We start from the raw sequence: 57,671 nt of genomic DNA on the forward strand, positions 1-57,671 counted from the left end.
AGGTGGCTCAAAGCTAATCGCTCATCGTCGACTAGAATAGCCTTCATGGTGGTTCCCCCTCGCGACTTGTCCATCTCTATCCATTGTATCATCTATGATATGGCAGCAGACAAAAACGCTCAACCTCATTCAACAAATCGTTGAAATAGGCTGAGCGTTGATTTGGACAAGTTTTAAACTCCTGTGATCATTCGATTGACCTGGCCAGTCACTAGCAGCATCGCTTGCAATACGGGCATCATCTCGGCTACATTCTTGCCCGTGTAGCGGATCGTTCGGCCTTCGAGCAGTTCCACACCAGGCATCCAGCTCACGGCTGTCGCAAATTGCGATCGGGTAAACTCGACAACCAGTGTGTTCTCTTCCTGCTGCTGGATCGGCTTTACGGTACTTCGGTTCAGCAGCGCTTCCTTCGCTCTTCGACGGATCTGCTCTCTGGCCCGCTGGGGATGCAGAGCTAGAGAGGAGAGACCGGTAATGCCTGATTTTACTGCAACGGTATAGACGCCCGGAATATCCTCCTCTACTTCCCGAGCCGTCTGCTCATCCCCGGTCACCAAAACGACGGGTACGTGAAAAGCTCCTGCGATGGCAGCATTCAGACCGGCTTCCCCCACTTCTTTTCCATTCAAGATCAGACGATGAATCGCAAGACCGGACAGTGTGTGATTGAGCACCGCCTCCCCTGTTCCTGCCTTCCCGTGATAGCCGACGAAAAAGGCTGCGTCACAGTTTTCATCGATTCCCTGCATCATGCACAGCGGCTTGAAAAAACCGCGGATCACGTCAGCCGCGGGATGCAGCTCTTCCAAAATCAGATTGTTCATCGGACCGTGAGATTCGTTGACAATGATCTGTGTCGCACCCGCTTCCAACGCTCCTTCAATCGCCGCATTCACATCCAATGTCAACAGCCGGCGTCCCGCTTCATAATGCCTGCGGCCAGGGATGACATCCTCCCATTCACTGATACCCGAAATCCCTTCCATATCCAAGGAGATGAAAACTTTCATGAATACCTGCCCCTCCCTTTCTGATCACGCTTCCACTTTTGGCAATTGGCGCGAACCCAAAGCAAAGCGCTTGATCTCTCCCGCCTGGTTCCTTACAAAGCGGACGAGCGTATCTACCCCTCGCCGTGTAAACAGGAATTCATCTTCGCCGATCGGGCGCAGCGGCAAAGACTCACTTCCCATGCCGAGCAGCAGTTGTTCAGCTTCTTGATCTGCCCGAATCTGAACTTCATCGCCTTCCCCTGACTTGAAAGTCCCCTCAAACTGATGTATCTCAGCAAACGGGATTTCATAGTCCGCAAAGCTCGCATACTGGGTCCCCGGAGGACGGAAAAACAGGTTGTTCAACAATCCCAGCGTCAATTCCGAAATCGGGGCATCCCCCACATTGGTCAAAAGGATCCCTGTCAAGCCCGCTTCCGGCAGGATCAGCATTTGTGCTGTAATTCCCTTCAATCCTCCCGTGTGCTGGATGAGTGTCACCCCTTCCGCAAAAGGGATGATCCCTAGTCCATACCCATAGCCGCGTATGGCATCCACCTTCGCATGAGGCGAAACCATCAGCTTGACGCTTTCTTCGGAAAGGATGCGGACACCACCCGAAGTTCCGCCGGTCCGGAACAATTCCGCATACCGCAGCATGTCTTTTGCAGACGCCTTGAGAAATCCCGCTGCGCGCATGGACGGGGAATCCCACCAGATGGGGGCACGGTACACTTCCTTCACGCCTTCCTTTTCTTTGGCTGCGTACAGGGTGGAATGATTGTCATCTCCCAACTCCTCGACAAAGAAGACGGAACGACTCATCCCCAGCGGCTGCAAAATACGTTCTTGCACATAGCTTTCATAGGTTTGCCCGGTGACGCGTTCGATAATGGTCCCCAACAAGGCGTAAGCATCGTTGGAATAACTGAACTCCGTACCTGGAGGACCCAACAATTCGATCGGCTGCTCGCCGATATAAGCCATCAATTGCTCAAAGGTGTCGATCGGCTCTTTGCCGGCAAATTCGGGGTGTTTCAACAGTTCTTCTGCTGCCGGATCATCCTGCATGCTGCGCTGCGTCGCAGGGATCAGCGAGGAAAGCGGCGGAAGTCCCGGCGTGTGAGTCATAAAGTGGTGGATCGTGACATTCCGGGTATGTTCCTCGTCAGGTGTGCGGAACTCAGGCAAATAGCGTATCACGGGATCATGCACGGACAGCTTTCCTTGCTCCTGAAGCTGCATGATGGCGACACAAGTGAACGATTTGGTGATCGATCCAATGCCGAAGACCGTATCCAGATCGGCCGGAATTTTCGCTTCCCGGTCGCGATAGCCAAAGCCTTTTTCATAGATCAGTTGCCCATCCCTGGCAACCGCGATGAACGCTCCCGGCACTTTCGTTTCATCGATCAAATCCTGGGCGTATGACTCAAAGGTCTGTTCCCATGTCTGGACGCTCATCTCATGCCTCCTCCTTTTCTTTGATCAGTTGACGGAAATGGAACGCCACGCGACTGACTTCGCCGGTATTGCTGCGGATAAAGCGAATGTACCTCTCCTGTCCTGTCCCCAGCTTAAAGACAAAGCTGTCTTCCTTCACTGCACGCAGCGGGAGGGTCATGCCTTGGAACTGCAGCTCGAGTCCTTCGTCATTCAAGGAAACCTGAACCTTCTCCCCTTCTCCGGACCGATACTCGCCAATGAATTCATTTAAAAGATCCGCAGATACGGAATAGTCAGGATACAGCGCGATGGGTTCTTCGACCGGAAGTGATTGGGCCGTGTTAATGGCCGCCGCCAAAAGCTCCGCGGAAGGCGAGCCGTCCAGATTAGTCAGGACAACGCAGGCGATTCCTTGCTCGGGTATGATGCATAGCTGAGCGGCCACTCCTTTTATCGCGCCGCCATGCTCGATCAATGTCCCCCCGCGAAAATTCGGTGTCACCATAAATCCGTAGCCGTAGTGGCGGGATGGCTCCAAACCTGCATAATTGCCAATCATCTGACGGACGCTTTCTTCAGACACGATGCGGACGTCCCCAACCATCCCGCCTGTACGGAAGATCTCGGCATAGGCGAGCATATCCCTGCCTGTAGACTTGAGGAAACCGGCAGCCCGCATGGACGGGGCATCCCACCAAAGAGGAGCCGCAATGACTTCTTTGCCTTCTTCCGCTTTTTTGTTCGTATACAGGGTGGTGATATCCTCGTAATCTCCCAACTCTTCGATCAAAAAGACGGTGTGCTTCATGCCAGCCGGTTCGAGGACATTCTCCTTCAGGTAGCTCTCATACGACTGTCCGCTGACCCGTTCGATAATCGCTCCCAGCAAAGAATAGCCATCATTGCTGTAGCTGAATTCGGTACCCGGTTCCCCCAGCAGCTCTACGTCCAGATCTGCAATAAATGCCATGAGTTGCTCATACGTATCGATGGGTTCATGAGCCGTAAGATCGACGCTGCTTTGATTATCCTGCACCGCTGGATCAATCTCCATGCTGCGCCTCATCGCGTAGTACAGCGTTGGCAGCGACGGCAGCCCAGAGGTATGCGACATCAGGTGAGCGATGGTGATCCGCTTCGTCCGCTCTACGTCTTTCGTCCGAAATTCCGGCAAATACGTGACAACCGGATCGTGAACCGAAAGCTTGCCGGCTTCTTGCAGTTGCATAATCGCTACGCAGGTAAAGGACTTGGTGATGGAGCCGATGCCAAACACGGTATCTGGCGTGATCTTTTCCTGCTTTTCCCGATCGCGGTAGCCCAGCCCTTCTGCGTACTGCAATTGTCCGTCCTTGGCGATCCCGATAAAGGCACCGGGCAGCTTGGCGTCTTCCATCCGTTTTCGAGCATACACTTCCAATGGATGCATGTCACATTTCCCCCTCGACGTTTTTTTCTAGCACATACGCGTGAACTGGTTCGTCACTTTTGAGCAAACCGATCACAGTGTACCCATGCAAAAAAGCCGACTTGCACATGTCGCGCAAAGCAAAGCGCCAATCCATCGCCACCTGCAGAGCCTCTTGTTTGAGGCTGTGAATCGACGCAGGGACACCTAGCAAAATGCCCGGATGCTCACCCAAGCCATCCCGAATCAATGGCCGTGGAAGTTTCTGTTGGTCAAGCTCCCAGTCGAGCAGTCGCGGGTACGAGCTCCATCTCGGCTCTTCGTTTTTCCCTCCACTTATCCCAACCATGGTACGCTTGCCGTTCAACTCCCATTCCAGCAAAAAGCGGTCTGACGGCAATCCCTTGTTGATGCCGTCATGCATATCACCGTAGTAGGACTCCATGTATTTCCTCACCTTGCCGCCCAGTTTGCACAAGTTGAGGTAGGCATTGCGCGCCTCTAGCGGATCATAGGTCCAGACAATCCTGTCGTATCCGTAATCCAAGGCCCATTCACGCTGCATCAGCTTGAGCTTCTTGCCGATGCCCATGTCCCGGTACTCTGGCAGAATTCCCAGCATATGCGAGCAAAGAAATCCTTGGCCTTCCCGAAATCCGGCGAAACCATAGCAAAAGCCGACGGGCAAGTCTCCAGCATATGCTGCGATCACGACTCCGCCATTGTGAGACGCAGCCAACAGCTGGGCAGCCGGAGTCATGACTCCTTCTCCCCATATCTCGCATTGCAGCTCTTCGATTTCGGCCATCCGGGCAGCGGATGTAACGGTTCGGTATTGCAGTACCTGATTCATTTGTTCACTCCCCTCGAATCAGGATTTTACATCCGCCATTGTGTAGCTTTTTTCATGTACTTGCAAGGCTTGAACTGCGGACCAATTGATCGCGTAGCCAATCCCGGGGCCATCTGGCACAGCCAGAATGCCTGGCTTGAGGAAAGCCACCTCGGGAACGACGATGTCCTGCTCCCAGTAGCGGTTGGACGTAGAGGTGTCGCCCGGTATGGTAAAATTAGGTAAAGATGTAATCGCGATATTGTGCGCTCTGCCGATCCCGCTCTCCAGCATGCCTCCGCACCAAACCGGCATGTTGTGCGCCTGGCAGAGATCGTGGATTTTTTTGGATTCCGTCAGTCCTCCTACGCGTCCGATCTTGATGTTGATGATCTTGCAGCTCCCCAGTTCGATGGCACGTCTGGCATCCTCCGCTGTATGAATGCTTTCGTCGAGACATATTGGCGTCTTCAATTGATTTTGCAAAAAGGCGTGATCGACGATGTCATCGTGTGCGAGGGGCTGTTCGATCATGATCAGATTGTACTGGTCCAGTTCTTTCATGATGTCGATCTGCTCCAGGGTATACGCCGAGTTGGCATCTGCCATCAGCGGCAGCGAGTCGCCAAAGCGTTTGCGAAGAGCTTCAATCAAGGCAATGTCAAAGCCCGGCTTGATTTTCACCTTGATTTTTTTGTAGCCCTCGGCAACAAAGCCTTCTACTTTCTGCACGACATCCTCCACTGAAGGTTCGATCCCCACGCTTACGCCCACTTCGATTTCCGTGCGTTCGCCGCCAAGTGCTTGAGCCAAGGTCATTCCTTTCTGCTTCGCATACAGATCCCATACCGCCCCTTCGATGGCTGCCTTCGCCATATTGTTGCGGCGTATCGGGGCAAAGAGACGGGCCACGTCTTCCGGCCTCTCGATCGGACTGGTCAGCACCAGCGGAATCAGGAAGGTTTCCAGCATGTAGATGATTGTATCTGTCGTTTCTTCATTATAAAAGGGAAACGGCATGGCTACGCTTTCCGCGTACCCTGTCTCTCCTTCCCCATGCGCACTGACCAGCAGGAAATCGCGTTTCGTCTGTACGCCAAAACTCGTCTCGAATGCGTGCTTCAGCGGCAGGTGCAAGCGTCTTACTTCAATTTTCTCGATCTTCATGCTATCGCTCCTTTTCTGATGACCCATAAAGATGGCAAGCAACAAAATGCTCTCGTTCGATTTCAAGCTCCTGGGGCCGTACACGTCGGCAAATCTCCATCGCCTGGGCGCATCTCGGATGAAAGGCGCAGCCTGCTGGCGGATTGGCTGGACTTGGAACATCGCCTCCCAGTACGATTCGTTCCTTTTTCTGATTGGGATTGGGGATCGGGACTGCGGACATCAATGCTTGCGTGTACGGGTGCATAGGCTGCTCGAACAGTCGCCGCTTGTCGGCAATCTCGACGATACGCCCCAGATACATGACGGCGATCCGGTCGCTGATATGCTTGATGACACCGAGATCATGCGAGATGAACAAATACGTCAGTCCCAGCTCCTCCTGCAAATCCTGCAGCAAATTCAGGATTTGCGCCTGAATGGAGACGTCCAGCGCCGACACAGGTTCATCGGCTACGATCAGCTTGGGTCTAGCAGCGATGGCGCGTGCGATGCCGATGCGCTGTCTTTGCCCGCCGCTGAATTCATGCGGATAGCGGTCGGCGTGATTCGGATTGAGACCAACCAGCTGCAGTAATGCCAGTACCCGCTCGCGCATCTCTGTCGGATTCGCACCCTTCTCTCCCACCGAGAGGGCCTCCGCCAAAATGGTGGAGATTGTCAGACGCGGATTCAGGGAGGCGTACGGGTCCTGGAAGATGATTTGCATTTGGTTGCGCATCCCTCGCAGCTTGGCTGGCGGCATGGAGACCAGTTCTTCTCCTCCGAATCGGACTGAGCCTGCGCTCGGTCGAACCAGTTGCAGAATGCTGCGTCCCGTCGTCGATTTGCCGCAGCCGCTCTCCCCGACGATTCCCAAGGTCTCGCCCTGCCGCAAGTGAAAGGAGACCCCGTCCACCGCTCTGATCTCACCCGTCTTTTGTCCGAACAACCCTTTTTTCAAAGGGAAATAGGTTTTGAGGTCTTCCACGACCAGCAGTGCGTCGTTCATATCGCCACCTCCTGATCCGCATACACCCAGCAGCGAACGGCATGCTTGCCAGTGCGAATCATCGGCGGCTTTTCCCGAGCGCATCTTTCCATGGCATGGGTGCAGCGCGAGCGAAACGGACAGCCATCCTGCACCTCTCCCAAAATCGGCACATTTCCTTCGATCGGCGTCAAGCGCTTGTTCTCTCTGTCCAGACTCGGGATCGAATGCAGCAGACCGACCGTATAAGGATGTCTGGGAGAGGCAAACAAGGTCTGCATATCCGCTTCTTCGACGATTTCTCCGTAGTACATCACCATGACGCGGTCCGCCATCTCCGCTACGACCCCGAGATCATGCGTGATCAAGAGGATCGCTGTATTTGCCTTGCGTTTCAAGTCATTCATCAGGTCGAGGATTTGCGCCTGAATGGTAACGTCGAGAGCAGTAGTCGGCTCATCCGCAATCAGGAGATCCGGCTGGCAGGCCATCGCCATAGCGATCATGACACGCTGCTTCATCCCCCCGGAAAGCTGATGAGGGAAATCATGGACGATTTTCTCCGCGCGGGGAATCCCCACTTTTCGCAGCATCTGGATGGTCTGGGCCCGTCTTTCCTGCTTGCTTGCACTCGTATGCAGACGAAATACCTCATCGATTTGCCGGCCGATGGAATGGACGGGATTGAGAGAGGTCATCGGCTCCTGAAAAATCATCGAGATGTCATAGCCGCGAATCGCCCGCATCTCTCGCTCCCGGAGCTGGTTCAACACCTTGTCTTTGAAACGAATACTGCCTTCCACGACTCCCAGCTTTTTTGCAATCAATCCCATGATCGATAGGGAAGTAAGGCTTTTGCCACAGCCTGACTCCCCGACCAATGCTACGGTTTCTCCCGGTTGAATCTCAAAACTGACTTGATTGACTGCCGTAAACATGCCTCGCTCGGTCTTCAGCTTTACAGAGAGCCGGTCGATATCCAACACGGTCTTTTTCTCGTTCATCGTACAGCCCCCTATCCTTGCGATTGCTTTACTCCTGGACGAAATGCTCATAGGCTGTCTGGGCCAGACGGGCAATCACACGCTCTCCCTCTTTGACGGAAGGATTCCCGGAGGAAAGCGCTGCGATGGCAAACGCCCCTTTGTCATCGGAAAGATAGACAATGCCGACATCATTCACCACATGACCGACCGTACCGGATTTGCAGGCGATGATGGTCTCATCCGGCAACAGATACGGGATGCGATTGCGCAATTGCTGCCGCTTCATGATATCGAGCACGCCATCGGACGCTTGCTCAGACGCCAGTTTTCCCGTGCCGATCAGCTCCAGCAACCTGCCCATGTCTGCCGGTGTCGCCACATTGTTTTCAGGTGACGCTTGGAAAATGAAGCTGTCGGGATCAAAACCCGACGTCTGAAAAGATTCCGTCAGCTTCCGAAAGCCTTCAGCCCCTTTTTTCTCCCCGGCCATCCCCGCTCCGATGCTTAGCAGCTCCCAGCAATCGTGCTTGATGGAGATTTGCGTCAAGCCCAACTCTCGCATGTATGCCTCCACTCGCTCCTTGCCGATGATCTCCAGCACTTTGTCCGTAGCCAGGTTGTCGCTGACGATGATCATCAGTGTCGCAAGGTCCTTCAGAGCCACCTCTGCCCCCGGAAGAAATTCCTTCAATACCCCCGAGCCCGGGACCAGATCCGCTTCGCTCAGACGATACCTCTGCTCCAGGCTGACTAAGCCGGCATCCGCATCGCGAAAGAGAGCTGCCAGGATCGGCACCTTGAACGTGCTGGCCATCTGAAAATACTGTTCGGCCCGAATCTGAGCCTCTTCACCGGTACCCATATGCTTGACAGCCACCCCGAAGGTTCCTGAACTTTCCGACAATACAGACTCCAGCTTTTGCTGCAGGTTCATAATATGTTCCCCTCTCTGTCCCAACGGTTATTTAGGATCCAACGCATCGCGCAGTCCATCGCCCAAAAGGTTAAAGCCCAAGACTACCAGCATGATCGCCAAGCCGGGAAAGATAGACATCCACCATGCCTGCCCCAGAAATGCCTTGCCGACGTAGACCATGGCCCCCCACTCCGGCGCTGGCGGCTGTGCCCCCAGACCCAGAAAGCTGAGCGCTGCGGCAGCGAGTATGCTGGTGCCGAATTGCAAGGTCATCAAGACGATGATGGGGGACAAGATGTTCGGCAGGATATGCTTCACCAAAATGACCCGGTCGCGGATTCCCAATGCCCGTACGGCTTCGATGTACTCTTTTTCCCGAATGGAGAGGACCTGGGCCCGGACGACCCGCACATAGGAAGGGATTACGGCGATGACGATGGCAATCATGGCATTGGTCAAACCCGGTCCCAGCACCGCGATGATGGCGATTGCCAACAGCAAGGCAGGCAAGGCAAGCAAAATATCCATCACCTGCATGATGTAGAGCTCCACTTTGCGGTAGTATCCAGCAATCACGCCGAGGGTAACTCCGATCAAGGACGCGACGGTTACGGTGACCAATCCTGTCAACAGCGAGATGCGCCCTCCGTATAAAAGTCTGGAAAAGATGTCGCGGCCAAAGTCATCCGTCCCCAGCAGATGTGCAGAACCTGGAGCCATCAGCCGATCCTTGAAATTCATCTCATCAATCGGATATGGGGCAATCAGCGGCGCACTGGCACATCCGATCGTAAACACAAGCAAGATCACGGCGCCGAACATCGCCGTTTTGTTGCGCGCCAGACGCTTCAACACTTGCAGCCAGTAGGATACCGGAGGAGGAGCCACCTGATTTTCGGCAACCCGACTCGGAGACGATGTCCTGCTCTCATCTGCGATTTCAAGTTGACTCGCGTTTCCATTCATGTTTTCCCGCTCCTTCCTACTCGTATTTAATCCGCGGATCGAACAGGGTGTACAACAAATCGACCAAGAGATTGGTCAAGGCGAACAGGACGGCTGCGAAAAACACGATTCCCTGGATGGTCGGCAAATCCCTTTTGCCAATGGCTTCGATCGCCAGGCTGCCCAATCCCTGCAGCGAGAAAACCGTCTCGGTCACGATGGCTCCTGCCAACAAGGAGCCAAACTCCAGTCCGATCAGCGTCATGACGGGAATAATGGCATTTTGCAAGCCATGCATCAGGATAACCGACGTCCGCGGCGCACCTTTGGCTTGTGCGGTCCGCATGTATTCCTGCTTGATCACATCCAGCATGCTTGATCTCGTCATCCTGGCAATCATCCCTGCCCCACCCAATGCAAGCGTGATCGACGGGAGAACCAGCGAATAGAATCCGTCGTAGCCGGATATGGGGAAAATCGAAAGCTGATATGCAAAAATCCAGATCAGAAACAATGCGATCCAGAAGCCTGGCGCCGAAATTCCGAGCAAGGAAAAAAAGACGACGAGGCGGTCCACCCACGTATTCTGCTTCACCGCTGCTATCATGCCGACCACTATGCCGATCACTGTCGCCAGGATGATGCTGTACAAAGCAAGCTGAAGCGTGATCGGGAACCGGTCCTCAATCTCCTGCCAGACCGTTATCCCTGTGATGTAGGACGTCCCCAGATCGCCTTGCAGCAGCTTGCCGAGAAAACTGAAATAGCGCATGATCCAGGGCTGGTCCAGACCGAGCTGGGCGTTCATCGCAGCGATGGCCTCTTCCGTGGGGTAGTCCCCGAGCAGATATTGCACGGGGTCCCCAGGAATCAGTTGTACCAACAGAAAGATGAGAATGGTGACGCCCAGCAGCGTTCCCAAGAGCGACAGCAGTCTTCGAAATAGATATCGATGCAAACGCCCCATCTCCCTTTTTATTTGGTGATCTTGATGTCTCCAAACAAGATATCGCCTGTGAATGGATTTATTTTGTACCCTTCGATGTTGCGTGTTGCGGTAACCGATTCCGTGACATACAACGGCACCCACGGTGGATTCTTCACCAGTAGCTCCATAGCTTCCTCATAGACTTTCATCCGCTCCTCCTCGTTCAGAGTGGTGCGTCCTTTGGTCAAAAGCTCATCTACCTTCGGATCGGAATAATGGACACGCTTGGAGTTGTTTGTCTCCATGAGCAAAAAGAGAATGTCGGGATCATTCAATCCAAAATAGAGCAGGAAAAGTTCATGATTTCCTTTGATGGCCCGATCCTTGACTGTCGCCGCATCCGTGACGGCGATCTTGATGTCTAGGCCGATTTCCTTAAGCTGGTTTTGCAGAATCTGCGCGACGCGTTGCAAGACCGGATCATCCATTAATAGAAGTTCCAAGGAGAAAGGCTTGCCATCCTTTTCCACAATTCCGTCGCCATTGCTGTCTGTATAGCCTGCCTCTGCCAGGAGCTGTTTTGCTTTTTCTACGTTGTAGCCGTACATTTCTTTGGCCATGTTCTCGATTTTTTCGCTGTGTCCCGGAATGGTTGGCGGCAGCGGTCCGAAGATCGGCTTGGCAAATCCAGACAACGCATACTGGACGATAGGTTCCCGGTCGACAGCCATGGCAATCGCCTGCTTGACGCGGACATCCTTGAAAACGTCCTTTTTGTTGTTAAAGCCCAAATACTTCATGCCCTGCTCCATATTGGTTTCGATTTTGACGCCGGGTATCGCTTGCAATTCCGGAACATACGTAGTGGGGACTTCTTGCAAGACATGAATGGTGCCTTTTTTGAACTCGAGGATTCGGGTATCATCGTCTTTCAGGAAGCGGAACATGATTTTATCCACATACGGCGCACCCGGATTGTCCGCATACACATGGCCCCATTTATAATCCGGATTTTTCACATAGGTGACTGACGCGCCGCGCTTGATTTCCGGGTTCATGAACGGTCCTGTGGCCGAGGGCGCTTCTCCGAATTGGTCTCCTTTTTCCTTCAGGCGCTCGGGGTCCAGTGGCGTGATGAAGGTTCCGAGGAGCATGTTGGCAAACGGGGCAAACGGTTCCTTGAAGGTAACCTTCACCGTATGCGCGTCGGCTGCTTCGACTTTTTCGATGGGGCCTGCCAAATCTTTCACCGGTGAGATTTCGGCGAAGCGTTCGATGGATGCCTTGGCCGCTTCTGCTGTCAATGGGGCACCGGAATGAAACTTCACATCCTGACGCAGCTTCAAGGTCCATACTTTCCCGTCATCGGATACTTCCCACGACTCTGCCAGGTGCGGGACCAGTTTACCCTGCATGTCGCGGCTGAGGAAGGAATCATAGCTTTGACTGTTGGTATTGTCCAGCCAGGTGGATTTTTGGGAGTCCAGTGTATCCGGCTCCACCGGGGCAGCCACGACGAGCGTCCCTCCTTCTGTAGCTGCGGCCGGCTGCTGCGGTGTCGAAGAATTGTTCTGGCTGACACTCGTGTTGGAAGAACAGGCTGCCAACAACAACGCCATGCCAAGTCCGATCGGTGCCAAACTTCTCCATTTCATCATGCCATACGCCCCCTTGCCCTGAATGATCTTACTCTTTTTGTTGAACAAACGGATAAAATTGCTCGCTCGTCTGATCGTACCGCTTGATTCGTTTCTGCACCTGTTCCCGATCCATCTGCGCGACACCGCTCACTACGGCATTCAGCAGCGTGAAAATAGCGGACATCCCTTTTAGTGTGGCCGGGGAAGGAGTGGAGACCTTCAGCAGAACATCTGCGACAGGGCCGATTGGAGACAAATCATGGTCGGTAACGCCTAAGACGGTAGCTCCTTTTTCTTTGGCAGCCTTGGCAAAAAACAAGGTGTCCTGCAAATAGCGCGGAAAATAGAGAACGATCACCAGCCACCCCTCATCCGCTTCCGAGATCAGGTAATTGGCGTCATCCATCTGTCCCCTGTAGAGATGGGTATCGCCCTTGACGATATTTAGGGCATAGGACAGCCAATAGGCAGGAGCGTAGCTGGTGCGGCCTCCGAGAACGACGATCTTTCGCGCTGCAAGAATCGCCTGGATCGCCTGGTCAAAGACGCGCCGATCCAGGTCGGCCAAGGTTTTGCGGATAAAGGCTAGATCTTGCTCCATCGTAAAGGAAATCACATCATCGCTATCCTGGAATTCATAAGCCGAGTCGTGAAAGGTTTGCACCACATTTTCGCGTATCACGGGGAACAACAAAGACTGGCGGATCTCGTTTTGCAGTTCGCTGTACCCCGAGTAACCCAGCGAGTAGCAGAGACGGATAACGGTTGTTTCACTGGTCCCGGTCAAGGACCCGATGACTTTTGCCGGATGAAGAGCAACCTGATTCGGTTCATCGAGTAGGTATTTTGCGACTGTTTTTTGCTGGTTGGTCAATTGTTCGTATGATTTGCGAATTCTGTCTTGCATGCTCTCCATCAAATCACCTATTTTCTAGAATGTTGGCTCGTCCGTCTAAGGCAGTGAGACGCTATCAAGCGGATAGACGGGCCTGTTCAAGCGTTTGTAGTCAAAGGACGCGAACTGCAAAGTAGTCAGCCCTGGCGAATCTACGGTGATGATCTGCGCAGCGATCGGCTCGAAGCTGGCGCGGAAGTGTTGGCTGGACTTCAGGGAGACGATTTTGTACTTATTCACATCAATGCCATGCAGGAGGAAGACTTGTTCATCCAGCACCTGCGTTTTGACCGAGCAGACGAGGATATCCACGCCATTGGCTTGCAGACGCGCCGATTTGCCGAGATGGACAGGAGATCCTTTGCCCATCGGCGAGGAGGTGATAAACGAACCGTCTGTCAGTGCTTTGACATACGCGGTAAGCTCGATCGGGGCACCGTGAAGCTGATCGGTCTTGCCTCCCAGTCTGACCTGGATGGTGGAACCTACCCCACTCTCGTGAGCCAGTGCTGCTACTTCCGGATCGTAGATAAAGCCGAAGCAGGCGTCCTCAAGATCGGCCTCCAGCATGGCGCGGAGCAGATAGGTTCCGTCTCCCGGAGTTCCACCCCCTGGATTGTCAGAGGTTTCATTGATGACGACTGGATAGGCCGTCGCAGCCTTTGCCAGCTCCAGCCCCTCCTGGGGTGAGAGAATGTCCAGGGAAAACTCCTCGCGCTTTTCCCAGATGACCCGCGCCACATCTTCAGCAGCCTGCTGCGCCAGCTTCTCATCATTGTTCGTTACGGCCACCACCGTAACGCCAAGTTCTGGAATATCGGTGTAAGGGAAGCCGTGGAAGAACGCGCAATCCACGACGCCCGGCTTTTGCTCCCATTGGTAGCAGACCTCGTTGATGTCTTTTGCCGGAGAAATATGGGTGGTAGAGGTCGGCACGATCAGCGGCAATTTTGCTCGATACATCCGAGGGACAAGCGTTCCCTTCACCATTTTTTCCGCCAGCTCCACGGCTTCCTTCCCCCGCTCGTAGCAGTCCGTATGCGGATAGAGATGAACCCCTAGCAGGATGTCGGCCTCCGCAATCATCTGATCCGTGATATTGCCGTGCAGATCCAGTGTCACGACGAGCGGAATCTCATAGCCTACCTGTTGGCGGACAGCCTTCAGCAGAGCTCCTTCCAGATCGTCGATCCCCTCTGCCACCCCTGCTCCGTGCAGCGACAGGCAGATGGCATCTGCACTCCCTGCTGCTGTGATTCCAGACAAGAGCTCATCACGCAAAGCCTCGTAGGTTTCCCTGGTGATGGTTCCCGCGGGATAGGCACTGGCGGCGAACGCCCCGACTACCTCGATGCCGCGCTCTTCCGCTGCATCGACCATTCCCCCCAGAAAATCCCTCACCCCTCTGTGAGCGCTTACAATTTCTTCTCCCTTGGCCCATTCCCACAGCTCAAACAAATCCCGCGTCGTAGGGACGTTTGAGAACGTGTTGGTCTCGTGCATGACCTCCGCAATGACAATTTTCATGCTCGCTCACCCTCCGATTTTTCAAAATCAGATCATCGTGAAGTTTAGACTTTATCATTTGCCTATTTTTGAAGTTATAACTCTAGTTTGATTATATGCCCAATTCCGCCGTTTATCAATAGCAGTTTTCTGAAAAGTTTAAAAAATAAAAAACCTATCTCCCCAAGACGTAGTCCCCGGGTCGATAGGCTGTTTTTTTAAAAAGCTGCCAATGCTTGCAGAATCCTGTCTTCCTGTTCCTTCAAATAATCGGTATCTCCGGGATAGCGATTGCCCAGGATGGAAAACACCACTCTCTCCCCTGATGGAAGGGTCGCGTATCCCGATAAACTGCTCACGGACACCAAGGAACCCGTCTTTGCTTTCACCTGGCCGCAAAGAGGATGGTCCTTCAGGCGTGATTCCAGCGTGCCGTCCACACCTATGATCGGGAAGGAATGAAGGAGATTTTCATACTCCGATGTATCCATCATCGCCTCCAGCACAGTCAGGACTTGCCTGGGCGAGATGAGATTGTAAGGACTCAGGCCGGACCCGTCGCGCAATTCATACCTGCTGTCGACGCCCAGCTCCTGCAACGTCTCCCTGACGACCTGGATGCCTGCCTGGGCACTTCCTTCCCCTTTCAGAATTGCGCCCATCGTCTTCAACAGCATTTCGGCGTAGTGGTTGTCGCTTGTCTTGTTCAAATGCTTGACGATCTCCTTCAAAGGAGCCGATTCGCACAAAGCGATCTGATCGCTTTGATCAGGCACGATTCCCTGCTGTACCTGGCATGCGGCTGAGAGCACCACTCCCGCTTCCTCAAGCAATTCTTTCAGAAGCGTTCCCACCAAAAGCGCGGGCTCATCGACGGTAACAAAATGGCTGCCCTCTTCTGCAACAGGCAGATTTCCCGACACACAAATTTCATTGGTACCGCGTTGTCTGCTGATTTGCAGCGTATTGGGCTCCCCAGCCGGGACTGTTTTGGCTTCTACACGCAGCTGAACATAGCTGGTTTTGGGGGTGAGCGATACCTCTACTCTGTCTCCCGGCGCCTCTCCCGGACGATAATGCACCTGAACGACTCCGCGATTCACGGAAAGGGCGCTGGTCTGGGCACTGTAATACTCCGATTCATAATCCCAAGCCCACCCGTCTCCCAGGCGTTGATCATCGAAATAAGATGCGTCTACCATGATGTTGCCGTTGATTTCACGGATGTTCTTCTGCCGGATGGAAGCGACGATATCAGAGAGGGATACTCCCGCATGCACCTGAAACGGCTCACTGGTATGCAAGCTTGGATCTCCGTACCCTTTGATGTACAGATCGCCTTTCAACACGCCATTCTCTCGCAAATCGCCTGTGCAGGCTACTTCGGTCTGATAGCGGAACTCTCCTCCGAGACGCAGCAAAGCCGTCAATACGGTCAAGATCTTGGTGTTGGAGGCAGGCGTGAACAATTTGTCTGCGTCATGGGAATACAAGATCGCTTGGTCCGCTGGACGATCCAAGGATTTGATCAGTACTCCGATCGAAGCTCCTGTCTGCTCGACCCGGGAGATGATCCCATCCAATTGATCCTGCAGAGATGGAATGGTGCTTTCGTCATAAGATTTTGCCATGCGCTCTCCTCATTTCTCGGTAAGGTTATCGGTTGTATCGTATAGGTGGCAGCTCACAAAATGGCCAGGCTCCACTTCGATCTGGCGCGGTTTCACATGCTCGCAGGCTTCCATACGATAGTGGCATCTCGGGTGAAAATGACATCCCTGCGGCGGCGTGATCGGGCTGGGGACGTCTCCTTTCAAGATGATCCGCTCTTTTTTCACATCCGGATCGAGAGACGGTATGGCCGACATGAGAGCTTGGGTGTACGGATGCAGCGGCTTCTGGAACAGTTGCTTCTTCCCTGCCAGCTCTACCATTTTTCCAAGGTACATCACGCCAATCCGGTCACTGACATGTTTGACTACGCTTAAATCATGCGCGATGAAGATATAGGTCAGCTCATACGTCTTTTTCAGATGCTGAAACAGATTCAATATTTGCGCTTGTACGGAAACATCCAATGCCGATACTGGCTCATCCGCAATAATCAGGGCAGGATTGACAGCGATGGCCCGCGCGATTCCGATCCGTTGCCGCTGTCCGCCGCTGAATTCATGGGGGTAGCGCCCCGCGTGCCTGGGACTTAAGCCGACGTTGTTCAACAGCTCCGCTACCATTTCCTTGCGCTCTTTCGCATTGTTTCCGATCTGATGCGTAGAAAGGGCTTCTCCCAGTATCGACTCAATCGTCAATTGGGGGTTGAGAGAAGCGTACGGGTCTTGAAAAACGATCTGAATGTCTGCGCGTAATCTCCTCAGCTCGCTTTTCGTCAACGCTGTCACTTCATGCCCTTTGAATTTGACCGAGCCGGAAGTAGGTTCGATCAGTCGCAGAATGCTTCTGCCCATCGTCGATTTTCCGCATCCGCTTTCGCCGACAATACCCAAGGTTTCGCCTTTTTGCACGCGAAACGAAATATCGTCAACCGCCTTGACGAAATGGCTGTGCCTCCGGAAAATTCCGCTGCCTACGGGAAAATACACCTTTAATTCCTTTACATCCAACAGGGCATCCGTCATGCGATCACCTCTTGACTCTCGTACAGCCAGCATCTGACCAGCTGTTCCCCCAGCTTGAACAACGGCGGATTTTCCAGATGACATTTTTGAAAGGCTTGCGGGCATCTCGCATAGAAGGGACAACCTGCCTGAATCACGCCCAGATTCGGTACATTCCCCATGATGGGGACAAGCGGTTTATCGCTTTCGTCATCCATGTCAGGCACTGAGTTCAAAAGGCCGATCGTATAGGGATGCTTTGGCGATTTCAGCAGCGTACGCACGTCGGCTTGTTCGACAATTTGACCGTAATACATCACCATGACGCGATCCGCCATTTCTGCGACAACTCCCAGGTCATGGGTAATCAAGAGAATCGCGGTTTGGAAATCCTTCTTCAGCTCGTTCATCAGTTCCAGGATTTGCGCCTGAATCGTGACGTCGAGCGCCGTAGTCGGTTCATCCGCGATCAGCAGCTTTGGCGTGCATGCCATCGCCATCGCGATCATGACCCGCTGCCTCATGCCGCCTGAGAGCTGATGCGGATATTCGTCCATGATTTTTTCGGCTCGAGGAATCCCCACTTTTTTCAGCATCTCGATGGCTTTCTCTCTGATTTGCGCTTTGGATAAAGAGGAGTGCAAATAAATGACTTCTCCGATCTGCTTGCCAATTTTGTGCACAGGATTCAACGAGGTCATCGGCTCCTGAAAAATCATCGACATCGAGTTGCCGCGAATGGAGCGCATCTCCCGCTCAGAGACACGGTTGAGGTCTTTGCCCTCGAATAGGATTTTCCCTTCTGTAAATCCGGCATTCTTCGGTATCAATCGCATCAAGGACAAAGAAGTCACGCTTTTGCCGCATCCAGACTCGCCTACCAAGGCCAGTGTTTCCCCTTCTTTTATGGTCAGATTCAACTGTTTCACGGCCAGGATATGCCCGCCGTCTTCTGTTTTGAAGTTGATGCTTAACTGCTCCACCCGAAGCAGCTCCTTCTCCTCTGTCACAGCCATTGTCTGGCGCCCCCTTTCATCTCATGAACGAGTCCGTCTTTATTTGATTCTGGGATCGAGAGCGTCGCGCAAGCCATCTCCTAGTAAATTGAAGCCAAGGACAACCAGCATGATCGCCAAACCGGGATAGAGCGTCATCCACCAAGCCTGGCTCAGGAAGGACTTGCCCACAAAAACCAATGCTCCCCATTCCGGATTGGGCGGTTGGGCGCCAAGGCCAAGAAAGCTCAGAGCGGCCGCCGACAGAATGCTTACCCCAAATTGCAGGGTAGCCAGCACAATGATCGGTGAGGCGATGTTAGGCAAAATATGGCGGACGATGATTTTCCAATCGCGTACACCCAGTGCCCTGGCAGATTCGATGTATTCTTTTTCGCGAACCGCCAGCACGGAACCCCTGACCACCCGGACGAAGGATGGAATGACCGAAATGGCTACAGCAATCATCGCATTGGTCAGCCCGACGCCTAACACCGCTACGATCGCAATCGCCATCAACAGAGACGGAAAAGCCAGGAGGATGTCCATCAGCTGCATGATGTAAAGATCAAGCCTTCGGTAATAGCCCGCGATCACCCCCAGGAAAACCCCGACGCTTCCTGCAATCGAGACCGCAACAAGCCCCATAAGCAGCGAGACGCGGCCGCCGTACAAAATACGCGTGTAAATATCCCTGCCGAATTCATCGGTTCCGAGCCAATGCTCTCGGCTCGGAGGCTTCAAGGTTTCGTCATATCGCATCTCATTGACCGGGTAATGGGTAAGAACCGGAGCAAATACAGAGGTGAGGATAAAAAAGAGCAGGATTGATCCCCCAATCATCGCTCCTTTGTTTTTTCTCAGCTTCTTCCATGCCATGCCAAAGAAAGAGACGGATGCCGACTCCATCTCATCCCATTTGGCTGGCTGTACATTCGTTTCGGTTTTGGTAAGCATCTGCCAGAACTCCCCTCCGTGCCATCTCTATTCATAGCGGATACGCGGATCCAGTTTGGTATAAATCAAATCCACCAACAAATTGACGACGATGAAGAGGAATGCCATGAATAAAATCAAGCCTTGCACCGTTGGAATGTCTCGGGTAGCAATCGCGGAAACGATCAGGCTTCCCATGCCGGGGAGTGCGAACACCGTTTCCGTCACGACCGCTCCTGCCATCAAGGCTCCAAATTGCAAGCCGATCAAGGTGGTGACAGGTATCATCGCGTTTTGCAAGCTGTGCTGGAAAATGAGCCGGTACAGGTTGGCCCCTTTCGCTTGCGCCGTACGGATATAATCCTGCTTGATCACCTCCAGCATGCTGGAGCGCGTCATTCGCGCTATATTCCCGGCTGTACCCAATCCCAACGTGATAGAAGGCAGGATGAGCGAGTAAAAGCCTTTATAGCCCGATATGGGGAAAAATCCCAAATGATAGGCAAACAGCAGAATCAAGAACAAGGCGATCCAAAAGCTGGGGGCCGATATGCCGATCAGAGAAATGACCATCACGAGCTGGTCAAGAATGGTATTCTGCTTCATCGCCGTGATGATTCCGATCAAAATGCCGAAGATGGAGCCAAACAGAATACTGTACACAGCTAGCTGGGCCGTAATCGGAAAACGATTCGCAATCTCTTCCATGACGGCATATCCGGTAACGTAGGAGGTGCCCAAATCTCCCTGAATCACTCCGGCCATATAATGGAGGTACTGCATGGGCAGCGGCTTGTCCAAACCCAATCGGCTCTCCAGCTCGGCAATCGATTCCGGCGTGGCGAAGTCCCCCAGGATATATCTCACGGGATCTCCCGGTATGAGATGGAGCATCATGAATACGAGCAGAGATACGCCGATCAGGGTTATACCCATCGTCAACAATCGCTTGAGAAGATAAGACGGCAATCCAAGCCCCCCTCGTCATAAAAACTTGTCTACTCGACAACCTCTACGTCATCCCAAATAATACGGTTGGAAATCGGATGCTTTTTGAAATTCTTCAGTCCTCGGGTTGCTGTGACACTCTCCCTGACAAAGAGTGGAACCCACGGAGACTGCTCCACCAGGAAATCTTGGGCTTCCTCGTAAATTTTATAGCGAGCGTCCGGGTCCATCTCGATTCTTCCTTTTTGCAGCATGGCATCCAATTCATCCACTTCATAATGCAGACGGGTCGATTTCCCCTTGCCAAAGAGGAGGAAATACAAGATATCAGCATCGAACCAGCCGTAGCTCCACAGAATCATTTGGTGTCCGCCTTTTGGCGTTTGTTCGATGATCGCAGCCGATTCCTTGACGGTGATTCGGACATCGATGCCGACTTCCCGCAATTGGTGCTGAAGAATTTGCGCCACCCGCTGCATGACAGGCTCATTTTGCACCCACATTTCCACGGAGAACGGCTTGCCGTCTTTCATGACGATGCCTTCCCCGTTCGTTTCCTTCCAACCTGCTTCCGCCAAGAGCTGTTTTGCCTTTTCCTTGTCTTGCGCATATTTTTTGCGGGCTTTCTCCTCGATCGCCGGGTTATGCCCGTTTACGACATCCGGCAGAGGACCGAAGACAGGCTGCGCTGCACCTCTCAAGGCCGTTTGAATGATCGGCTCACGATCCACTGCGAGGGCAATCGCCTGACGCACGCGAACATCCTGGAAGATCGGCAATTTATTATTCCAGCCGAGGTAATTCATCACATAGTCCGATACTCTCTCCAATTCCACACCCGGCTCTTTTTCCAGCTCCTCGATGTATTGGAAGGGAACATCCAGCAGCACATTGACCGAGCCTTTCTTGAACTCCAGGATTCTCGTCTCATCATCAGGGATGAAGCGGAAGGTTACTTTGCTGAAGCCGGGAGTTCCTTTGGCTCCCCAATCCGCTTGTTCAAAAGGCTTGTAGACGACGGAATCCCCTCGCTTGACCTCCGTAAGCTGGAGCTGTCCGCCTGCGCTCGCATTTTTGTCGAAGCCTTCTCCCTGCTCGTCCAATGTCGATACATCCAAGGGCGCCAGGTAAGCCGAAGTGGCGTTGCTGAAGAACGGGGCATACGGCTCGCTCCACGTAACTTTGAACGAATATTCGCCAAGCACCTCGATGTTGCTGATCGAACCTGCATTTGTCTTGAACGGCGATTTTTCCAGGAATCGTTCAAACGATTTTTTGACTGCTTCGGCATTGATCGGTTTTCCTGAGTGGAAGACCGCATTCTCTTTCAGGTTGAAGGTAATCTCTTTTCCCCCATCCGCGACTTGATAATCCTTGACCAACCCCGGAACGATTTCCCCATTCTCACTGCGTTCGAACAGCGTCGCGTACAGGTGCTCCGTCGCTTCCCCAATCGATGATGTTTTATGGACGTCAAGGGAATCCGGCTCTGAAACAACCGCTACAACAATCTCGCCTTTCGAAAGCTCATTGCCCTGCTCCGGGTTCTCTTGACTAGCTGGCGTACAAGCGGAGAAGAGCAGCGAAAGAACCAAAGCTGGGACCAACCAGTGTCTTGTTCTTTTTTTCACTTTCTAAAACCCCCTTTTATTTGATTTTTCAGTATATTCATAAAAATTTTACTTTTAATCATTCTATATAGCCAATAAGAATCTTTCATGAGCATATAAAAAATAGTAATACGAGGAAAACAGACAAGTTTCGATAGAAGCATAAAAAGCAGGAAGAGCGAACTCTCCCTGCTTTTTATACCTATCTTTCTTCATTCAATTCGAGGTTTAGCCATTTGCATTCATCTGGAGACAAGGAGAGTTGGAGGGCCGTAAAGCAGTCGCGCAGTTCGGCAACCGTTTGCGGGCCGATGACAGCACAAGTGGGAAATGGTTGGTGCAATACATAGCAAAGAGCAATATGATTCGGGGTATATTGGCTTCCCTTCTGCTTCGCCAAGGCTTCAGCTCTGCGATAACGTTCCCAGTTGTCTTGGCTGTAATAGACTCGTACGATGTCTGCATTGGTTTTAACTTCAGGAGAAAAACGTCCTGTGAAAAAGCCGGTTGCCTGAGAAGCCCAGGAGAATAGAGGCATCTGCGTACGTACATGCCAGTTCTCGTAATCCTTGTCGATATAGACGGTGCCGGGCCAACGAGGTTCGTTCGCTTTCGCCAGGCTAAAAGACGGACTATTTAGCACCAGCCGCTTGTAGCCCTTTTGATCCGCATATCGATTCGCTTCCTCGATCCTGCCATAGCTCCAGTTGGACACTCCCGCACGCTTGATCCGGCCTGCCTGAATATGCTCTTCCAGCATGTCCATCAATTCGCTGACAGGCACAGATGTGTCATCGCGATGAAGCACGTACACATCAATGTACTCTACTTGCAATCTCTCCAAGCTTTCCATGAGATCGCGAGTAATCTCCTTGGCATTTACCCTCTTGACCGAGGCATCATGTGTACCGTCTTCTGCTACGAAATGATGGCCGCCTTTGTCGACGATCGTGATTTGATCCCGATTTTGCCGGGCTTGCATCCATTTTCCAATCATCCGCTCACTGGCTCCCCTGTTGTACAGATGAGCAGTGTCTAGCGTGTTTCCGCCCAATTCGACGAAAGTATCCAGCATTTCAAAAGCAGCTTGTGGATCGGTAGATAAACCGGACGTTCCCAAAATGAGTCTTGAAACGGCTTTGTCCAAGCCTGGTACCTCGATACCTTTCATTTCAACCTACTCCCTTACACGTAAACCTGTTTTGAGCACATTGCGAGGCCATAATCCCTCCTGGAACAGAGGGCACTATGACGTATGGGCAATCTTAGATGGAGATGTCTGTCAACGATTCTTATGCAGATTTTTTCGAGAATTTTTGAAAAAGCTGCTTCGTCATTTTCTTGTACATGTTGGTCTGTGAGAGCAGTGTAAACAGGACAAAGAGAGTCAGGATCAAGCTGATCGGATGGACAAACAGACTGGATACGAAGCCCCAAACGCTGCCTTCTTCCGTAATGATCGCTCTGCGCAGATACACATCCATCTGCGGTCCAAGAATAATACCCAAGACCATCGGCCCAGTCGGGAATTTGTACAGCTTGAGCAAATATCCAATGACCCCGAAGGCAATCATCCAGTAGACATCCGCAACACTGTTATTAATTCCGTAAGAACCAATTACGGTAAAGAAGACGATGATGGGCATCAGAATGTACTTGGGAATCAGAATGACTCTGGCAAAGAAGGAAATCGCAGAAAGTCCCCAAACAATAATGAAGATTAGAGAAACGAGTGCTGCACCCAGAATGACCCAGAACAATTCTGGAGTTTCCACCATGAGCATAGGACCTGGTTTCAGACCGTGGATGGTCATGGCACCGATCAAAACAGCTGTAACCGCATCTCCCGGAATTCCCAAAGTCAACATTGGAATCATAGCGCCGCCATTTGTAGACATAACCGCTACCTCAGGAGCGACGAGACCTTCATAAGCGCCTTTCCCGAATGGACGTGTCGGGTTTTTCACTGTCTTTTTGGCATGATCATAGGCGATCAAGGATGAGATTTCTCCGCCGGCGCCCGGCAGAATTCCGACAACAACCCCAATAATGGCTGTCCGGATTGTAAGAGGCAAAAATTTGATCAAATAGATGAGAGGAGGCAGTATTTTTCCGATGATCACATCGGCTTTTACTTTTCCCAAATTGTGCAATTGGACGAATACTTCTGACAATCCAAACAAGCCTAGCATACACGCGATATAGTTGATGCCGCTTTTCAATTCCAGATTTCCAAAGGTAAAGCGTTCTACACCAGTCAGGGAATCCATCCCCACCATGCCAAGAGTCACACCGATGCCAGCCACGAAAATGGCTTTTGCCATAGAACCCTCACTAAGCCCGCCTACCAGAAGCAATCCGAGGAACATGATCAGGAAGTAGTCTCGTGCAGCAAAGCCAAGAGCCAGTTCTCCCAAAAACGGAGCAGCGAGAGCCAGGCACAAAAGACCGATCGCTCCACCGATCACAGCGTAAATCGTCGTAATCCCGATAGCGACGCCTGCTTCCCCTCTTTTCGTCAGCGGATACCCGTCAAAGGTATGTGCCAGCGAAGAAGCCGAACCAGGAACGTTGATCAAGATAGAAGAGCGTGCTCCGCCGTAAACACCGCCGTAAAACACGGCAATCATCGTGACGATCGCTGGTATGGTGTCCCACGTATAGGTTAGTGAGACCAGTAGAGTGACCGCCATCGTAACCGACAGCCCAGGCAAAAGACCTTTTACGACGCCAAACAGAGTACCAAGAGCGATCAGGAGCAGCAGGTGTAAGTCCGTAAAAGGTACTAAAATCTGATCTAGCATGATTCACACTCCTTACGAAGGAAACACAAAGTGGAAGACATAGACGAAAATGTAGTAGAAGCCTACAGCAAATACTGCGGAGAGGATCAGGCTTCTGAGCACTTTTTCCCTGCTGAGCAGAAGCATTGCTCCAAAGAGGAACAGGAAAGAGAGAACCATAAAGTTGAAGTAATTCATCAGGACTGCAAACAGGACAACCAGCAATGTAAATAAAATCAAGCGTATGTTAATGCCTTTTTGTGTAATGTTCTCAACTTCATACATGTCTTTCTCTAGCTCTTCATCATCTTCATTTCCTGCAACCGGTTTTGGCGCCTTGTCCTCTTCTTGCGCAGAAGAGGGGGATTGAACCCCTCTTCTGGCAATCATAAGAGCACTGATGAGCATGACAGCGCCAACTAATGCGGGAAAAAAGGCAGGAGATGAAGGATCAAACACGCTCTGTCCTTCGATGTTAAACGACATTGCCACAACTGCAAGACTGAGAACAATCAGGAGTGTAGAAATATATTTTCCCGCTACCATGTCATCACCCTAGTTCTTTTTCTCGATGTTCAGATCAGCCGGACTCACTTTCGCTGCACCAGCATCTTGCAGCAGCCATGCTGTAGTAGACTGCCAGTCTTTCCAGTACTTCACAGCTTCATCACCAGAGATACCTACAGAAATGGCACCAGAGTTTTTCAAGAAGTCTTGGAAGTCAGGATCTTGTTGAGCTTTTGCAAAGATGTCAACCAAAGCTTTTTTCACGTCATCTGGAGTGTCATTTTTCGCCCATACGCCATAGAAAGGTCCCCATGGGAGGTACTTCTTCATATCAGGCAGTGTTTCCACTACAGCAGGAACGTCTTTCAGTTCTTCGATTCTCTCATCATTGATGACAGTCAAAATTTTTACTTTTCCAGCTTTAGCGTTCTCAATCGCAGCAGGCAGCCCCAGAACTGTCGCATCCAGGTGTCCTCCAAGCAAAGCAGTCAGGGAAGGACCGTCTCCGTCAAATGGAACCATGTTGTATTCGGTGTTGGTAACGGTTCCAAGCATGGTCGTGACAGTGAAAGGAAGTCCTCCTGGTCCGGTAGAAGCCATTTTCACTTTACCAGGATTCGCTTGCGCATCCTTGATCAGATCTTCCAGGGAATTGTATTTGGAATCACCTGGAACAACGACAGTCGCGATACCGCGAGCCAGAATGTTTACTGGATAGAAGTCTTTGAAATCTACGTCAGAGATTTTCATTACGCCGTACAGGGCAGGGTTCTCAGCCGCAAACAGGAGCGTGTGGCCATCTGCTTTTTTGTCATGTACGTATTGCGTTGCGATCGCGCCCGTAGCACCTGGCTTGTTGGTAAGAACGAGAGAGCCGCTTTCCATGTACTTCTCAGCCAGAGGTCCAATTTTGCGGGACATGGTGTCCAACGCTCCACCTGCACCCCATTGAACAACACCAGTTACTGTGCCGTTCGGGAACTTAGCGCCCTCTTGGGCAGCTTGCGGCTGTTCGGACGGAGCAGCTCCGCCGGAGGAAGTGCCTTGCGAGCAGCCTGCCAATGCCAGCATGCTGAAAGCGATTACAGAAATCATAGTCTTGCGTAACATAAATGAAACCCCCTTATTTTAATAGATCTAAAAATTTTATTAATTTGATTATATTATAGAAATCTGTTTTTTCTACTTTTATTTTCTTTTTTATTATGAAGATTTTTTTAATCGGCAATCGAAGCAATCGCTGCACGCAGTCCAAGCAGGTAGCTATCGACTCCAAAACCGCAGATTTGCCCCTTGGCGATTTCCGCAAAGACAGAGTGGTGACGGAACGGTTCGCGAGCGTGAATATTGGACATGTGAATCTCAATGATCGGCACGGTCAGGATCGCCAAAGCGTCGCGCAAGCCGTAGCTGTAGTGCGTCCAGGCTCCTGCGTTGATGATGACGGCATCCTTCTCTTCCTGGAATGCCCGATGAATGCGCTCAACCATCTCACCCTCGTGATTGGAGTGGAAAAACTCGACTTCCACACCCAGTTCCTTGGCGAGTGCTGTCATTTTTTCATTGATTTCATCCAGCGTAACGGTTCCATATTGTACCGGATCACGCTTGCCAAACATGTCATGATTGATGCCGTGCAGCATTAGAATTTTTTTCATATTCTATCACCTATACTTCAACTAGTTTTTTTTTATCGAGGGTATCTTGCTCTTCGCGAGGGTGCTTGGCGAAGTATTCCTTGGCTGTAACCAGACACTGACGGGCGAATTCCGCGTACCCCAGTTCCTTGGAACGTTGGGTATTCGGCAGTTCGATGGAGCAAGGAATCTCCGGAATGCGGTTCACGATGCTTGCGACATCAATGCCGCCCTCGCCAACGTACAGCCGGGCTTCGCGCAAGATATGCGTCATTTCTTCCTTGGATGTCGGGATTTCGGCCGGGGCATCACACAGGTGAAGGAAGCGGAACCATTCGCGTGGGACGGCATCCAGATCCTCTACCTTGTCTTGAGAGCGATGGAAGTGATGCATGTCGAGCATCACACCTGCATTATCCCGTTTGACAGTATGCAGAACATCCAGAACCCCCGCGAGAGTAGAAACGCTCGCGATCGGCACGAATTCCAGCTCTACCGTAAGCCCCAGAGGTTTCGCCAAATCACAAAGCTCTGCAAAGCTTTCGATGGCAAAATTGCGGTCATCCGTCCAAATGCTGCTGAGAACATGCCGTCCCCCTAGTTCTGCTGCGGATTCCATCGCAGGGAGGTATCGTTTGGGGTCAAGACCGTCATAAATGCGGGCCAATTCGATATCGAGCAGCTTCACGCCTGTATCCGACAGCGCTTTCTTTGTCTTTTTCATCAGGTCAGGGTTGTCGGATAAAGAGTAATTTGGTTCGCCAGGAAGACCCATGTAAATGGGTCTTAGACTGACGAAATCATAACCAGCGCGCGCGGCAATCTCAATCATCTCATCTGGCGGACAGCCCAACACGGTCAAGTAAGCTAGGGAAAATTGTTTATTCACCTTGTTGTTTCCTCCATTCGCGTGATAGTGGATGCCAGGCAAAACGTTTATTTTTCAAGCTCAGGATCGTAGAACTCGCCGAACAGCTCTTCATCGGAAGGTTTGTCTTCCGGGATCGGACGCGATACCCAAGTGGTATTCATGTAGTGCTTCAGGTGGACGTTCTCGGATACGATGTTGCCTCCCCATGTTCCGCAGCCCAGGCTGGACGTCATCGGCATGCCGTTGTTGAACGCTCCCGCATTTGCTTTGGATTGTGGCTGGCGCACCATGATCCGGCTTACTGGCGCAGCCAGTCCCAGGCGATGGATGTGATCGTCGTTGAAGGAGTAGATTCCGCAAGAGTGGCCTTTTCCACCCACTTCATAGATCGCGCGCATCATATCGAGCGCATTTTCAAATTCGCCTTCATATTTGTACACAGCCAGCAAGGTTGTCAGCTTCTCGCCGGAGAACGGATACTCTTTGCCGATTCCGTCGCCGTGCACGATGATGAATTTGCGGTCTTCCGGGATGGAGAAGCCTGCCGCTTCCGCCAGTTTTTGCGGAGCCAGCGCTACCGTTGTTGGCAGACGATGTCCTTCGTCATCCCACATCGCTTTGCGCAGCATTTCTTTTTCTTCATCATTCGCCAGGTAGCCGCCGACTTTGACCAATTGCTCCAGCATCTCATCAAAGATCTTGTCGCTGATGATCAGGTTTCCGTCTGCAGAGCAGCCAGAACCGAAGTCGGAGGTTTTGCTCAGCATGGTGTTGCGTGCCGCATCAGCAGTATCGGCTGTCTCGTCGATGATCATGGTTGCGTTCCCAGCCCCTACGCCGTATGCGGGAGTACCGGAGCTGTACGCGCTTTTCACCATGTCTTTTCCGCCTGTCGCCAGAGCGAGGTCAGCACGCGCCATCAAGGCTTTGGTCATCGGGATGTTGACGTTGGTCAGGCATTGCAGGATGTCGGCTGGTGCGCCTTCTCTCTCCAATGCTTCACGCATCAGGCGAACAGTCTCATAAGAGGTGTTCTTGGAACGCGGATGCGGAGAGAAAATCACGACGTTGCGCGCTTTGATCGCATAGATCGCGGTGCCTGCCGGAGTGAGGTCCGGGTTGGTAGTCGGTACGATCGAGGAGATGATTCCGACTGGCTTCGCGTATTTGACGATTCCCTTTTCCGGAATCTCTTCGATGATGCCGACGCTTTTCTGGCGCAGGGCATCGCGCAGAACTCCACGGATTTTAAAGCGCTTGTTCATGCGGCTTTCCGGATCGCCCAGACGGCTCTCCTCGATTCCCATTTTCACCAGGCGTTCAAATGTTTTTTTGTTGGCGACTGCCCAAGCAACCGCTTGGCACAGACGGTCTACGCGCTCCTGGTCGTAAGTTTCGATGATGGCCAGCGCCGCTTTTGCCTTTTCAAAAGCTTGATCCAGCTCTTGCTGTTGTTCTGGTGTCAGTTCGGTTGCTCTTACTTTTGTCTCTGCCATCTTTCTTTTTCCTCCTTGAAATTACTCGACTGCTACGTGGTGTACTTTCTTGTCTGGAGAATAGATATCCATAATATTCCAATGTCCAGCCGTTGGAGTCGGAATATTCTGCATTTGAACGTCGATCACATAAGGCTTGTTGGACGCAATAGCGGTCTCCAACGCAGACTTGAACTCATCTGCCGATTGAATTTTGACCCCATCAATGCCATATGCCTTGGCGATTGCTGCGTAATCCGGCGAGTACGGCTGCCCGTCACGCTTGAACAAGGTGCCCAGAGTCGTGCCGAAGTGTGCTTTTTGCAAGCCAGCAATCGTTCCGAACGCGTAGTTGTTCATGATCACCCAGACGACAGGGATGTTCTCTTCTGCTGCTGTCGCCAATACGGCAGGGTTTTGTCCGAAGCCGCCGTCGCCGACAAGCGAGAGAACGACGCGATCCGGTTGCGCGATCTTGGCACCCAAGGCAGCAGGAGCACCGAAGCCCATTGTCGCCAATCCGCCTGGCGTTAGGACAGAGCCTGGCTCATAGACCGGGAATTGCTGCCCTACCCCGTTTTTGTTCCAGCCCACATCGGTTGTGATGATCGCATTGCGAGGCAATACGTCGCGTACTTCCTGCAAAATGCGCTGTGGCGTCATCGGGAAGGCATTGGATGCGATATGCTCCTTGTTGGCTCCCTGGAACTCGGCACGGTTGGCAGCGATTTTCGCTTTGAGCTCTTCGTTTTTCTTGCCTTCTGGCAGCAGTTCTTTGGCCACGCGGTTGATTGCTTTCAAGGCCTGCTTCAAATCAGCGACGGCGCCGATATCAACCGGATAGTTTCTGCCGATCTCGCTTGGATCGATGTCGATGTGGATCAGCTTGGTTTTCGGAATATCGAAGGTGTATTCTTTTTCCCACGAGCTGGCGTCCGCTTCGGCAAAACGGGTACCCAAAGCCAGAATCACATCGGCATTGCGGGTCGTGTCGTTGATGAATTTGGTTCCCCAGAAGCCTGTCATGCCCAAGGTGAATGGATGGTCGTCCGAGATCGCACCTTTGCCCATGAGGCTGTGCGCCACGGGAATGCTCAGGTGATCGACGAGCTCTTGCAATTCTGCTGCAGCATCAGCAAGCATGATTCCTCCGCCGACGTACAACACAGGATTTTTCGCTTGAATCAGCTTTTCTACGATGCGGGTAGCTGTCTCCTGATCCAGTGACGGCTTGTGCAGGGTTCTGGTGTGCTGCTTCACTTTTTCAAAAAGTTCGACTTCGATCTCCATGGAGAAGATGTCCATCGGCACGGATACCAGCACAGGTCCTGGTCTGCCGCTTTCCGCCAGTTGGAAGGCTTTCTCGAGAATTTGCGGGAACAAATCAGGTCTGTCTACACGCCAAGCGCGTTTGACGAAAGGACGATAGATTTCGTATTGGGCTGCGTCCGCATGCATGTTGACTTCCTGGTGTGGATGCTTGCCGTAGTAGTGGCTTGGCACGTCCCCGGCGATGACAACCATCGGGATCGAGTCGAGAGCCGCATTGGCTACCCCGGTCGCCGCATTGGTGAGACCAGGTCCCAGATGGCTGAGTACGACAGCTGTCTGTTTTTTCGCGCGGGCATAGCCGTCTGCGATGTGCGCGGCAATCTGCTCATGACGCGTGTTCACAAATTTGATCTTGCTGGTTTCGAGGGCTGTCAGCACCGCGATGTTGGTATGGCCGCAGAGTCCGAAGAGATGCTCGACGCCGCGATCCTCCAAATACTTGACCAGTTGATGCGAAATCAGATCTTTTTTCATTTGATAGATTCACCCCTGAAATCGAGAATGATTTTTCCATAGTCGCCAGAAAAAGCGTTTTCATATGCTTGTTTGTAAGCAGCCACCGGCATGATCTTGGAGACGACCGGTTCGACGTGAAAAGCTTTGTTGCGCAAATATTCGATCGTCTGCAGATAGTCATCCGGGAATTGGTAGATGATCGATCCGTAGAGGGTAATTTCACTGCGTACGACATGTGCTACGGGCAAGCTGGATTCTTGCGTGATTCCGATCATGACCATAGCGCCGCCTGACGTTACCAGTTTGATTCCATCTTCTATGGAAGAGTTCGTACCGGCTGCCTCGATGACCACATCAAACGTCTCTCCCCTGACTTCCTTCGGCAAAGCAGTACGGATGTGAGGTCCGAGCTCTTTGACCTTTTCCAGCTTCCTTGGCTGGATGTCGATCGCCGTCACCTCTGCGCCCAGATATTGAGCGAGCAGGATCGCCAGTTTTCCTTCGTTGCCGCAGCCGATCACCGCGACGGAGGTGCCTTTTTGGATCTCCACCTTTTTCAGTGCGTGGACCACGACAGCAAACGGTTCGATCAAGACAGCTTTTTCGTCTGGCAAATCATCAGGGACGGGCAATACGAACCTCGAGGAAATGACGAATTCTTCTGAAAAACCGCCATCCATGTTGATCCCCAGCGACTTCTTGTTCAGGCAGATGTTCGTCTTGCCCGCTTGGCATTTCACGCAGGTTCCGCAAAATGTATTGGGGAGAACGACTACCCGGGTGCCGGGCTGGTATCGGGCTTCTTCTCCTGCCTCGATAATTGTGCCCAGAAGCTCATGCCCCGGACGGACAGGATAAGTAGCGTAGGCGAGCCCGCCTTTGTATACACTCAGGTCTGTACCGCAGATCCCGCCGTAAATCAGCTTGATTTTCACCTCGTCGCCGACAGGGCCAGGCAGTGATTTTGCTTCTCGCAATTCCATTTCGAATGGCTTTTTTAGCAGCAGTTCCAACACTCGTTTGTTCACCACCTTGTTGTTCGGCTTTATCACCTGGAGTGTTCAGGGCTTTATTTTTCTTCCTGTGGCAGATGTCTGAGTGCCGGACCGGAATAACCGACCAGATCGTCGCGATTCGGGCAAGGCCCTTTGATCAGCAAGCCATTTTGCAACTCTTCCAGCGCATGGGCTACGATACCCATCCCGCGGGACAGTGCAAAAATTCCTTTCGCCGATTCTGCCGGTATGCCCAGCTCACATTGAATCGCGGCAGCTACCCCGTCAACGTTCATGGTCATTTTTCTATTTTTGCGCGCTTCCAGCTGACTCCTGAACGTTTCCGCAATTTTCAGGTATTTTCCCGAAATTTCACCTTCTTCGACCAGAGCCTCTGCAAGCGCGTACAATCTTCTGATGCGCGGATCGTCATCATGCAATTGGTGACCGATGCCGCCCAGCTTCTCTTTCTTCTGTTCGAGAAGATCCAGCTCTTCCGCGATGACTTCATCGAATCCCAGATCAGGCTCGGCTTCAAGTCGTGCATTTGTTTTGTAGAACAAGGCCATGGCCTTCTCCGCTGCTCCTCCGTGAATGTCGCCCAGCACATTGATGCCGGTAGCTACACAGGAGTTGAACGAAATCCCGCAAGTCGCTGCCATGCGAGCTGCTGCAATCGAGGGAGCTCTCGGTCCGTGATCGGCACCGGCTACTAAAACGCTTTCAAGTAACCGCGCTTTTTTCTCACTCAAGACCTCTCCACAAAGGAGGAGGTACAGCATTTGGCTATACGACAGGGTGCCAATCAATTCTTCGATCGGATAACCACGGATGATAATTTCATTCTTTTTGATTTGGCTAATGGAGGTATCCCACCAGACAGCTCCATCCTTATAGGCACTCAATGCACTCCTGCTCATCGGTCTCTCCACCTCTCTTTGCTCTCATGAAATCTCTTGCTCACAGTATAGCTGTTACTTTGCTAGGAATAAAATGAATAAAACTCATGGTATCCATGAGTTTTAGGAATTGGTTATTTGGTTATGCCGTGACTTTGCTTGAGAAACCTCTTGAATTGGACGACTGCCGGGGACATGTAGCGATCATTGCGCCAGACCATCTGAATCACGCGTTTGCATACTGGCTTGGTAACGGTCAGAATCGAAATTTTCTCCATGTCCAGCCCCGGAATATACGGAATCAGCGCTACGCCGAAGTTGGCAGCCACAAACCCCGCGATCGTCTCATCCCCGACGCCTTCAAACGTGACGTTCGGCTTGAAGCCCGCTTCCTGGCAAAGCCTTTCGATCACTTCGCGAATGCCGCTCTCATGCTTGTAGGAGACGAATGGCTCATCCGCCACTTCCTGCAGTTCAATTTTTGTCCGTGCAGCAAATCGATGCTCCTTCGGCACGATCAGATAGAGCGGTTCGTCGATCGCCACGACCGATTCGATATACTTGTTCTTCATCTGCTCATTGGGTGAGCACAGACCCAGATCGATTTCGCCAGCCTCCAGCAGATTCATGATTTTGCGGGTCGAGTCCTGGGTCAACTGAAACTGGATGCCGGGGTATTTTTCGCGAAAAACACTGATCAGATCGGGGACGAAGCTTGATCCCAAGGTATGGATAAAGGCAAGGGAGATCGTGCCTTGATATGGATTGTCCAAATCCCTGATCTCTTGTTTGGCCTGGTTGATCTCCTGAATGACCCGGTTCACATATGGCAACAGAATTTCTCCATATTGATTCAGCGTCACGCCCCTTACTTTGCGATCAAACAGGGGAACGCCCAGCTCCTCTTCCAGCTTGGCAATGGAGCGGCTGAGTGCCGATTGGGTCAATGCGAGCTCATCCGCTGCCTTGGTAAAATTCTGATGCTTGGCCAATGCCTGAAAATACTCAAGCTGCTGCCATTCCATGTATCGCTACCTCCTCTACCCGATCTCGTATGCACTGGAATCACGGACTACGATTTGCGGTTGCAGTATGATACGCTGTGACTTCATATCCAGCCCTTCTATTCGTTTATGGAGAAGGTCTGCCGCATACGTACCGATCAACTGCGGAGACGAAGAAACGGTCGTCAGGCTGGGAATAGAGGTTGCCGCCTCTTTAATATCGTCAAAGCCGACAACCGCAATGTCCTTGCCCGGGTTCAGCCCCGCCTCCTTCAGTCCTACCATCGCACCAAAAGCAATGACATCGTTATAGCAGAAGATGGCAGTCGGCGGTTCGGGATGACGCAGGATTTCCCTTACCGCTTCCAGCCCTCCCTCTCTCGTCATGGTACTGCCGATCATCAACGATTCGTCTACTTCCAGTCCGGCTTCTTCAAAAGCTTCACGGTACCCGGCCTCTCTGTCCTTCCATGAATGAGCTTCCATCGGGCCTCCCAGCAAGGCGATGCGACGATGCCCTTTTGCGATGAGATGCTCCACAGCGATTTTGGCTCCCGGTCTAAAATCAACACCGACGTAATCCGTATCTGTTCCCGAGATCTCCTTGCCGACCAGAATAACCGGAATGCCCAAATTCACCATCTTGTTGATCGTTTCGATCGAACTCTTCGTAGCAGGGCAGAGGATGACGCCGCCCACCCGGTATTCCATCATCGTAGAAAGCAGGCTGTCCTGCTTCTTACCCGATTCGGAAGTCGTTCCGAGCAGGACCGTGTAGCCGTGCTTGTCCAGCTCCTGATGAACCCCGTCCAGGAGTTCGGAAAAATACGGATTGGCAATTTCCGTTATAATCATCCCCACGGTCGACGAGCTTTGGCTGCGCAGGTTCGCTGCGACGCGGTCATATACATACCCCAGTTCGTTCATGGATGCGAGGACTCTTTTTTGGGTAGCTTCAGAAATATTCTGACACTTGTTTCTGACTATCAAGGAGGCAGTAGTCTTCGATACACCTGCGTGATCTGCTACCTGCTGCAGCGTCACACGCGTTCTTTTTTTCTGTTTCACGATTGGGTACCACCTCGTAATCCATATAGAAAACATATTTTTATCCTAAACTAAAAAAAACGGCAAGTAAAGGAACGGGCAGTCCTGTGCCGCTTCGTGCCTACCCTGCCTTCCTTGAAAGCAAAAAAGGCTGTACCCAAAGATCACTTCGGAAGACAGCCTTTACGCAACTATCAGTTTCTGTAACTTACTTCCACATCCAACAGCTTGTCGATGGCGCCTGGTTTCGCCTGAATGAACTCCAGAACCAGCCCGTCCGGCAATAACACCCAATTTTTTCCTCTCGGTAGAGAAGTGCAGCCCCAGGCGTACACCTCTTCCAACGCCTGTTCCAGATCCTCTGTCATGATGGCGATGTGACCCAACCGCCCCTGACCGCCGGAAAAATCACTATCTGCGATCAATTGCAGTCCACCCAGCAGCCAAGCCTGTTTTGGCTCCTCTCTTGTCCCATCAACATTGACGAGCGGCAAGCCCAATGCCTCCTGAAAAAAGCGGATATGCCAGTGGATATCCTGCACATAAAAGGCGACATGTTCTACATACGATTTTTTTGGATACACCAAAAGCTCTCCCCTCTAGGGATCTTTCCCGTAATAATAGCCAGTCTGATCACGAGCGGCCTTGCCCCAGCCCGTATTCGATTCCCTTCACGCAGGCCATCAACACACTGTTGACCGGCGTCGGTACACCCCACTTCGCTCCCCAGCGCACGACGGAGCCATTGATAAAATCGATTTCGGTCGGCATTCCGCTTTCGATACTCTGCAGCATGGAAGGCTTGAAATCATCCGGCAACCCCTCGGCGGCTTTGATCCAGGCTTGCTCTGGGGCTTGGATCGATAGCTCTACCCCTGCTGCATGCGCCACAGCGATCCCTTCTGCTACCGCTGAAAGTGCGCAATTCCGCAATTCGGGGACGCTGTACAATCCGCCGTACGGCAGCCTAGTAATGCCGCACAAGGCGCCGGTGGCTACGTTGATCAGCAGTTTGTCCCACATGATCCCCATGATATTGTCGCTGACCGTCGTCGCCAAGCCGGACTGATTGAATACATCGGCTACGCGCTTGACCCTCTCGGTTACCTGACCGTCCAGCTCGCCAATATAAGTGTGTTTGCCTTTCGTGCCAGCACTGACTTGTCCAGGATCGAGCATGACCCCGCCAACGTATGTCCGCCCGACCAGCACATGCTCCTTCCCTACTGCCTCTGCGATCATTTCTTCGTTGCCAAGTCCGTTCTGCAAAGACATCACCATGGTATGCTCCCCGATCATCGGGCGAGCCATCTCGATCGCTTCTTTCGTGTGGTAAGATTTCACCAACACAATCACCAGGTCGACCGTCCCAATCGACGAACAGTCTGTCGTTGCCCGCACCCGGACATTACGCCTATGGGTGCCTTCATGCAGGGTCAGTCCTTCCCCGTTCATGATGCGGACATATTCCGCAGATCGCCGAATCAGATACACTTCTGATCCCGCTTCGGTCAAGACACCACCGATGACGCTGCCCAATGCCCCTGATCCCAGGATCGCTATTTTCACCTTGCTCCCCCCACAGACTGCTTTCGATACTACTTGCTTATTCTTTTCTCTTGATTCCGAGTTCTTCTGGATGGACTTTTGCCACTCCCGCATCTTGCAGCAACCATGCAGTCGTCGATTGCCAGTCCTTCCAGAACTTCACCGCTTCTTCACCGGACAACCCCAACGAGACAGCTCCTCTTTGCTTTAAAAATTCCTGAAATTCCGGCTCTTGCTGTGCTTTCGCAAAGTCGGCAACCAGTCTGCGCTTAATCTCGTCAGGGGTATCGGCTTTGACCCAGACGCCGTAAAAAGGACCCCACGGCAAAAACTTCTTAATGTCTGGAACCGATTCCAAAATTGCCGGCACGTCTTTGGCCTGTTCGACACGCTCTTCGCTTATGACTGCGAGGATTCGCACTTTTCCAGCTTTCATGTTTTCCAACGCTGCCGTCAATCCGGTCACCGTCACATCGACGTGACCGCCGAGTACCGCCGTCAAGGCAGGTCCGCCGCCTTCAAAAGGAACCATGTTAAACTCCACATTCGTTGCTGCGCTCAGCATGGTACTGACGATGAAGTCCATGGTCGCCTGTCCAGTCGAACCCATTTTGACCTTTCCTGGATTCGCCAACGCTTCCTGAATCAGATCATCGATCGTATGATAAGGAGACTCTGTCGAGACAATAATTGCCGGTACGGCACTCGCCATGATGTTGATCGGGTAAAAGTCTGCAAAATCCGTTTTGGAAATGCCCAGCACACCGTAGCTCGCTGCATTTTCAGCCGTGAAGAGCAGATGGTAGCCGTCCGGCTTTTTATCTGCGACATACTGCAAACCAATCGCCCCATTGGCACCTGTTTTATTGCTCAGAACGATGGACTGCCCCAAATTCTTCTCAGCCAACGGCACAATCGCACGTGTGATCGTGTCAGTATCGCCGCCAGCCCCCCAAGGGATCACACCCGTTATTGTTTGCCTTGGGTAGTCATCCACTGCGGATTGTCCGGCGGATGTACTGGCTGATGATCCGCATCCAGCGGTCAACATCATAGCAGAAACGATCAGAAAAGTGAATGTTTTGCGAAAACGGAACATATCACAGCCTCCTTTACGAATAGATTGCTAGGCTGGGAAAAATTTCAAAATATGCTCTGCATAGGTGCAGATCTCGTCGTTTTGGTTAAACACTTCCACCTTGGCTCTCGTTCGCAAATTCTCTTCATCTACCTCGATAATCGTGTACTTGGCTGTAAGGGTGTCTCCGAAAAAGACTGGCTTGATAAAACGCAGTCGGTCATACCCGTAGGAGACGCTCGGGAGGCTTGCTTTTGCCTGCACCTGGATCAGGGTCGAAGCCGTGGAACCGATCGCGAGGGAGATAATGCCGTGAGCAATCCGTGTTTTGTACTTCGTTGTTTTCATAAACTCTTCGTCGGTGTGCATTTGGCTGTAATCTCCGGTGATGTCGGCGAATTGATACACCTCTGTCTCTGTGATGGTTTTGGAAAAAGAGCAGGTGTCCCCTACTTGAAAAGGCAATACGTTACTCATGTTCATTCCTCCTCGGATTTTTCGTTTATTTCGTTTTGTTTATCCACTCTTTGCGAATCCCCATCGGCTGCGGCAGGAACAGGCGGCGGTCCATTTCTTTGAGATCATCCGCAATCTGCGGTCGAAAGCCCATGTGACGAATGATATCCTGCTCTACGTCCAGTCCCGGCGCGATCTCACAAAGCTCCAAGCCGGTTGGCGTCAGACGAAAGACAGCGCGTTCTGTAATATAGATGACCTCCTGTCCGCGATGAAGGGCATCCTTGCCGTTAAATGTGATCTCCGACACTTGTGGAACCAGCTTCTGAAAGCGTCCCTCCTGGGCGATTCGCAGGCCGCCGTTTTCAATCGCCGTTTGTAACCCCCCAGCTGTCAAGGTACCGCTGAAAATCACTTTTTTGGTGTTCTGGCTGATATTGATAACCCCGCCTGTCCCCATGATTTTGCCGTTGAACTTATGGACGTTCACATTTCCCGATTGATCTGCTTCGGCAAAACTCAAAAAGCAGACATCCAGCCCTCCACCATCGTAAAAGTCAAACTGTGCCGGCATATCCAGTACTGCCTGCATATTGACACTCGCTCCGAAATAGATGCCTTGGGCACTAACCCCGCCGATCGGCCCCGTCTCCACCGTCAATGTCATCTCTTCGCTCACGCCTTCTTCGCGAGCTACCATTCCGATGCCGTCCGAGATCCCCACTCCGACATTTCCGACATCCCCTGGTTTCACTTCATGAAGGGCACGACGAGCGATTACTTTGCGCTCGTTAAGCGGAAGCGGGATGACCTCTCCCGTCTCCATGACATAGTCCCCGGAAAAAAATCGATTGACCGAACCGGCGTACAACTGCGGCTGATCATGGTCGACGACGACCGCATCCACGAGATAGCCCGGAATTTTGATTGACTTCGGATGCAGCGTGCGCGACTTGACCAGACGTTGGACCTGCGCGATGACGATTCCCCCGTTGTTGTGGGCGGCTTGCGCCATTGCCAGCGCATCCAGGTAAGCAATCTCATCCTCCATGCTGATATACCCTTCGGTGTCGGCAGTCGTCCCCCGGATAATCGCGACGTCCGGCCGCACAGCGGGATAGAACAGCCATTCTTGATCATCGATTTTCATAAGCCGTATGAGTTCCTCTTGTGTCCGCTCGTTTAACCTTCCGCCCTTTTGCCTCGGGTCTACAAAGGTTCCCAGACCGACATGGCTGAGAATCCCCGGATGTCCCGCTGCTGCTGCCCGCAACACCTGGCTCATCACACCCTGGGGAAAATTATAGGCTTCGACTTCATTTCGTTCCGCCATTTCAGCCAGTCGCGGCGATTGTCCCCAATGACCGCCGATAATGCGCTTGACCATTCCAGGCTGAGCCAGTGGGGACATCCCCCGATCTGCACGATCTCCCAGGCCTGTCGAATGCCAGTACGTGAGATCGCGCGGTTCCTGAGTGTCCCGGAAACGGCGGGCAAGAGCATCGATCACCTGTGTCGGCTCCAGCAAACCGCCACCGGCGCCACAAAAAGTGACAGTCGCTCCCGAAGGAATCCACTTGACCGCTTCATCAGCGCTAACGACTAAAACCGCATTCCCAGTTCGTAATGGTTTCATAGAGATGTCACTCCCATTCGCATTTGACTCGTGATGCAAAAAACCTGTTTTGATAATTAGTGTATCGGTTTAGTATCTCGATATAGTATATCGATACAACGGATTATAATAGAGCCCTTTTCGCCATGTCAATCTATTATTAATTTTTAGAAAATTATTCTCGCCAACTCTTTCTGCAAGGGTATTTCTCTCACCCAGCTTTAGGAATGTAAATCAGTAAAGCAATTACGTCATTTTGAATTGACACAAACCGCTTTTTCGCTTCATAATGGACGTTATAAAGTTCGCCAGTGAGCTACAAGAATAAGGAAAGAGAGTAAAAAAATGACTGAAAATATAGATATATCGATTCGCGAGAAAAACATTGCCTTCATCGGTTTCATGGGTGCTGGCAAAACCACCATCGGCCAGCTTGTCGCCAAAAAGCTGTACCGGGATTTTATCGACATCGACGAGGAGATCGAACGCATTCACCAGATGCCGATCTCCCAAATCTTCAAGGAAATGGGAGAGGCAAGCTTCCGCAAGATGGAACGCGAGCTGATCGTCTCCCTTTGCAAAAATACCCGTGTCAAGATCCTGTCTCTTGGCGGTGGGGCGTATCTTCAGGAAGAAGTGCGCAAGGCTTGCCTGGCCAACTGCCTCGTCTTTTTCCTCGATCTGTCCTGGGAGTCCTGGAAAGAACGGATTCCGCTGATCATCGACAGCCGGCCAATCCTGCAAAACAAGTCTCTGGATGAAATCGAGGAGCTGTTCCTGAACAGACGGTCCGCCTACAATATCCATCATTCCCGGATTACGACCAGCGAGCTGGACGCCGAGTCCGTAGCCGATCAGATCGTCGAGTCATTGAAGCTGGCGTGGGACATTTACGAGCCGAATCGCAGTATATTTGATTAATGAAAACATAGGAACCGTACCTGCTTCTATTGAGGTGGAGAGGAAACAGAAAAACAAAGAAGTCTTCAGCCCCAATGACAAAATGGTTCTGAAGACTTTTTTTGTACCAATTTTGATTCTTTTTTCAGAAAGCTGAACCAGCCGACCCGGCGGCGCATGACTCGCGCACCACGAGCTGTGGCTTCAAAATAATCCTCTGAGGACCCTCGTCCATTCCGCGAATACGCTGATGCAACAAATCTGCGGCATGCGCCCCGACCAGCTCAGGGGTGGCCGCAATCGTCGTCAGACTAGGGTTGTAAATGGCTGCCTCTTTAATATTGTCAAAGCCCACGATGGCCAAATCCTTGCCGGGAGTCAATCCCGCTTCTTTCAAGCCGTGCATGACGCCAAACGAGACGACGTCGTTGTAGCAAAATGCCGCAGTCGGCGGATTCGGGCTGTTGAGCACCTTGCGCAAGGCCTCTACCCCGCCTTGCACCGTAGCATGCCCCTCGACCCACAGAGATTGGTCCACCGCAAGACCCGCCTCTTCATGTGCGAGCAGATAGCCGCGATACCGGTCTTTCCAAGCCGTAGACTCCGATGGCCCCCCCAGAAAAGCAATCCGGCGATGCCCCAACCGGATGAGGTGATCCACGGCCAGTTTTCCTCCCCCGACGTTGTCGATTCCCACGTAATCACAGTTTGATCCAGGAATGTCTTTTGCGACCAGCACGACAGGGATGTCCCATTTTCGCAGACGCTCAATGGTTTCCATCGTGCTTTTGGAGACTGGACTCAGGATCACCCCACCGACTCGGTATTCCAGCATGGTGGACAAGAGCGTGTCTTGCTTGTCCTTCAAGTCAAAGGTGGTTCCGAGAATAACCGTATAGCCATCCTTATCTAGCGACTGATGGACACCGACCAGCAATTCGGAAAAGAACGGGTTGTCGATCTCGGTAATGAGCAACCCGACTGTTGACGAGTGCTGGGACCGCAGATTAGCGGCGACACGATCATAGACATAGCCTAATTCCCGCATCGACTCCAGTACTTTCTTGCGGGTAGCCTCGGAAATGTTGGTGCTGCCGCGCACGATCAAGGAAGCGGTAGCGCGTGAGACTCCGGCGTGTTCTGCTACCTGTTGAAGCGTAACGCGGCGTCTTTTTTCCCGTTTCTCGATTGGAATCACCTGCTTGCCGCATGTAGTCAATGAACATCAATATTTTACCATGGTCTCAACTAGTTTGAAATGGCGACTACATGATCCACTTCAGCGGCACCAGCACGATGGACGGGAACAGAATCAGCAACAAAAGGATAAGCACTTCCACGAGTAAAAACGGCCAAATTCCTTTCATGATGTCTTCGAGTCCGATTTTGCCCACACCACATGCTACGTTCAGAACTGTACCCACTGGAGGCGTCAGCAGTCCAATGCAGTTGTTGAGGACGAAAATGACTCCGAAATAGACAGGGTCAATGCCCGCTGCTGTGACAATCGGCATCAGTACAGGCGTCAGGATGAGAATCGTCGGAGTCGAATCCATGGCTGTCCCCACCAGCAAGACCAAGGCATTGATAGCTAGCAGCAGGAGCAGCGGATGCTCGATCAACGGTGCGAGCAAATGGTTCATCAGATCAGGAATGTTGGCTACTGTGATCAACCAAGCTGTCACCATCGCTGCCGCTACCAGGAACATGACGGTGCTTGTCGTCTTGGCTGCGGCGACCAGCACTTTGTAGAGCTGACCTAGTTTCAACTCGCGGTAGATAAACAGTCCCACGATCAGGGCATAAAATGCCGCCACGACCGCTGCTTCCGTCGGCGTGAAAATTCCGCCGCGCAGTCCGGCAATGATGATGACCGGCAGCATCAAAGCCCAAATCGCCTGGCGACCTGCTTGCCAAATTTCTCGTGGCGTTTTGCGCGGGAATACTTTGACATCGTCTTTTCGGACGACCAGCCACCACGTAACCATCAGCCCGATCCCGATCAACAGGCCGGGGACGATCCCTGCCATAAACAGTTTGGTAATCGAGACACCGCTTGTAACCCCAAATATAATGAAGGGGATGCTCGGCGGAATGATCGGAGCGATGATCCCGCCCGCAGCGATCAGACCTGTCGAGCGGTTGCGGTCATACCCTGCCTTGATCATCATCGGAATCAAGATCGCTCCGAGGGCAGCCGTATCCGCTACAGCCGAACCGGACAAACCCGCAAACAAGACGCTGGCGAGAATAGCCACATAGCCCAATCCGCCGCGGATATGCCCGAAGATTGACATGGCGAAGTTGATAATCCGGCTGGAGATCCCTCCGGCATTCATCAATTCCCCTGCCAAAATGAAGAACGGCACTGCCATCATGGGGAAGCTGTTGGCTCCATTGATCAAGTTTTGTGCAATGATTTGGCTGTCAAACAGCCCCAGAAAAATCATCAGCGCGACTCCGCTGACGAGCAGTGCCAGAGCGATCGGCATGCCCAAGGCCATGACGGCAAGCAGCGAACCGGCGAATACAACCAGTGTCATCTACCGGTTCCCTCCCGTCACAGACTGATTTTGATCTAATGAATCACGCATGATCTCTTCTTCGGACTCCTTGGTCCTCATCAGCTCATGCAATCGATCCCGTCGAAACAAAGCGATATATAAATGATGGAGTACGATCATTCCCATTCCTACACTCATGACGATGCCGATTCCATAGATATACGACATCGGGAGACCCGTAGCTGGCGCATGGGCATTGGTGCTGATCAGGGTCGATTTCCAACTGCCGTCGAGGACAAGCCACAGCACGTACAAAACAATGAGGTTGCTGATGACGTAGACGACTCTTTTCGCCTGCAATGGCAGCTTTTTTATAAACATATCGACCCCGAGATGGCTATTGTCCTTGAGTGCCCCGATGGCCCCGAGGAACGTCAGCCAGACGAAGAAAAAACGGGACATTTCCTCGGACCAAGTGATACCGGAGTCGAAGGCATAGCGCAGTACTACATTGCCGAAAACGAGAATCGCCATACTGGCCAGACAAATCGCCATCAGTACATCCGTGAATTTGGAAAACAGGGAGAAAAGTTTCGCCATAGATGCCCCTCCTCGAGAAGAAAATGAAACTCCGCCACTATTTGTTTGCTTCTCTCAGTTTGTTGACCAGGTCTTCTCCCAGTTTGGCAGCGTATTTATCATAGATCGGCTTCATGGCCTCGAAGAAGCGCTGCTTTTCTTCCGCCGTCAGTTCAGTGACAGTCATGCCGTTATTCGCCAGGTACTCCTCTGCCTGCTTGGTCTCTTCCTGATTCAATTGACGTTGGTAGGTTTTCGCCTCGTCGGCTGCCTTCTTGACCCACTCTTTTTCCTGATCCGTGAGAGAATCCCAGAATTTCTTGCTCAGCAAAAACGGACTTGCATTGTACACATGGCCTGTTTTGGTATAGTATTTTTGTACCTCGTAGAATTTGGAGGAGGTGACATTCCCGGCCGGGTTCTCTTGTCCGTCCACGACGTTTTGCTCCAATGCAGTAAACAGCTCCGTGAAAGCCATTGGTGTAGGAGCAGCACCCATTTCCTTCCACATATCGATATGCAGCTCATTTTCTAGTGTCCGAATCTTCAGTCCTTTGATGTCGTCGACTGTTTTGACTTCCCGCTTGTTATTGGTCAGGTTGCGGAAACCATTTTCCCAGTAGTTCAAGCCAATTACGCCTACGGCAGGCAATTCATCCAGCAGTTCTTTTCCAATCGGTCCGTCCAAAATCTCGTACGCTGTCTTTTCATCCTTGAACAGGAACGGCAGGTCGAGTGCAGTAAAGCGTTCGACGTCGACTGCAATCGGTCCGCTCGACATGGTAGAGCCCTGGATCGTGCCCACCTTCATCGCGTCAAATACAGCGCGGTCCCCGCCCAGCTTTCCGTCTGCATACACTTCCACCTTGAAAGCCCCTGCGGATTCCTTTTCAAGAATTTCGCCAAACTTGATCAAACCTTTGGTCAATGATCTGTCCTGGGCCGTCACGACTGCCAGCTTGACAACCTTGGTCTCGGCTTTTTGTTCACCGCTGCCGCTGCCGCTAGTACCTTGCGGAGCTGCAGATTGTGACGAACATCCTGCGAGTGCAAGCATGCAGGTCAACACGGAGAAAATAACAAACTTTTTCATGAAACATCCACCTCATTCGCTTTTTTTATTTTGCTTTGCTTTACCCACCTGAATCTTCAGCGCCTCTTCTTTTCCTTTTGCCGATCCCCCCTTGTCTGCAAACGTCGCTCTCCCATCATTCCTGCCTGTCTGCCAGTTTCACGCCTCGTTGAAGGACAGAATGATTTTTCCATAATTTCCTGTTAAAGCGTTTTCAAATGCTTGCTGAAAAGATGTGAACGGCATGATGCTGGAGACTATTGCATCGACGCAAAAATGCGGGTCACGCAAATATTCAATCGTTTGCAGGTAATCGGAAGGGAAGTTATAAATAATCGTGCCGTACAGGGTCAGTTCATTGCGTACCACATACGCCACCGGGAGGATCGCCTCTGGCGCCAAACCGATGACAACCATCGAACCGCCTGGACGGACGAGCTGTATGCCATTCTCCACGGAACTGCTGGTGCCTCCGGCTTCGATCACCACGTCAAAGCGCTTGGATTCAAGAGCCAAATCCTCCGGCAATACTGCGCGGATGTCCCCGATTTGCTTCACCAACTCCAGCTTGTGCGGGTTGATATCGACAGCGGTGACCCGTGCTCCCAGATGATGCGCCAATGCCGCTGCCAGCATGCCTTCATTGCCGCAGCCAATAATGCAGACGCTCGTCTCCTTCGTAATTTTCACCTTCTTGAAAGCATGCACGACGACTGCAAACGGCTCGATCAGCACCGCTTTTTCGTTCGGCAGATCATCTGGGAGCGGCAGCACGTATTTGGATGAAATCAGAAACTCCTGCGAAAAACCGCCGTCCATATTGACACCGAGCGATTTCTTGCGCTCACATATATTGGTGTCTCCATTCCGGCAGTAGCTGCACTCCCCGCAAAACGTATTGGGCAGAATGACAACCCTTGCCCCCATCTCGACAGATGAGTCCGGCCCCGCATGGATGACCGTGCCTACCAATTCATGACCCGGTCGCAGAGGATAGGTAGCGTGCTTGAGCTTTCCGAGATAGACGCCGACATCGGAGCCGCAGATCCCGCCGTAGATGACACGGATTTTCACCTCATCCCCCACCGGATCGGCGAGAGGCTCCATTTCTCTTACTTTCATTTCTTTTGGTTTCTGTAAAAACAACTCCAACACCTGATCCCACCACCATGTTGTTATTCACTTTTTATTAGATCGATCTAATAATACTGAAAAAATATATGCTCGCCCCATGATATGAGCTGCACGAACATACTCGCAGTCTATATTGACTTTAGTGGATCGATCTAATAAAATAGAGAAATTATTTGTGCTGATCCTGACTTTCTTGTGTAGTTTCCATGCACTAGATCGATCTAGTTGCATTATATTCTCCACATGAAAGCGGTGTCAATATAATTTTCAGAAAACACCTATTGTTTCGTCTATGAAAGGAAGTCATGTAATGCGGGTCTTCTTGTATACTACCTTGATACTCTTGTACATGCTGTCGCAATTCATCCCTCATTTGTTCCTAAGCTACACAATCGGCGTCATAGCAGTCATCACCTGCTTGATTTCGGCCTTTCATGCAAGGGGTTTGCATCGCGTCACAGGCTTTGTTTTTCTTGTGCTCGGGATCTTTCTTTTTATCTACAACGACCTGGAGTGGCACACGTTCTTCCTGCAATTTCAATCGATGCTGGGGCTTCTGTCGCTTTTTGTCGTCCTGCCCTTTATTAATTCGCTCATTCGGATCGGTCGTTATGACAAGAGCTTGAGCCAGCTTTTGCAGGATCGGGTGACACGCTTGACCAGTCTGTACAAACGCAGCTTTCTGGTCTGCCATTTTCTCGGGGTGTTCCTGAATATGGCGGCGTTGCCTCTGCTGATCCAATCGGTCAAGCCATCCCTTCATACGATGTCTAGGGATGACATCAACCAGTTTTTCACGAAAAATCTGCTGCGCCCCTACGCCCTGTGCCTGACGTGGAGCCCCATGGAAGTCATCGTAAGCAGATCGATCGATATTACGCAAGCGCAGTACTATATGATTCTTCCCATCGTTCTGGGGATCGCTGCGATCGCGACGGGTGTGGACTTTGTCCTGTCCGGCCGCCGCTACAAAGAGATCCCGGTGTCCATGCCCCAGACGCGGGAAGTCGATCTGAAAAAGGTCATTAAAAAAGTGGCACAGATGCTGGGCATGCTCTTTCTGTTCATTGTACTGGTTACGATTACGCAGCAAATCCTGGGGCAAGGCTTTCTCTTCTCTGTCGTCCTGCTGCTGGTTCCGTTTTCTATCTTCTGGGCAGCATGCCTGAAGAAAACGAAAATCTTTCTGTCCGCGACAATCCCGCATTGGAAGGTGCGCGTCGATGGATTGGCCAATTACTTTTTCATGTTTTTGAGTGCCGGATTGTTCGTGGGGGTTTTGGCAATCTCCGGGATGCTGTCGTTTTTGGAGCCGCTCTTCCAGTACGCAGCCGAGACGCCAGTCTTTCTCTATCTCTTTATCGGGGCTTATTTTTTGGTAACGGCGTTCATCGGATTTCATCCCTTGATTTCTCAAACCTTCTTGGCCGAGTTTCTCGTTCCGATCCTGCCGCAGGTGGCAACCTTGCCTCTCGCTGTCGTCCTTGTGACATGCGGCCTATCCACCATCATGTACAGCCCGTTCAACCTGTCTGTCTCGCTTTTATCCAGCGAGCTGAAAATCAACCCGTTCCGCATGGCGGGCTGGAACGTCGGGTACGGTGTGGTGTATATCCTGATCAGCATTGTCGTAGCGTTAGGTTTGGAGTGGGCGTTTTATTAAAAATCGATCCCCTTTTGGTAGACAATACTGTTTATCTAAAGGGGATATTTTCGTACTGTTTACTAGACCGTGCCAGCTTTCTTTTGGTTACCTGGTGGTTGGTCCTTTGCGCAAAGGAACGAATTGGTTACTATGGTAAGAAGGAGGTGCAGAAATGACGCGATTGATCCTTGGATTTGCCGTGACCTATCTCATCATCAGTCTGCCGGATATTTTCGGTTTTACCTTCGCTATTCAATGGGTGCCGGGAGTTTCTCCTGTTCAGAAAGCCTGGACCTATTTCACATCTGGCTTGGCAGAAAATGCATTGGGTAAATTGGTTATCGCAACAATCTCTGCCCTTCTTTTGCGATTCTGCTCACGGCTATTTCGCAGGCTTGCTTGAGAGAAGCTCTATAGGGAAAAGAGGAGATACATATGCCTAACATGATAAAAAAACGGAAAGCCATTATTTTTGATATGGATAATACGCTCTTGCAATCCCGTATTGATTTTCCGGGGATGAAGACAGCAGTCTTTCAACTGCTGGTGAAGCATCAGATGATCCATCCAGATCTTGATTACACCAAACATTCCGCCTCGCAGCTCATCGATCTCGGACGCAATTCGGGCCGGATTACCGAAGAAATAGAAGCCTCTATCTGGGACACGATTGTCGCTTACGAAACAGAAGGAATGATCGGCGCCGCTTTGGAGGAGGGGGCAAAGGACGTTCTCGATGCGCTTAGACATCACTATACGTTGACCATCTTGACTAATAATGCGCGCTCTGCTGCTTTACAGGCGCTTAAGGATACGGGCATCATTCCCTTTTTTGATTTGATCGCCGGGCGAGAACAAATGACGGAATTAAAGCCTTCTCCCTCCGGCATTCACTATATTTTAGACAAGTACCCAAACATTCAGGCGGAAGAGTGGATCATGGTGGGAGATTCCTGGATCGATGGCAAAGCGGCACAAGACGGCGGAATCGGATTCATTGCCTACCAAAGCGAGCCAGAGGAAATGAAGAGTCACGGAGTCACTCCCCTCGCGTACGTCCAGCGATTGGAGGAACTGCTAGATTGATAACGAAAAACAAATATCCACTGCGGGGGGATGAGATGAGAAAGGGAATCGGGATTATCTTGGCTTGCAGTCTCATGTTCGTTACAGCCTGTTCTCAAACGGAGCATGTTTCACAACTGGATCTGGAAAACAAGATTGAAACTCTCACCCAACAAATGGAAAAGCTGAACACAGAAATAGAAGGGTTTCATCAGGAAAAAGAGAACTTCGCAGTAATCAGCAACGTGGCGAGGGAGTTTGTTCGTGCATCTACATCAGGCGACGAAGAGAAGCTTCGAACCATATTATCGGAGGATATCGTTCTGGAACGAGAAGGAAACAAGATAACTGCCATCATCGATGGGGTTGAATGGTTATTGTTCTCTGAGGAACGGGTGTTTCACTTCGATGATTGGGTAATCCAAGGGTATCATTATAACAGTGATGAGAACACCTATGAGATGTTTATTAGAGAATTTTATACAGACTCCAATCAAGAGCTAGTCAGTCCCCCAACCTTTTTACATGTAACCTTTAAAAAAAATCGATGAAGAGTGGAAAGTTGTCAACCTGGCCTTTGACGTCTAAAGCATGTACGGAAGGAGATCTGCCATGAACCTGCGCGTACACGATGTCCCCGTTGTTCTGCTTCACAGTCCACTTGTGGGCCCCTTTACTTGGCGCCCTGTAGCTGAGTACATAAGGAATATGGGTACGGAGGTGTTCATACCCACGCTTCGCAATCACGACACCTCACCCTGTTACTGGAAAGATCATGCTTGGTCCGTGTCGGAAGCGCTTCGGACAATACCTCCTCATTCCAAAATCGTCCTGGCTGGTCATAGCGGTGCTGGTTCCTTGCTTCCCTCTGTAAGGGAAAGTCTCGATCACAAGATCATTGGCTATATATTTGTAGATGCCATCATTCCCAGGCACAATTGCAGCCGTCTCGATCAATTCTCTACTCCCGCAGAGGCAAAAGCGTTTCGCAGTGCAGCACAAGATGGAAAGTTGCCTGTATGGAAAGAAGAGCATGTCCAAGACTTCATTTCGGATCCGTCCATACGCCGACAGTTCGTCCGTGAATTAGCACCAATGCCGCTCGCCGTGTATGAAGAGAAAATACCCGTCCCTGCGTACTGGCCAGATGCCCCTTGTGCTTTCCTGCACTTCTCTTGCTCTGACACCTATCTGCCATTCCGAAAAGAAGCAGAAGAAAATGGTTGGCTTACGGCCTCTATTCCGGGCCGTCACTTTCACATGCTGGAGGACCCCGAAACGGTTGGAAACACATTGCTTGATCTGATGGAACGCCTTCTGGATCACCAGTAAGACGACTGATCTTTCTGATGGTCAAGCATTTCCCAAAAATACCCTATCTTCCCTTTTTGTGATATAATTCCAAAAAAGGTATAGTAGGTGGTTTTTTGACAACGTTAGTTAGATCCTTCATCTTTTCACTCATTGTAAATCTCCTGATTTTTTGGGCTTATTATACATGGGACTTGTATCGATCTAACCAGGAATATGTAGAGTTTCTAAAAATCATTCAGCAGCATCTTCGTGAAAATCAAGGGGGACAGCTTGGAATTGTTTACTGGTCTTCCCCTACCTACACTTCCATCCTCTGGTACGGATTGGTGACCGTTCCTTTCTTTATGGGTGTGTATGTTTTATATAAGAAGAGGTTTTCAACAGAGTGACGATCGGAAGCAAAAAACCCCTTTGATTGCCAAAGGGGTTTCTCACTGCCTCAAGGTGGTTACCCCGAGATTCCTTCCTGTCATCCTATTCATCTTTGAAAGTAAAATTGTATTTTTTGTTGATCTGTTTCGCGATTGTATCCAAGAATGAATATACTGTCATATTTTCTACCTTGCTTGTATACCAAGCGAGTTTTGCTCCATTTTCCACCCCATTGTATTCTACTTTTAACGGCATGTATGTTTTATTTGTGTAGGTATAATCAAACTCGATGTATAGTTCATTTCCCTCCGGACTTTCGAGAAAGACCGAATACTTCGGATTTTTATATTCAGGCTGGAATTTTACTCTCTTTATTTTTGTTTTCATAGCTTCCCCCTTTTTCATAGATTGATCATACCACAAAAAATCCCTTCAGCCAGATTGTCTCTCCAGCATGAAGGGATCTTTTCTCATCTTATTTAAACAAATTGATCGTGGCGATGATTATCGGCATGCCGAACACATCAATCAGGAAGGCCCCTACGATGGGAACGACCAGGTACGCTTTTCGCGAAGGTCCAAAACGGGCCGTTACTGCCGCCATATTTGCCATTGCATTAGGTGTCGCGCCAAGACCATGTCCTGTAAAGCCTGCAACCATTACGGCAGCGTCATAGTTCTTGCCAAGCAGTCGGAAAAGAATCAAAGCACCGAACAGGACGATAAATACAACCTGTACAAACACGATGACCAGCATTGGAAGCGCAAGATCTGCGACCTCCCACAATTTGATGCTCATGAGGGCCATGGAAAGGAAAATGCCAAGTGTTACGTCGCCGATCAGGTTGATGCTCTTCATGTCGATCGCATTCGGATTGAGCTTGTCCGCGATGTTGCGCACGATGACTGCTACAAACATGGCCCCTACATAACCGGGGAGAACAAAGCCGGTTGCTGTCGAGAACAGCTCGCCCAAATACGTTCCCAATGCCATACAGAACGTGATGAGCAGTACTTGGATGAAGAAGGTATTCGTCGTAATCGGTTGTGCTTTCTCTTCTACTGTCTCGACGGTCTCTTCTGTTTCCGTTGGTTTGAGATCGTATTTGGAAACCAGGTATTTAACAGTCGGTCCGCCTACCAGACCCCCTGCTACGAGACCAAAGGTTGCCGCCGCAATCCCGATCGCCAACGCTGATTGGATTCCCATATCTTCCAGAGTTTGTCCAAACGCGCCTGCCGCACCGTGTCCACCTTCCATGGAAACGGCCCCTGCCATCATACCAATCAGAGGATGAATGCCGAATAACGAAGCCAGGGAGACACCGATCACGTTTTGTGCCAAAGCCAAGACGCCACAGGCAATCCAGTAAATGACGAGCAGCTTGCCGCCCAATTTAATCAGCTTGAAGCTTGCTCCCAGCCCTACTGTGGTGAAGAAAGTCAGCATGAACAGACTCTGCAAGGAGGTATCCAGGGTTATTTCCAAAACGCCAGTCGCTTTCAGGGCTGTTGCCACGATGGCGAATAACAGCCCCCCGACAACCGGTGCCGGTATACAGAACTTTTGCAGGAATCCCGCTTTTTTGACCAGATACGTTCCCAATACGAGAAGTGCTACCGCCAGAAAAATCGTATTTACTTGATTAAGTGCTAAAGTCATAGTTGTCTCCCCCTAAAAATGCCATGATGGCTTCATTCGTCAGATAAGCACCTAATTTCACCGTTCTTCCGTTTTCGTCCAAGACCGGATTTACTTCACAAATATCAAAAGAAAGCGTTTTCTTATGAGCGGCAACTGCGCGGATCAAGGATCGAACCAGCATGGGTGTCAAGCCAAAAGGAGACGGAGCACTGACTCCCGGAGCGAAGGCTGCATTCAAAACATCCGTGCAAAGCGTAAGCATCACATGATCATGATTTTCGATGAATGCATGCAGGGATGCCAGAATGTCTTGCAACCGTTCGCCGGCCATCTCTTCTTCATATACGTAACGAACTCCCAGCTCATCCGCTTTATCGAAGAGCTCTTGCGTATTGCCAAACCGCTGGATTCCCAGCACGTAATAGCGGCTATTCGGGTCATGCTCCAGGATTTGCCGAAACATCGTACCCGATGACGGCTGCTTTTCATAGGAGCGCAGATCAAAGTGGGCGTCAATATTAATGATCCCCAGGGAAGCATCATTTCCTATATGCTTTCGTACACCTGCATAATGTCCATACAGGGTTTCATGTCCCCCGCCCAGAATAATAGGAGTCGCCGATTTTGATAATAGTTCAGATACCGCCTGACCCAATTCCTCCTGGGCCTCCTCAAGCTTGTCGCCTTGACAAGAAACATTCCCCACATCGACAAGCCGTTTCCCTTCCGACTGTCTCCAAGGAAGACTTGCAAGCGCTTGCCTGATTGCATTCGGTGCTTGAGCCGCACCTACTCGACCTTGATTGCGCCTGACTCCTTCTTCACACTCAAACCCGATGAGGGCACATGTGCGATCCGCAGAAATCGGCATGTTTTCGAGATCTACTCGCTCCACCAGTTGATGGTAACGAAAACTGCTTCTTCTTTCCGTATGATCAATCCGACCGGTCCATACATCAGCTGAAACACTCCTAGGCAATCTATTCACCCTTTCTGAACCTTAAGTAGATTTTGTTTTTTGATTATATAATGACAAACTTATTATTTCTAATATATAATTTAAATAAATTAATAGCTTGATGCTATAAATAGTGGCAGGTGATTTACTTGGACATCAAACAATTACATTATTTTGTGACGGTTGCGGATCAGTTGAGCTACTCCAAAGCCGCACAAAGACTGCATATTTCACAGCCTTCCTTAAGCAATGCCATTAAAAATCTGGAGCTGGAGGTCGGCTCTCCGCTGCTGGAGAGAAATACCAGAAGGGTGGAATTGACGGACGCTGGTAAAATTTTATATACGAAAGCAACCCTGCTGCTTTCTCAAATGAACATGTTGAAAAAAGAAATGGAAGAAGTAAAGCTAACGGGAAGCGGCGAACTCATCATTGGCATCATTGAATCCGTCAAGCATTGGATTCCTAAAGTCATCCGCACCTATCAAGACCGCTATCCTTCCATTCACTTTAAGCTGTTGGAAGTGCTGGGTGGAAAAGCAGTGAAGGAATCATTGCGGAAATACCATACGCATCTGCTCATTACCAACCAATGTATAGAAGAAGAGGACATCGAATCACTCCCTTTATACGATGAAAAATTGGTCCTTGTCCTGCACAGAGATCATCCTTTGGCGCAGAAGGAGTCTATTCACATCAAAGATCTGGAACAGGAATCCTTCATCATCAGCACCGAAGGTTTTCAAACAAGGGCAGATATCCTGAGAGCCTTTTCACTCGAGCAAGCGACCCCGACAATCAAATTTGAGATTGAACGTTTTGAAACCGCATTAACCCTGGTTAGGGAAAATTTGGGAATTACCATTATTCCCGAAAATTATGTATCCGAACCCATGGACGCATCCATCGTCCGAAAAACGATCCATTCTCCTGCGCTGGAAAGGACCATTTATGTGGCTTATATGAAAAATCGTTATTTGGCTCCGGCAGTGCAATCCTTTTTGGAAGAAACTCGGCGCAATTTTGCCTGAATGGAAGGTGTGAAACATCGTGCTTGCTATTTTTCTATTTATTCTCGCTGGACTTGCAGAGATTGGCGGCGGATATTTGGTCTGGTTATGGCTGCGTGAATCGAAGCCGCTTTGGTATGGGATCGTCGGCAGCCTCATTCTTGTTTCTTATGGAATTATTCCTACTCTCCAAAACTTCCCTTCGTTTGGCAGAGTCTATGCTGCTTACGGCGGTGTTTTCATCGCTCTGGCAGTATTGTGGGGATGGTGGATTGACAAAAAAACGCCGGATATGTACGACTGGATCGGGGCTATGGTCTGCATCGTTGGCGTCTCGATCATGTTATGGGCCCCCCGTCATTAAAAGGAGTGGTCAACCAGAAACCATTTCCATTCCTCTGACGTCATACAAGTAACCCTATACGTTGGAGGATATCTGAATGATGCGAGTGCCACTCTGTACGCTTATCTTCGCCGCCCTTTTGCATGCCGGAACGTCCGAAGCTCCTCAGCATAGGGCGATATTGGCCGACAGTCTGATTGATTCCACATCCGCTGCTTCCAAAGCCACCCGTATTGTCCTCGCGATGACAGATGGCCTCTATAGCGTAGAGCATGAACCCGGACCCTTTTTGGGACCCAATTGGACAGGAACCTTTGAGCTCCAATTGCTGGACGATCGTCGCCAAATCGTCTCAACTGCCCGATTGAATGAGTCGTTCGAGGAATTGCGCTTTCAAAAGCCTTTTTCCTTTCAATTCTCGGATTACAACCAGGATGGTCATCCCGATTTTGCCATCGGGCAATATGCATCCAGCAATGTTTACATCTATCGGTTGTTTACGATCATCGACGACAAAATCAAGGAGCTTCCTATAGTACCCGATCAAGAGATCATCAGTTCCGAGCGTGGCTACTCCATTTTGTTTACGAAAGGGAGCCATGCATCCTTTGAAACGGTTTATTACAATAATGCAGCAGGCACATCGTTCAAACGCGTGTACGAATGGAATGGCAATGCGTTTGAACGGGTGTCGGAAACATCAAGTCAGGAATAGCCGGTTTCATATAATCGAGTAGGAGGGGGTGACTAACCCCCGTCCTCTCACACCACCGTACGTACCGTTCGGTATACGGCGGTTCATTTAGGTATGACGCAAATAGGTGTATCTGTCTGACAAACTCTTCAAACCTTGATTACGCCAGTAAGCATTATTCAATGCTCGGTGAAGAATTGGACTACATGCAATTCGCCATTGTTTCTTTCGTGAATTGCCCCATTCATAGGCTTTTTCCTTGGGAACTCCTAAGGAGATAAGCCTTTTTACTTTTGTTTTCGGGCGCTTCCACTCTTTCCAGAGACACATTCGGAGTCTTCTTCGAATCCATTCGTCAAGATGGCTGAACACCGAAGGGGTATCAGCCAAGGCAAAATAGCCACACCAACCTGTAAGGTACTCATTGAGATCGTCAATTCTGTATTCCATTGGGAGTGGTTTAGTGCGGGAGGTGATCTCCCGAATCCTCTGTTTTGCTCGCTTCAGACTATCGTTCGCTATTCGAATCTTGGGCGATTTGTTCACCGTGAAACTGAAACCAAGAAATTTACGATTCCATGGGCGATCAACGGCGCTTTTCTTCATGTTGACTTTTAGCTTGAGCTTTCTCTCAATGAACGTGGTCACGGAATCCATCACGCGGATTCCTGCCTTCTTTGACTTCACATAGATGTTGCAGTCATCTGCGTAGCGAAGGAATCGAAGCCCCCGCTTTTCCAGTTCCTTGTCGAGTTCGTGCAACATGATATTGGATAAGAGCGGACTCAACGGGCCACCTTGCGGCACCCCTTGATCGCTTTCAATTTCCATACCATTAACCATAATCCCTGATTCGAGATAGCGTCGGATGAGGGTTAGGATAGTTCTGTCTTTGACATGTTTTGCGATAAGCCCCATAAGTTTATCGTGGTTTACCTTATCGAAGAACTTCTCAAGATCCATGTCTACGACTCAACGGTATTGGATTGTCAACACCAAACTAGACAGATTTCTTAAGTGCCTGCTTTTTGTAAATCTTCGGACTAAGATAGCCCAGTGTGGAGTGGATTCTGGTTTCATTAAACCATTTCACATATTGATCTAGCTCTCTCTTTAGCTGCTCTAGTGACTCAAACTGTCGATTCCGAACAAACTCTGCTTTGATCAGCTTGAAAGTGGCTTCGGCAACAGCATTGTCATAGGGACAGCCTTTCATGCTCAAAGAACGTTTAATGTCGAACGTATTGATCACCTCGTCTATGGTGTGGTTTTTAAACTCACTGCCTCGGTCCGTATGAAAAAGCTGGATCTGGTGCAGATTTCCCTTTACGCTTGCAAAAGCTTGATAAACAAGGGCAGCGTCTTTGAATTTTCCACAACTATGTCCGATTATTTCCCGATTGAATAAGTCAATGAGCAGGCAGATGTAGTGCCATTTCTTTGCAACCCGAACATAAGTCAAGTCACTCACAACAGCTTGCAGAGGCTCCACTTTTGTAAATTCACGATTCAGTTCGTTCTGGATCGGCGATTGATTACATGACGATGGATACGGCTTATATTGAGCAACCGTGTAGACTGATACAAGGCCATGTTTCTTCATCAAACGACCAATGCGACGTCTTGAAACGATTTTTCCCTGTTTTTGTAACTCTACTTTGATTTTTCTCGCTCCATAGACGCGCTGATTCTCTTCAAAAATGCGAATGACCGCTTGTTCCACTTCATCATCCGTAGATGGTTGTTTCTTACTCTCATAATAGTAAGAACTCCGATTTACGTTAAGGATTTCGCACATAGCCGATACAGGGTATTTGTGCGTGTTTTGGCGGATCACTGCTATTTTCGTCCGAAGATCAGCGCTGCTTGCTTTAAAATATCATTCTCCATCTTTAGCCGTTGATTTTCCTTGCGAAGTTGAAGGAGTTCATTCTGTTCATCCGTACGATTTTCGCTTTCTTTGAAAGAACCAGTTGTTTTGCTCTGTTTTACCCATCGATCAAATGCAGATGCACTCAGGTCATACTCTCTCAAAATATCTGCACGTGGTTTGCCATTCTCATATAGTTGAACCATCTGTTGTTTAAACTCATCTGTAAATGCTCGACGCTCACGTTTACTCATCACATTCTCTCCGTTCTAATGGATTTGTTTTTAATCTACTAGAACTTAAGAGAACTGTCCAATTCAGTGTAGCCTATTCATATCCTTCCTCGATGTATGTCTGTGCCTTCTTGACTGCGTCATGTCCCCGTCTCCTTGGACGGAATCCATGACTATGTTCGGAGAACATAGGATCAAATATCGGAGAAAGAACCTGTGCAATTGCTTGTTGGATGAGACGGTCGATCACGGTAGGAATGCCTAATAGCCGAACACCACCGTTCAGTTTCGGGATTTCGACTCGTCGGACTGGCGAAGGTGCATAGGTTCCATTCTCCAATGACGCTCGTAGGGAGTCCCAGTTGGATAAGATATGTTGACGTAGGGATTTTACGGACATACCATCCACACCGTGGCTTCCTTTGTTCTTTTCTACTCGCTTTAGTGCCAACAGGAGGTTTTCCCGTGACAGCAGTTGTCCCATCATAAAACCAGATATCCTTTCGCGTGAACGTTCTTTCTACTTGTGCCACTCTCTATTCCGCCCTCTTGAAGTCCCCCATGGATTCACCATTTCCTCCTTCAAGTAAGTCCATCTGGATTGTCTGCATCATCATAAAGAGTGAACGCCTAGCGTCCCGTTCTTCCTAAATGTTCGGCCCTTCCCGTTTCAAGCGTCCTCTACTCCGGTACTATGGCCTCTGCTGACTCCTGACCGTTCAGTTTCTCCTAGCGGAGAAGGTTACCATGAGGGCATGGCGTCCCAGTCAGGTCTCCCCGGGTAAGAACGTTGTCTTTCCCTCCATCCACCTGCTTCATTTACTCCCGATAGCCTTTGGCAACATGGACTTCGTCTTGTATGGCAGACTCATCCAGCTATCGTTAGCCTCAT

At 50.8% G+C, this 57,671-nt stretch carries 55 protein-coding genes and 2 pseudogenes (1 of these 57 running past the window's edge); 9 read left to right on the top strand and 48 right to left on the bottom strand.

The features are described from left to right. From T458_RS44280 to T458_RS44455, 37 genes are all read right to left on the bottom strand, one after another. A protein-coding gene (locus T458_RS44280; RefSeq protein ID WP_023557518.1) for a response regulator crosses the window boundary here: on the bottom strand, nucleotides 1-47 show its beginning. It extends 934 nt beyond the left edge of the window; the window shows 47 of its 981 coding nt (coding positions 1-47); the start codon lies at nucleotides 45-47; the stop codon falls past the left edge of the window. A gap of 126 nt (nucleotides 48-173) precedes the next feature. Then, nucleotides 174-1,013, bottom strand: a complete 840-nt coding sequence (locus T458_RS44285) for a M55 family metallopeptidase (protein ID WP_023557519.1) — start codon at nucleotides 1,011-1,013, stop codon at nucleotides 174-176. 24 nt (nucleotides 1,014-1,037) lie between these two features. Further along, nucleotides 1,038-2,459 carry a serine hydrolase domain-containing protein gene (locus tag T458_RS44290; protein WP_023557520.1) on the bottom strand — a complete coding sequence of 474 codons (1,422 nt, stop codon included), beginning with the start codon at nucleotides 2,457-2,459 and terminating at the stop codon, nucleotides 1,038-1,040. 1 nt (nucleotide 2,460) lies between these two features. Next, nucleotides 2,461-3,870 (bottom strand): serine hydrolase, encoded by a 1,410-nt coding sequence (locus tag T458_RS44295; RefSeq protein WP_023557521.1) that lies wholly within the window; start codon nucleotides 3,868-3,870, stop codon nucleotides 2,461-2,463. A gap of 1 nt (nucleotide 3,871) precedes the next feature. Further along, nucleotides 3,872-4,702, bottom strand: a complete 831-nt coding sequence (locus tag T458_RS44300; RefSeq protein WP_023557522.1) for a GNAT family N-acetyltransferase — start codon at nucleotides 4,700-4,702, stop codon at nucleotides 3,872-3,874. Nucleotides 4,703-4,720: 18 nt separating this feature from the next. Beyond that, nucleotides 4,721-5,848 carry an o-succinylbenzoate synthase gene (gene menC, locus T458_RS44305; RefSeq protein WP_023557523.1) on the bottom strand — a complete coding sequence of 376 codons (1,128 nt, stop codon included), beginning with the start codon at nucleotides 5,846-5,848 and terminating at the stop codon, nucleotides 4,721-4,723. 1 nt (nucleotide 5,849) lies between these two features. Beyond that, nucleotides 5,850-6,839: an ABC transporter ATP-binding protein gene (locus T458_RS44310; RefSeq protein ID WP_023557524.1), complete on the bottom strand. Its 990-nt coding sequence runs from the start codon at nucleotides 6,837-6,839 to the stop codon at nucleotides 5,850-5,852. Beyond that, the gene (locus T458_RS44315; protein WP_023557525.1) at nucleotides 6,836-7,822 is read right to left on the bottom strand and encodes an ABC transporter ATP-binding protein; all 987 of its coding nucleotides are present in this window, start codon (nucleotides 7,820-7,822) and stop codon (nucleotides 6,836-6,838) included. Before T458_RS44315 ends, T458_RS44310 begins: the two co-directional genes overlap by 4 nt. Nucleotides 7,823-7,850: 28 nt before the next feature. Next, on the bottom strand, nucleotides 7,851-8,738 hold the full coding sequence (locus T458_RS44320; protein WP_023557526.1) for a serine hydrolase: 888 nt from the start codon (nucleotides 8,736-8,738) through the stop codon (nucleotides 7,851-7,853). Nucleotides 8,739-8,765: 27 nt separating this feature from the next. Continuing rightward, nucleotides 8,766-9,659, bottom strand: coding sequence for an ABC transporter permease (locus tag T458_RS44325; protein ID WP_246000615.1), 894 nt, complete (start codon nucleotides 9,657-9,659; stop codon nucleotides 8,766-8,768). Nucleotides 9,660-9,702: 43 nt separating this feature from the next. Beyond that, complete coding sequence (locus T458_RS0128965; protein ID WP_035316217.1) at nucleotides 9,703-10,623, bottom strand: ABC transporter permease; 921 nt, start codon at nucleotides 10,621-10,623, stop codon at nucleotides 9,703-9,705. A gap of 17 nt (nucleotides 10,624-10,640) precedes the next feature. Further along, the gene (locus tag T458_RS44330) at nucleotides 10,641-12,251 is read right to left on the bottom strand and encodes an ABC transporter substrate-binding protein (protein WP_023557528.1); all 1,611 of its coding nucleotides are present in this window, start codon (nucleotides 12,249-12,251) and stop codon (nucleotides 10,641-10,643) included. Between the two features lie 28 nt (nucleotides 12,252-12,279). After that, nucleotides 12,280-13,149: a MurR/RpiR family transcriptional regulator gene (locus T458_RS44335; protein WP_023557529.1), complete on the bottom strand. Its 870-nt coding sequence runs from the start codon at nucleotides 13,147-13,149 to the stop codon at nucleotides 12,280-12,282. A 36-nt stretch (nucleotides 13,150-13,185) separates the two neighbouring features. Beyond that, entirely contained in the window at nucleotides 13,186-14,655 is a 1,470-nt protein-coding gene (locus T458_RS44340; protein WP_023557530.1) for a M81 family metallopeptidase, read from the bottom strand. 197 nt (nucleotides 14,656-14,852) lie between these two features. Further along, entirely contained in the window at nucleotides 14,853-16,265 is a 1,413-nt protein-coding gene (gene dacB / locus T458_RS44345) for a D-alanyl-D-alanine carboxypeptidase/D-alanyl-D-alanine endopeptidase (RefSeq protein ID WP_023557531.1), read from the bottom strand. 9 nt (nucleotides 16,266-16,274) lie between these two features. Then, nucleotides 16,275-17,270, bottom strand: a complete 996-nt coding sequence (locus T458_RS44350) for an ABC transporter ATP-binding protein (protein WP_023557532.1) — start codon at nucleotides 17,268-17,270, stop codon at nucleotides 16,275-16,277. Then, nucleotides 17,267-18,265 carry an ABC transporter ATP-binding protein gene (locus T458_RS44355; RefSeq protein WP_023557533.1) on the bottom strand — a complete coding sequence of 333 codons (999 nt, stop codon included), beginning with the start codon at nucleotides 18,263-18,265 and terminating at the stop codon, nucleotides 17,267-17,269. The genes T458_RS44350 and T458_RS44355 overlap by 4 nt, the downstream gene beginning before the upstream one ends. A gap of 39 nt (nucleotides 18,266-18,304) precedes the next feature. Further along, the gene (locus tag T458_RS44360; RefSeq protein ID WP_031305925.1) at nucleotides 18,305-19,153 is read right to left on the bottom strand and encodes an ABC transporter permease; all 849 of its coding nucleotides are present in this window, start codon (nucleotides 19,151-19,153) and stop codon (nucleotides 18,305-18,307) included. Between the two features lie 75 nt (nucleotides 19,154-19,228). After that, the gene (locus T458_RS44365; RefSeq protein WP_023557536.1) at nucleotides 19,229-20,149 is read right to left on the bottom strand and encodes an ABC transporter permease; all 921 of its coding nucleotides are present in this window, start codon (nucleotides 20,147-20,149) and stop codon (nucleotides 19,229-19,231) included. 29 nt (nucleotides 20,150-20,178) lie between these two features. Continuing rightward, nucleotides 20,179-21,759 carry an ABC transporter substrate-binding protein gene (locus T458_RS44370; protein WP_023557537.1) on the bottom strand — a complete coding sequence of 527 codons (1,581 nt, stop codon included), beginning with the start codon at nucleotides 21,757-21,759 and terminating at the stop codon, nucleotides 20,179-20,181. Between the two features lie 181 nt (nucleotides 21,760-21,940). Next, entirely contained in the window at nucleotides 21,941-22,909 is a 969-nt protein-coding gene (locus tag T458_RS44375) for an aldo/keto reductase (RefSeq protein WP_023557539.1), read from the bottom strand. 121 nt (nucleotides 22,910-23,030) lie between these two features. Continuing rightward, nucleotides 23,031-24,542: a tripartite tricarboxylate transporter permease gene (locus tag T458_RS44380; protein ID WP_023557541.1), complete on the bottom strand. Its 1,512-nt coding sequence runs from the start codon at nucleotides 24,540-24,542 to the stop codon at nucleotides 23,031-23,033. Between the two features lie 12 nt (nucleotides 24,543-24,554). Beyond that, nucleotides 24,555-25,067: a tripartite tricarboxylate transporter TctB family protein gene (locus T458_RS44385; RefSeq protein ID WP_023557543.1), complete on the bottom strand. Its 513-nt coding sequence runs from the start codon at nucleotides 25,065-25,067 to the stop codon at nucleotides 24,555-24,557. Between the two features lie 9 nt (nucleotides 25,068-25,076). Further along, nucleotides 25,077-26,138 carry a Bug family tripartite tricarboxylate transporter substrate binding protein gene (locus tag T458_RS44390; protein ID WP_023557544.1) on the bottom strand — a complete coding sequence of 354 codons (1,062 nt, stop codon included), beginning with the start codon at nucleotides 26,136-26,138 and terminating at the stop codon, nucleotides 25,077-25,079. 107 nt (nucleotides 26,139-26,245) lie between these two features. Next, nucleotides 26,246-26,686: a type II 3-dehydroquinate dehydratase gene (gene aroQ, locus T458_RS44395; protein ID WP_023557545.1), complete on the bottom strand. Its 441-nt coding sequence runs from the start codon at nucleotides 26,684-26,686 to the stop codon at nucleotides 26,246-26,248. A gap of 10 nt (nucleotides 26,687-26,696) precedes the next feature. Then, complete coding sequence (locus T458_RS44400) at nucleotides 26,697-27,554, bottom strand: sugar phosphate isomerase/epimerase family protein (RefSeq protein WP_023557546.1); 858 nt, start codon at nucleotides 27,552-27,554, stop codon at nucleotides 26,697-26,699. 47 nt (nucleotides 27,555-27,601) lie between these two features. Further along, the gene (locus tag T458_RS44405; RefSeq protein WP_023557548.1) at nucleotides 27,602-29,032 is read right to left on the bottom strand and encodes an aldehyde dehydrogenase family protein; all 1,431 of its coding nucleotides are present in this window, start codon (nucleotides 29,030-29,032) and stop codon (nucleotides 27,602-27,604) included. A gap of 21 nt (nucleotides 29,033-29,053) precedes the next feature. Beyond that, nucleotides 29,054-30,817, bottom strand: a complete 1,764-nt coding sequence (locus tag T458_RS44410; protein ID WP_023557549.1) for a thiamine pyrophosphate-binding protein — start codon at nucleotides 30,815-30,817, stop codon at nucleotides 29,054-29,056. Then, nucleotides 30,814-31,815: a zinc-dependent alcohol dehydrogenase gene (locus T458_RS44415; protein WP_023557550.1), complete on the bottom strand. Its 1,002-nt coding sequence runs from the start codon at nucleotides 31,813-31,815 to the stop codon at nucleotides 30,814-30,816. The genes T458_RS44410 and T458_RS44415 overlap by 4 nt, the downstream gene beginning before the upstream one ends. Nucleotides 31,816-31,868: 53 nt before the next feature. Continuing rightward, nucleotides 31,869-32,714 carry a citryl-CoA lyase gene (locus T458_RS44420; RefSeq protein WP_023557551.1) on the bottom strand — a complete coding sequence of 282 codons (846 nt, stop codon included), beginning with the start codon at nucleotides 32,712-32,714 and terminating at the stop codon, nucleotides 31,869-31,871. Nucleotides 32,715-32,827: 113 nt separating this feature from the next. Beyond that, entirely contained in the window at nucleotides 32,828-33,718 is an 891-nt protein-coding gene (locus tag T458_RS44425; RefSeq protein ID WP_023557552.1) for a LysR family transcriptional regulator, read from the bottom strand. Nucleotides 33,719-33,733: 15 nt separating this feature from the next. Further along, the gene (locus T458_RS44430; protein ID WP_023557553.1) at nucleotides 33,734-34,765 is read right to left on the bottom strand and encodes a LacI family DNA-binding transcriptional regulator; all 1,032 of its coding nucleotides are present in this window, start codon (nucleotides 34,763-34,765) and stop codon (nucleotides 33,734-33,736) included. A gap of 173 nt (nucleotides 34,766-34,938) precedes the next feature. Beyond that, a complete protein-coding gene (locus T458_RS44435; RefSeq protein ID WP_023557554.1) occupies nucleotides 34,939-35,328 on the bottom strand; it encodes a VOC family protein in 390 nt (129 codons plus the stop codon). Between the two features lie 49 nt (nucleotides 35,329-35,377). Then, nucleotides 35,378-36,313, bottom strand: a complete 936-nt coding sequence (locus T458_RS44440) for a ketopantoate reductase family protein (RefSeq protein ID WP_023557555.1) — start codon at nucleotides 36,311-36,313, stop codon at nucleotides 35,378-35,380. A 37-nt stretch (nucleotides 36,314-36,350) separates the two neighbouring features. Continuing rightward, nucleotides 36,351-37,391, bottom strand: a complete 1,041-nt coding sequence (locus T458_RS44445; protein WP_023557556.1) for a Bug family tripartite tricarboxylate transporter substrate binding protein — start codon at nucleotides 37,389-37,391, stop codon at nucleotides 36,351-36,353. A 27-nt stretch (nucleotides 37,392-37,418) separates the two neighbouring features. Next, a complete protein-coding gene (locus T458_RS44450; RefSeq protein WP_023557557.1) occupies nucleotides 37,419-37,847 on the bottom strand; it encodes a MaoC family dehydratase in 429 nt (142 codons plus the stop codon). Nucleotides 37,848-37,872: 25 nt separating this feature from the next. Then, complete coding sequence (locus T458_RS44455) at nucleotides 37,873-39,462, bottom strand: acyl CoA:acetate/3-ketoacid CoA transferase (protein ID WP_023557558.1); 1,590 nt, start codon at nucleotides 39,460-39,462, stop codon at nucleotides 37,873-37,875. Nucleotides 39,463-39,786: 324 nt separating this feature from the next. Between T458_RS44455 and T458_RS44460 the strand changes: the two genes are divergently transcribed. Then, complete coding sequence (locus tag T458_RS44460) at nucleotides 39,787-40,362, top strand: shikimate kinase (protein WP_023557560.1); 576 nt, start codon at nucleotides 39,787-39,789, stop codon at nucleotides 40,360-40,362. A 124-nt stretch (nucleotides 40,363-40,486) separates the two neighbouring features. On the opposite strand, the gene T458_RS44465 is transcribed toward T458_RS44460, so the two are convergent. The 5 genes from T458_RS44465 to T458_RS44485 form a co-directional block, all read right to left on the bottom strand. After that, a complete protein-coding gene (locus T458_RS44465; protein WP_023557561.1) occupies nucleotides 40,487-41,539 on the bottom strand; it encodes a LacI family DNA-binding transcriptional regulator in 1,053 nt (350 codons plus the stop codon). 67 nt (nucleotides 41,540-41,606) lie between these two features. Next, nucleotides 41,607-42,884 carry a TRAP transporter large permease gene (locus tag T458_RS44470; protein WP_023557562.1) on the bottom strand — a complete coding sequence of 426 codons (1,278 nt, stop codon included), beginning with the start codon at nucleotides 42,882-42,884 and terminating at the stop codon, nucleotides 41,607-41,609. Beyond that, nucleotides 42,885-43,445 carry a TRAP transporter small permease gene (locus tag T458_RS44475; RefSeq protein WP_023557563.1) on the bottom strand — a complete coding sequence of 187 codons (561 nt, stop codon included), beginning with the start codon at nucleotides 43,443-43,445 and terminating at the stop codon, nucleotides 42,885-42,887. It abuts the gene before it with no gap. A 37-nt stretch (nucleotides 43,446-43,482) separates the two neighbouring features. After that, nucleotides 43,483-44,517, bottom strand: coding sequence for a DctP family TRAP transporter solute-binding subunit (locus tag T458_RS44480; protein ID WP_023557564.1), 1,035 nt, complete (start codon nucleotides 44,515-44,517; stop codon nucleotides 43,483-43,485). Between the two features lie 138 nt (nucleotides 44,518-44,655). Beyond that, complete coding sequence (locus T458_RS44485; RefSeq protein WP_023557565.1) at nucleotides 44,656-45,651, bottom strand: zinc-dependent alcohol dehydrogenase; 996 nt, start codon at nucleotides 45,649-45,651, stop codon at nucleotides 44,656-44,658. 289 nt (nucleotides 45,652-45,940) lie between these two features. On the opposite strand from T458_RS44485, the gene T458_RS44490 reads away from it, so the two are divergent. The 5 genes from T458_RS44490 to T458_RS44510 all read left to right on the top strand — a co-directional run bounded on the left by T458_RS44490 (nucleotide 45,941) and on the right by T458_RS44510 (nucleotide 49,672). After that, nucleotides 45,941-47,293, top strand: a complete 1,353-nt coding sequence (locus T458_RS44490) for a hypothetical protein (RefSeq protein WP_051410082.1) — start codon at nucleotides 45,941-45,943, stop codon at nucleotides 47,291-47,293. 154 nt (nucleotides 47,294-47,447) lie between these two features. Beyond that, nucleotides 47,448-47,678, top strand: a complete 231-nt coding sequence (locus T458_RS44495) for a hypothetical protein (protein WP_023557567.1) — start codon at nucleotides 47,448-47,450, stop codon at nucleotides 47,676-47,678. A 32-nt stretch (nucleotides 47,679-47,710) separates the two neighbouring features. Further along, complete coding sequence (locus T458_RS44500) at nucleotides 47,711-48,361, top strand: HAD family hydrolase (protein WP_023557568.1); 651 nt, start codon at nucleotides 47,711-47,713, stop codon at nucleotides 48,359-48,361. A 35-nt stretch (nucleotides 48,362-48,396) separates the two neighbouring features. Beyond that, nucleotides 48,397-48,891 (top strand): nuclear transport factor 2 family protein, encoded by a 495-nt coding sequence (locus T458_RS44505; RefSeq protein ID WP_144083862.1) that lies wholly within the window; start codon nucleotides 48,397-48,399, stop codon nucleotides 48,889-48,891. A 61-nt stretch (nucleotides 48,892-48,952) separates the two neighbouring features. Continuing rightward, nucleotides 48,953-49,672 (top strand): alpha/beta hydrolase, encoded by a 720-nt coding sequence (locus T458_RS44510; RefSeq protein WP_023557570.1) that lies wholly within the window; start codon nucleotides 48,953-48,955, stop codon nucleotides 49,670-49,672. Between the two features lie 456 nt (nucleotides 49,673-50,128). On the opposite strand, the gene T458_RS44515 is transcribed toward T458_RS44510, so the two are convergent. From T458_RS44515 to hutG, 3 genes are all read right to left on the bottom strand, one after another. Beyond that, nucleotides 50,129-50,413 carry a hypothetical protein gene (locus T458_RS44515; RefSeq protein WP_023557572.1) on the bottom strand — a complete coding sequence of 95 codons (285 nt, stop codon included), beginning with the start codon at nucleotides 50,411-50,413 and terminating at the stop codon, nucleotides 50,129-50,131. 88 nt (nucleotides 50,414-50,501) lie between these two features. After that, complete coding sequence (gene gltS, locus T458_RS44520; protein WP_023557574.1) at nucleotides 50,502-51,689, bottom strand: sodium/glutamate symporter; 1,188 nt, start codon at nucleotides 51,687-51,689, stop codon at nucleotides 50,502-50,504. Continuing rightward, nucleotides 51,673-52,659, bottom strand: coding sequence for a formimidoylglutamase (hutG, locus tag T458_RS44525; RefSeq protein ID WP_031305934.1), 987 nt, complete (start codon nucleotides 52,657-52,659; stop codon nucleotides 51,673-51,675). The genes gltS and hutG overlap by 17 nt, the downstream gene beginning before the upstream one ends. A 119-nt stretch (nucleotides 52,660-52,778) precedes the next feature. On the opposite strand from hutG, the gene T458_RS44530 reads away from it, so the two are divergent. The 3 genes from T458_RS44530 (at nucleotide 52,779) to T458_RS44540 (ending at nucleotide 54,697) form a co-directional block, all read left to right on the top strand. Then, complete coding sequence (locus tag T458_RS44530; RefSeq protein WP_023557576.1) at nucleotides 52,779-53,660, top strand: LysR family transcriptional regulator; 882 nt, start codon at nucleotides 52,779-52,781, stop codon at nucleotides 53,658-53,660. Between the two features lie 16 nt (nucleotides 53,661-53,676). Further along, entirely contained in the window at nucleotides 53,677-54,003 is a 327-nt protein-coding gene (locus T458_RS44535) for a YnfA family protein (protein ID WP_031305936.1), read from the top strand. A 76-nt stretch (nucleotides 54,004-54,079) separates the two neighbouring features. Continuing rightward, complete coding sequence (locus T458_RS44540) at nucleotides 54,080-54,697, top strand: hypothetical protein (protein WP_023557578.1); 618 nt, start codon at nucleotides 54,080-54,082, stop codon at nucleotides 54,695-54,697. Between the two features lie 87 nt (nucleotides 54,698-54,784). Here T458_RS44540 and T458_RS44545 read toward each other — a convergent pair. The 3 genes and pseudogenes from T458_RS44545 to T458_RS0128975 form a co-directional block, all read right to left on the bottom strand. Continuing rightward, a pseudogene (locus T458_RS44545) lies at nucleotides 54,785-55,648 on the bottom strand (reverse transcriptase domain-containing protein); the annotation flags it as partial. Nucleotides 55,649-55,676: 28 nt separating this feature from the next. Further along, nucleotides 55,677-56,800 (bottom strand): IS3 family transposase gene (locus T458_RS44550; RefSeq protein WP_122915660.1). Its coding sequence is split into 2 segments (ribosomal slippage): nucleotides 55,677-56,551 and nucleotides 56,551-56,800, totalling 1,125 coding nucleotides; the frame shifts between segments, so codons are not numbered across the junction. Nucleotides 56,801-56,879: 79 nt separating this feature from the next. Next, nucleotides 56,880-57,266, bottom strand: a pseudogene (locus tag T458_RS0128975) (reverse transcriptase domain-containing protein); the annotation flags it as partial. Nucleotides 57,267-57,671: the final 405 nt, after the last annotated feature.

Source organism: Brevibacillus panacihumi W25 (assembly GCF_000503775.1).
Lineage (GTDB): Bacteria > Bacillota > Bacilli > Brevibacillales > Brevibacillaceae > Brevibacillus > Brevibacillus panacihumi_A.

Coding starts and splice junctions, on each gene's coding strand:
- T458_RS44285 (WP_023557519.1), bottom strand. CDS start 1,013: ATGAAAGTTTTCATCTCCTTGGATATGGAAGGGATTTCGGGTATCAGT.
- T458_RS44290 (WP_023557520.1), bottom strand. CDS start 2,459: ATGAGCGTCCAGACATGGGAACAGACCTTTGAGTCATACGCCCAGGAT.
- T458_RS44295 (WP_023557521.1), bottom strand. CDS start 3,870: ATGCATCCATTGGAAGTGTATGCTCGAAAACGGATGGAAGACGCCAAG.
- T458_RS44300 (WP_023557522.1), bottom strand. CDS start 4,702: ATGAATCAGGTACTGCAATACCGAACCGTTACATCCGCTGCCCGGATG.
- menC (WP_023557523.1), bottom strand. CDS start 5,848: ATGAAGATCGAGAAAATTGAAGTAAGACGCTTGCACCTGCCGCTGAAG.
- T458_RS44310 (WP_023557524.1), bottom strand. CDS start 6,839: ATGAACGACGCACTGCTGGTCGTGGAAGACCTCAAAACCTATTTCCCT.
- T458_RS44315 (WP_023557525.1), bottom strand. CDS start 7,822: ATGAACGAGAAAAAGACCGTGTTGGATATCGACCGGCTCTCTGTAAAG.
- T458_RS44320 (WP_023557526.1), bottom strand. CDS start 8,738: ATGAACCTGCAGCAAAAGCTGGAGTCTGTATTGTCGGAAAGTTCAGGA.
- T458_RS44330 (WP_023557528.1), bottom strand. CDS start 12,251: ATGATGAAATGGAGAAGTTTGGCACCGATCGGACTTGGCATGGCGTTG.
- T458_RS44335 (WP_023557529.1), bottom strand. CDS start 13,149: ATGGAGAGCATGCAAGACAGAATTCGCAAATCATACGAACAATTGACC.
- T458_RS44340 (WP_023557530.1), bottom strand. CDS start 14,655: ATGAAAATTGTCATTGCGGAGGTCATGCACGAGACCAACACGTTCTCA.
- dacB (WP_023557531.1), bottom strand. CDS start 16,265: ATGGCAAAATCTTATGACGAAAGCACCATTCCATCTCTGCAGGATCAA.
- T458_RS44350 (WP_023557532.1), bottom strand. CDS start 17,270: ATGACGGATGCCCTGTTGGATGTAAAGGAATTAAAGGTGTATTTTCCC.
- T458_RS44355 (WP_023557533.1), bottom strand. CDS start 18,265: ATGGCTGTGACAGAGGAGAAGGAGCTGCTTCGGGTGGAGCAGTTAAGC.
- T458_RS44360 (WP_031305925.1), bottom strand. CDS start 19,153: ATGGAGTCGGCATCCGTCTCTTTCTTTGGCATGGCATGGAAGAAGCTG.
- T458_RS44375 (WP_023557539.1), bottom strand. CDS start 22,909: ATGAAAGGTATCGAGGTACCAGGCTTGGACAAAGCCGTTTCAAGACTC.
- T458_RS44380 (WP_023557541.1), bottom strand. CDS start 24,542: ATGCTAGATCAGATTTTAGTACCTTTTACGGACTTACACCTGCTGCTC.
- T458_RS44385 (WP_023557543.1), bottom strand. CDS start 25,067: ATGGTAGCGGGAAAATATATTTCTACACTCCTGATTGTTCTCAGTCTT.
- T458_RS44390 (WP_023557544.1), bottom strand. CDS start 26,138: ATGTTACGCAAGACTATGATTTCTGTAATCGCTTTCAGCATGCTGGCA.
- aroQ (WP_023557545.1), bottom strand. CDS start 26,686: ATGAAAAAAATTCTAATGCTGCACGGCATCAATCATGACATGTTTGGC.
- T458_RS44405 (WP_023557548.1), bottom strand. CDS start 29,032: ATGGCAGAGACAAAAGTAAGAGCAACCGAACTGACACCAGAACAACAG.
- T458_RS44410 (WP_023557549.1), bottom strand. CDS start 30,817: ATGAAAAAAGATCTGATTTCGCATCAACTGGTCAAGTATTTGGAGGAT.
- T458_RS44420 (WP_023557551.1), bottom strand. CDS start 32,714: ATGAGCAGGAGTGCATTGAGTGCCTATAAGGATGGAGCTGTCTGGTGG.
- T458_RS44425 (WP_023557552.1), bottom strand. CDS start 33,718: ATGGAATGGCAGCAGCTTGAGTATTTTCAGGCATTGGCCAAGCATCAG.
- T458_RS44445 (WP_023557556.1), bottom strand. CDS start 37,391: ATGTTCCGTTTTCGCAAAACATTCACTTTTCTGATCGTTTCTGCTATG.
- T458_RS44450 (WP_023557557.1), bottom strand. CDS start 37,847: ATGAGTAACGTATTGCCTTTTCAAGTAGGGGACACCTGCTCTTTTTCC.
- T458_RS44455 (WP_023557558.1), bottom strand. CDS start 39,462: ATGAAACCATTACGAACTGGGAATGCGGTTTTAGTCGTTAGCGCTGAT.
- T458_RS44460 (WP_023557560.1), top strand. CDS start 39,787: ATGACTGAAAATATAGATATATCGATTCGCGAGAAAAACATTGCCTTC.
- T458_RS44470 (WP_023557562.1), bottom strand. CDS start 42,884: ATGACACTGGTTGTATTCGCCGGTTCGCTGCTTGCCGTCATGGCCTTG.
- T458_RS44475 (WP_023557563.1), bottom strand. CDS start 43,445: ATGGCGAAACTTTTCTCCCTGTTTTCCAAATTCACGGATGTACTGATG.
- T458_RS44480 (WP_023557564.1), bottom strand. CDS start 44,517: ATGAAAAAGTTTGTTATTTTCTCCGTGTTGACCTGCATGCTTGCACTC.
- T458_RS44490 (WP_051410082.1), top strand. CDS start 45,941: ATGCGGGTCTTCTTGTATACTACCTTGATACTCTTGTACATGCTGTCG.
- T458_RS44495 (WP_023557567.1), top strand. CDS start 47,448: ATGACGCGATTGATCCTTGGATTTGCCGTGACCTATCTCATCATCAGT.
- T458_RS44500 (WP_023557568.1), top strand. CDS start 47,711: ATGCCTAACATGATAAAAAAACGGAAAGCCATTATTTTTGATATGGAT.
- T458_RS44505 (WP_144083862.1), top strand. CDS start 48,397: ATGAGAAAGGGAATCGGGATTATCTTGGCTTGCAGTCTCATGTTCGTT.
- T458_RS44510 (WP_023557570.1), top strand. CDS start 48,953: ATGAACCTGCGCGTACACGATGTCCCCGTTGTTCTGCTTCACAGTCCA.
- T458_RS44515 (WP_023557572.1), bottom strand. CDS start 50,413: ATGAAAACAAAAATAAAGAGAGTAAAATTCCAGCCTGAATATAAAAAT.
- gltS (WP_023557574.1), bottom strand. CDS start 51,689: ATGACTTTAGCACTTAATCAAGTAAATACGATTTTTCTGGCGGTAGCA.
- T458_RS44540 (WP_023557578.1), top strand. CDS start 54,080: ATGATGCGAGTGCCACTCTGTACGCTTATCTTCGCCGCCCTTTTGCAT.